General features: G+C 72.3%; 51 protein-coding genes (2 of these 51 only partly in view). 33 read left to right on the plus strand and 18 right to left on the minus strand.

The annotated features are described in order from the left end of the window. The 10 genes in view from ABZ321_RS18580 to ABZ321_RS18625 are tightly spaced (at most 46 nt apart) and all read left to right on the plus strand, a layout consistent with a single transcriptional unit that may run on beyond the window. On the plus strand, positions 1-1,128 hold the 3' portion of the coding sequence (locus ABZ321_RS18580; protein ID WP_354892593.1) for a SidA/IucD/PvdA family monooxygenase. It extends 510 nt beyond the left edge of the window; the window shows 1,128 of its 1,638 coding nt (coding positions 511-1,638); the start codon falls outside the window, past its left edge; it ends in the stop codon at positions 1,126-1,128. Positions 1,129-1,152: 24 nt separating this feature from the next. Beyond that, on the plus strand, positions 1,153-2,481 hold the full coding sequence (locus ABZ321_RS18585) for an FAD-dependent oxidoreductase (RefSeq protein WP_354892860.1): 1,329 nt from the start codon (positions 1,153-1,155) through the stop codon (positions 2,479-2,481). Beyond that, the gene (locus ABZ321_RS18590; RefSeq protein ID WP_354892596.1) at positions 2,471-4,183 is read left to right on the plus strand and encodes a class I tRNA ligase family protein; all 1,713 of its coding nucleotides are present in this window, start codon (positions 2,471-2,473) and stop codon (positions 4,181-4,183) included. Before ABZ321_RS18585 ends, ABZ321_RS18590 begins: the two co-directional genes overlap by 11 nt. Next, entirely contained in the window at positions 4,180-6,234 is a 2,055-nt protein-coding gene (locus tag ABZ321_RS18595) for an ATP-grasp domain-containing protein (protein ID WP_354892599.1), read from the plus strand. Before ABZ321_RS18590 ends, ABZ321_RS18595 begins: the two co-directional genes overlap by 4 nt. After that, a complete protein-coding gene (locus tag ABZ321_RS18600; RefSeq protein ID WP_354892602.1) occupies positions 6,231-6,926 on the plus strand; it encodes an HAD-IA family hydrolase in 696 nt (231 codons plus the stop codon). The genes ABZ321_RS18595 and ABZ321_RS18600 overlap by 4 nt, the downstream gene beginning before the upstream one ends. Then, entirely contained in the window at positions 6,923-8,089 is a 1,167-nt protein-coding gene (locus tag ABZ321_RS18605) for a hypothetical protein (RefSeq protein WP_354892605.1), read from the plus strand. Before ABZ321_RS18600 ends, ABZ321_RS18605 begins: the two co-directional genes overlap by 4 nt. Positions 8,090-8,115: 26 nt before the next feature. Beyond that, the gene (locus ABZ321_RS18610) at positions 8,116-9,333 is read left to right on the plus strand and encodes a hypothetical protein (protein ID WP_354892608.1); all 1,218 of its coding nucleotides are present in this window, start codon (positions 8,116-8,118) and stop codon (positions 9,331-9,333) included. 46 nt (positions 9,334-9,379) lie between these two features. Then, positions 9,380-10,633 (plus strand): MFS transporter, encoded by a 1,254-nt coding sequence (locus ABZ321_RS18615; RefSeq protein WP_344498226.1) that lies wholly within the window; start codon positions 9,380-9,382, stop codon positions 10,631-10,633. Between the two features lie 39 nt (positions 10,634-10,672). Further along, positions 10,673-11,428 (plus strand): class I SAM-dependent methyltransferase, encoded by a 756-nt coding sequence (locus ABZ321_RS18620; RefSeq protein ID WP_354892611.1) that lies wholly within the window; start codon positions 10,673-10,675, stop codon positions 11,426-11,428. 4 nt (positions 11,429-11,432) lie between these two features. After that, positions 11,433-11,987, plus strand: coding sequence for a phosphoribosyltransferase family protein (locus ABZ321_RS18625; RefSeq protein ID WP_344498222.1), 555 nt, complete (start codon positions 11,433-11,435; stop codon positions 11,985-11,987). Here the strand turns inward: ABZ321_RS18625 and ABZ321_RS18630 are convergent. Beyond that, entirely contained in the window at positions 11,975-12,670 is a 696-nt protein-coding gene (locus ABZ321_RS18630) for a nucleotidyltransferase domain-containing protein (RefSeq protein WP_344498220.1), read from the minus strand. The genes ABZ321_RS18625 and ABZ321_RS18630 overlap by 13 nt on opposite strands. A 60-nt stretch (positions 12,671-12,730) precedes the next feature. Beyond that, the gene (locus ABZ321_RS18635) at positions 12,731-13,915 is read right to left on the minus strand and encodes a hypothetical protein (RefSeq protein WP_354892616.1); all 1,185 of its coding nucleotides are present in this window, start codon (positions 13,913-13,915) and stop codon (positions 12,731-12,733) included. A gap of 420 nt (positions 13,916-14,335) precedes the next feature. Here ABZ321_RS18635 and ABZ321_RS18640 point away from each other — a divergent pair, with 420 nt between their 5' ends. Next, positions 14,336-14,533 carry a hypothetical protein gene (locus ABZ321_RS18640; protein ID WP_344498216.1) on the plus strand — a complete coding sequence of 66 codons (198 nt, stop codon included), beginning with the start codon at positions 14,336-14,338 and terminating at the stop codon, positions 14,531-14,533. Positions 14,534-14,596: 63 nt separating this feature from the next. Here the strand turns inward: ABZ321_RS18640 and ABZ321_RS18645 are convergent, their stop codons facing one another. Together ABZ321_RS18645 and ABZ321_RS18650 are read right to left on the minus strand one after the other, a co-directional pair. Next, positions 14,597-16,813: a germacradienol/geosmin synthase gene (locus ABZ321_RS18645; RefSeq protein WP_354892618.1), complete on the minus strand. Its 2,217-nt coding sequence runs from the start codon at positions 16,811-16,813 to the stop codon at positions 14,597-14,599. Positions 16,814-16,820: 7 nt separating this feature from the next. Then, positions 16,821-17,297: a hypothetical protein gene (locus ABZ321_RS18650; protein WP_354892621.1), complete on the minus strand. Its 477-nt coding sequence runs from the start codon at positions 17,295-17,297 to the stop codon at positions 16,821-16,823. On the opposite strand from ABZ321_RS18650, the gene ABZ321_RS18655 reads away from it, so the two are divergent. Then, a complete protein-coding gene (locus tag ABZ321_RS18655) occupies positions 17,272-18,432 on the plus strand; it encodes a hypothetical protein (protein ID WP_354892624.1) in 1,161 nt (386 codons plus the stop codon). The genes ABZ321_RS18650 and ABZ321_RS18655 overlap by 26 nt on opposite strands. 70 nt (positions 18,433-18,502) lie before the next feature. On the opposite strand, the gene ABZ321_RS18660 is transcribed toward ABZ321_RS18655, so the two are convergent. From ABZ321_RS18660 to ABZ321_RS18685, 6 genes are all read right to left on the minus strand, one after another. Continuing rightward, complete coding sequence (locus tag ABZ321_RS18660) at positions 18,503-19,432, minus strand: 4-hydroxy-3-methylbut-2-enyl diphosphate reductase (protein WP_354892627.1); 930 nt, start codon at positions 19,430-19,432, stop codon at positions 18,503-18,505. A gap of 11 nt (positions 19,433-19,443) precedes the next feature. Beyond that, the gene (locus ABZ321_RS18665) at positions 19,444-20,493 is read right to left on the minus strand and encodes a family 2 encapsulin nanocompartment cargo protein polyprenyl transferase (protein WP_354892630.1); all 1,050 of its coding nucleotides are present in this window, start codon (positions 20,491-20,493) and stop codon (positions 19,444-19,446) included. Positions 20,494-20,497: 4 nt separating this feature from the next. Further along, the gene (locus ABZ321_RS18670; RefSeq protein ID WP_354892633.1) at positions 20,498-21,898 is read right to left on the minus strand and encodes a family 2B encapsulin nanocompartment shell protein; all 1,401 of its coding nucleotides are present in this window, start codon (positions 21,896-21,898) and stop codon (positions 20,498-20,500) included. Further along, positions 21,873-23,300 (minus strand): family 2B encapsulin nanocompartment shell protein, encoded by a 1,428-nt coding sequence (locus ABZ321_RS18675; RefSeq protein ID WP_354892636.1) that lies wholly within the window; start codon positions 23,298-23,300, stop codon positions 21,873-21,875. The genes ABZ321_RS18670 and ABZ321_RS18675 overlap by 26 nt, the downstream gene beginning before the upstream one ends. 272 nt (positions 23,301-23,572) lie before the next feature. Beyond that, complete coding sequence (locus ABZ321_RS18680) at positions 23,573-24,016, minus strand: VOC family protein (protein ID WP_354892863.1); 444 nt, start codon at positions 24,014-24,016, stop codon at positions 23,573-23,575. 824 nt (positions 24,017-24,840) lie between these two features. Next, positions 24,841-25,458, minus strand: a complete 618-nt coding sequence (locus ABZ321_RS18685; RefSeq protein ID WP_354892639.1) for an L-threonylcarbamoyladenylate synthase — start codon at positions 25,456-25,458, stop codon at positions 24,841-24,843. Between the two features lie 1,059 nt (positions 25,459-26,517). Here ABZ321_RS18685 and ABZ321_RS18690 point away from each other — a divergent pair. Then, complete coding sequence (locus tag ABZ321_RS18690) at positions 26,518-26,880, plus strand: nuclear transport factor 2 family protein (protein ID WP_354892642.1); 363 nt, start codon at positions 26,518-26,520, stop codon at positions 26,878-26,880. Here ABZ321_RS18690 and ABZ321_RS18695 read toward each other — a convergent pair. Further along, on the minus strand, positions 26,843-28,771 hold the full coding sequence (locus ABZ321_RS18695) for a hypothetical protein (protein ID WP_354892645.1): 1,929 nt from the start codon (positions 28,769-28,771) through the stop codon (positions 26,843-26,845). The two genes, ABZ321_RS18690 and ABZ321_RS18695, sit on opposite strands and share 38 nt — an antisense overlap. Next, positions 28,768-29,289, minus strand: a complete 522-nt coding sequence (locus ABZ321_RS18700; RefSeq protein ID WP_354892648.1) for a hypothetical protein — start codon at positions 29,287-29,289, stop codon at positions 28,768-28,770. The genes ABZ321_RS18695 and ABZ321_RS18700 overlap by 4 nt, the downstream gene beginning before the upstream one ends. A gap of 412 nt (positions 29,290-29,701) precedes the next feature. Here ABZ321_RS18700 and ABZ321_RS18705 point away from each other — a divergent pair, with 412 nt between their 5' ends. Next, a complete protein-coding gene (locus ABZ321_RS18705; protein ID WP_354892651.1) occupies positions 29,702-31,006 on the plus strand; it encodes a DUF2252 domain-containing protein in 1,305 nt (434 codons plus the stop codon). Positions 31,007-31,016: 10 nt separating this feature from the next. Further along, positions 31,017-31,619 carry an MBL fold metallo-hydrolase gene (locus ABZ321_RS18710; RefSeq protein ID WP_344498190.1) on the plus strand — a complete coding sequence of 201 codons (603 nt, stop codon included), beginning with the start codon at positions 31,017-31,019 and terminating at the stop codon, positions 31,617-31,619. Between the two features lie 29 nt (positions 31,620-31,648). Here the strand turns inward: ABZ321_RS18710 and pyrE are convergent, their stop codons facing one another. Then, positions 31,649-32,152: an orotate phosphoribosyltransferase gene (pyrE, locus tag ABZ321_RS18715; protein ID WP_354892654.1), complete on the minus strand. Its 504-nt coding sequence runs from the start codon at positions 32,150-32,152 to the stop codon at positions 31,649-31,651. A 63-nt stretch (positions 32,153-32,215) separates the two neighbouring features. Here pyrE and ABZ321_RS18720 point away from each other — a divergent pair, with 63 nt between their 5' ends. Continuing rightward, entirely contained in the window at positions 32,216-32,608 is a 393-nt protein-coding gene (locus ABZ321_RS18720) for a PLD nuclease N-terminal domain-containing protein (protein WP_344498186.1), read from the plus strand. A gap of 21 nt (positions 32,609-32,629) precedes the next feature. Here ABZ321_RS18720 and ABZ321_RS18725 read toward each other — a convergent pair whose 3' ends face one another. Then, positions 32,630-33,550, minus strand: a complete 921-nt coding sequence (locus tag ABZ321_RS18725) for an aminoglycoside phosphotransferase family protein (protein WP_354892657.1) — start codon at positions 33,548-33,550, stop codon at positions 32,630-32,632. 119 nt (positions 33,551-33,669) lie between these two features. On the opposite strand from ABZ321_RS18725, the gene ABZ321_RS18730 reads away from it, so the two are divergent. From ABZ321_RS18730 to ABZ321_RS18785, 12 genes are all read left to right on the plus strand, one after another. Then, positions 33,670-34,236 (plus strand): CDP-alcohol phosphatidyltransferase family protein, encoded by a 567-nt coding sequence (locus ABZ321_RS18730; protein WP_344500652.1) that lies wholly within the window; start codon positions 33,670-33,672, stop codon positions 34,234-34,236. Beyond that, the gene (locus tag ABZ321_RS18735; RefSeq protein WP_344498182.1) at positions 34,233-35,081 is read left to right on the plus strand and encodes a DUF881 domain-containing protein; all 849 of its coding nucleotides are present in this window, start codon (positions 34,233-34,235) and stop codon (positions 35,079-35,081) included. Before ABZ321_RS18730 ends, ABZ321_RS18735 begins: the two co-directional genes overlap by 4 nt. Beyond that, the gene (locus ABZ321_RS18740; RefSeq protein ID WP_344498180.1) at positions 35,078-35,410 is read left to right on the plus strand and encodes a small basic family protein; all 333 of its coding nucleotides are present in this window, start codon (positions 35,078-35,080) and stop codon (positions 35,408-35,410) included. The genes ABZ321_RS18735 and ABZ321_RS18740 overlap by 4 nt, the downstream gene beginning before the upstream one ends. 287 nt (positions 35,411-35,697) lie before the next feature. Beyond that, a complete protein-coding gene (locus ABZ321_RS18745) occupies positions 35,698-36,558 on the plus strand; it encodes a DUF881 domain-containing protein (RefSeq protein ID WP_344498178.1) in 861 nt (286 codons plus the stop codon). 45 nt (positions 36,559-36,603) lie between these two features. Beyond that, on the plus strand, positions 36,604-36,987 hold the full coding sequence (gene gcvH / locus ABZ321_RS18750) for a glycine cleavage system protein GcvH (RefSeq protein WP_344498176.1): 384 nt from the start codon (positions 36,604-36,606) through the stop codon (positions 36,985-36,987). A 188-nt stretch (positions 36,988-37,175) separates the two neighbouring features. Continuing rightward, entirely contained in the window at positions 37,176-37,616 is a 441-nt protein-coding gene (locus ABZ321_RS18755) for an FHA domain-containing protein (protein ID WP_344498174.1), read from the plus strand. A gap of 97 nt (positions 37,617-37,713) precedes the next feature. After that, positions 37,714-38,364, plus strand: a complete 651-nt coding sequence (locus ABZ321_RS18760) for a MerR family transcriptional regulator (protein ID WP_354892662.1) — start codon at positions 37,714-37,716, stop codon at positions 38,362-38,364. Between the two features lie 130 nt (positions 38,365-38,494). Next, entirely contained in the window at positions 38,495-38,959 is a 465-nt protein-coding gene (locus ABZ321_RS18765) for a bifunctional nuclease family protein (protein ID WP_033358824.1), read from the plus strand. A 174-nt stretch (positions 38,960-39,133) separates the two neighbouring features. Continuing rightward, on the plus strand, positions 39,134-39,724 hold the full coding sequence (locus tag ABZ321_RS18770) for a MerR family transcriptional regulator (protein ID WP_354892664.1): 591 nt from the start codon (positions 39,134-39,136) through the stop codon (positions 39,722-39,724). A 150-nt stretch (positions 39,725-39,874) separates the two neighbouring features. Continuing rightward, positions 39,875-40,822 (plus strand): GlxA family transcriptional regulator, encoded by a 948-nt coding sequence (locus ABZ321_RS18775; RefSeq protein WP_344498167.1) that lies wholly within the window; start codon positions 39,875-39,877, stop codon positions 40,820-40,822. Further along, positions 40,813-41,451, plus strand: a complete 639-nt coding sequence (locus ABZ321_RS18780; RefSeq protein WP_344498165.1) for a DJ-1/PfpI family protein — start codon at positions 40,813-40,815, stop codon at positions 41,449-41,451. The genes ABZ321_RS18775 and ABZ321_RS18780 overlap by 10 nt, the downstream gene beginning before the upstream one ends. Positions 41,452-41,461: 10 nt before the next feature. Then, positions 41,462-42,079, plus strand: coding sequence for a DUF2461 domain-containing protein (locus tag ABZ321_RS18785; RefSeq protein ID WP_354892668.1), 618 nt, complete (start codon positions 41,462-41,464; stop codon positions 42,077-42,079). A gap of 294 nt (positions 42,080-42,373) precedes the next feature. Here the strand turns inward: ABZ321_RS18785 and ABZ321_RS18790 are convergent, their stop codons facing one another. Further along, the gene (locus tag ABZ321_RS18790; protein ID WP_354892670.1) at positions 42,374-43,786 is read right to left on the minus strand and encodes a glycosyltransferase family 4 protein; all 1,413 of its coding nucleotides are present in this window, start codon (positions 43,784-43,786) and stop codon (positions 42,374-42,376) included. Positions 43,787-43,886: 100 nt separating this feature from the next. Beyond that, positions 43,887-45,923 (minus strand): amylo-alpha-1,6-glucosidase, encoded by a 2,037-nt coding sequence (locus ABZ321_RS18795; RefSeq protein ID WP_354892673.1) that lies wholly within the window; start codon positions 45,921-45,923, stop codon positions 43,887-43,889. A 241-nt stretch (positions 45,924-46,164) separates the two neighbouring features. On the opposite strand from ABZ321_RS18795, the gene glgX reads away from it, so the two are divergent. The 3 genes from glgX to treZ are packed head-to-tail and all read left to right on the plus strand — an operon-like array spanning position 46,165 to position 52,235. After that, complete coding sequence (glgX, locus tag ABZ321_RS18800; RefSeq protein ID WP_344498156.1) at positions 46,165-48,270, plus strand: glycogen debranching protein GlgX; 2,106 nt, start codon at positions 46,165-46,167, stop codon at positions 48,268-48,270. 5 nt (positions 48,271-48,275) lie between these two features. Next, positions 48,276-50,519 carry a malto-oligosyltrehalose synthase gene (gene treY / locus ABZ321_RS18805; RefSeq protein ID WP_354892677.1) on the plus strand — a complete coding sequence of 748 codons (2,244 nt, stop codon included), beginning with the start codon at positions 48,276-48,278 and terminating at the stop codon, positions 50,517-50,519. A 3-nt stretch (positions 50,520-50,522) separates the two neighbouring features. Then, entirely contained in the window at positions 50,523-52,235 is a 1,713-nt protein-coding gene (treZ, locus tag ABZ321_RS18810) for a malto-oligosyltrehalose trehalohydrolase (protein ID WP_354892680.1), read from the plus strand. Between the two features lie 1,098 nt (positions 52,236-53,333). Here the strand turns inward: treZ and ABZ321_RS18815 are convergent. Both ABZ321_RS18815 and ABZ321_RS18820 read right to left on the minus strand, forming a co-directional pair. After that, a complete protein-coding gene (locus tag ABZ321_RS18815) occupies positions 53,334-54,200 on the minus strand; it encodes an SRPBCC domain-containing protein (RefSeq protein WP_354892683.1) in 867 nt (288 codons plus the stop codon). Beyond that, the gene (locus ABZ321_RS18820) at positions 54,193-54,534 is read right to left on the minus strand and encodes a metalloregulator ArsR/SmtB family transcription factor (protein ID WP_344498144.1); all 342 of its coding nucleotides are present in this window, start codon (positions 54,532-54,534) and stop codon (positions 54,193-54,195) included. Before ABZ321_RS18820 ends, ABZ321_RS18815 begins: the two co-directional genes overlap by 8 nt. Positions 54,535-54,694: 160 nt before the next feature. Here ABZ321_RS18820 and ABZ321_RS18825 point away from each other — a divergent pair, with 160 nt between their 5' ends. Further along, positions 54,695-56,410 carry a family 43 glycosylhydrolase gene (locus ABZ321_RS18825; protein ID WP_344498142.1) on the plus strand — a complete coding sequence of 572 codons (1,716 nt, stop codon included), beginning with the start codon at positions 54,695-54,697 and terminating at the stop codon, positions 56,408-56,410. A 33-nt stretch (positions 56,411-56,443) separates the two neighbouring features. After that, positions 56,444-57,013, plus strand: the 5' portion of a protein-coding gene (locus ABZ321_RS18830; protein WP_344498139.1) for a GNAT family N-acetyltransferase. Its footprint extends 24 nt past the window's final position; the window shows 570 of its 594 coding nt (coding positions 1-570); the start codon lies at positions 56,444-56,446; the stop codon falls past the right edge of the window.

The following is a 57,013-nucleotide window of genomic DNA, read 5'->3' on the forward strand; positions in this document are numbered from 1 at the left end:
CACGCCAGCGAGTTCGGCACGGCCGACCCGCCGTCGGCGGGCCGGCGCGTCGTCGTGGTGGGCGGCGGCCAGAGCGGCGCCGAGATCGTCGACCACCTGCTGGGCCGCGGCGACGAACTGCCCGCACACATCACGTGGGTCGCCCGCCAGCACGGGTTCCTGCCGCTGGACGACTCCGCCTTCGCCAACGAGTGGTTCAACCCCCAGTTCGTCCACCAGTACTTCCAGCTGCCCGACCAGGTGCGCCGGCGGCTGCTGGAGCGGCAGCGCACCGCCAGCAACGGCATCTCCGAAGGGCTGCTGGAGCGCATCTACCGCCGCCTCTACGAGGTCGACTACCTCAGCGCGGCACGGGTCGCGTATCGCCTGCGCACCTCGACCGAGCTCGTCGGGCTGACCAGGACGGGCCAGGGCCTGCGGGTCACGCTCGACGACCTGATCTCCCGGCAGCGCGAGACGCTCGACGCCGACCTGGTGGTCCTGGCGACGGGCTACCGGCACGTGGTGCCCGACTTCCTGCGGCCGCTGCTCGGCGCCGACGACCTCGCCGACGTCAAGACCAACCTGGACTACAGCGTGCGTTGGAAGGGCGCCGCGCTCGGCGCGATCTACCTGCAGAACGGGGCCGAGCACACGCACGGCATCGCCGATCCCAACCTCAGCCTGGGGCCGTGGCGCAGCGCCACCATCGTCAACAGCCTGCTGGGCCGCGAGGTCTACCGCACCGGCGCCGCGGAGTCCGCCCTCTGGCCGGCCGCCGGTGCCGCGGGCTCATCCGCAGACGGAAAGGACGCACCGTTGATCGTGTCACTGGCCAAGGAGCTGACGGAGCGCACCGACGAGGGCGACGAGCTGCACCTCATCGACCTGACGTCCGCCACCGACCTGCCCACCGCGCCGTTCCAGGCGTCCTGGTGGACGGTCAGCCCGGGCAGCGCGACCCAGGTGGACCGGCACGACGCCCACGAGATCTGGCTCGTCAGCGCCGGCGTGGGCCGCTTCACCTGCGGCGGCGAGACCGCCGAGGTCCGCGGCGGAGACGTGCTGAGGATCCCGCCGGACACCGCACACCGCATCGAGAACCATGGCACCGAGGTGCTCAGCGTGTACTCCGTCTGGTGGGGCTGAGCGGTGCGCGGCCACCGGGACCTGGTGATCGTCGGTGCGGGCATGACGGGAGCGCTGGTGCTCGAGCGGTACCGGCGGATCCACCCTGACGCGTCCGTGCTGGTCCTCGACCGTTCGACGGCCGCGGCCGGGGCGACCGGCCGGTCGGCCGGCGTGTGCGTGCCGCTCGGCGGGGTGCCGGGCAGGACGCCGCTGGTCGGCCCGGGCCAGGCCTACTTCGCCGGCGCGGCCCGGTGGCGGGAGGCCGGGCTCGTGCGTCCGCTCGAGGTCTGGTTCGTGCTGCGCCGCCACAACGTGCCGGGCTTCCTCGACGCGTGGCAGGGCGGGCCGCTGCGACCGGTCGCCGCGCAGCGGGTCGCCACAGTCCGCGAGCGCGCCGGCGACCTGCGCGTCGACCCCGACGAGGCGGTGCTCGCCTCCTCCGGCGACTGCTACGCCGTGGACGCCGCCCGGCTCACACGTGCGCTGCTCGACCTCCATCTGAGCGGGCCGGGTTCGGCGCTGTGGGAAGGGAGCGAGGTGGTCGCCATCTCGCCTGAGCCGGGCGCGGTGCGGGTGGTCCTGGCGTCGGGGCACGCCGTGCACGCCCGGGCCGTGGCCGTGGCAGCGGGTGGCTGGTGCCCGGAGTGGCCCGACGCGGCACCGGCTCAGCCCGTGAAGCGCATCGCCGCCCTCACCGTGGACCACCCTGGCGACGGCCTGCCGATGCTCGACTTCATCGACGACGAGCTGTTCATCCTGCCCGGCGACGCGGGCCTGACGGTGAGCTTCCGGCGGGAGTCGTTCGCGGTCCCCGGCGCCCCGCTCGACCCGACGGTCACCGCCGCCGACCTCGACGAGGGCCGGCGCGCCCTCACCAGGCGCAGCCCGGCACTGGCCGCGGCGGTCGTGGGCGCCCACGTCGGCCACGACGCCTATCCGCACGGCGGCGCACCGGTGGTGACGGTCACCGCGGCGGGCCGGGTGGTCGACGCCCGCGGCATGGGCGGCTCGGGCATCCGCCTCGGCCCAGCGGTCGCCGACCGGGTCGTCGCCGCCCTGACCGCCGCCTTCCCGCAGCCTGCCGCTGCACCGCCGCCCGCCACTACACCGCCGCCGGCCACTACACCGCCGCCGGCCGCTGCACCGCCGCCCGCCGTGCCAGCTGCGTCCGCGCCTGTCCCAGCGGCCATCCTGCCGACCGCCATCACGCCGGGAACGAGCAAGTCGGCCATGCCCACCACGCCGGCCATCACCGCGCAGTCATCCGTCCCCTCGACCGGCGCCGCGGCGGGGTCCGTTCTGCCGGCTCCGGTCGCGCCGGTCGCCACAGTCGTTCCGGGCGGCGTTGTGGGGGTTCGGAATGTTCGGTGAGCTGCGCCGCCAGTATGCGAGCCGGTCGCGGCACCTGGTGCTGGCCGGGTATCCGACGCCGAACGGGCCGCTGCACCTCGGGCACATCGCGGGGCCGTTCCTGCGTGGTGACGTGCTGCGGCGGTACCTGCGCTCGCGCGGGCACGACGCGCTCGCGGTCGGCACGTCCGACTCGTGGGAGTCGAACATCCTCTTCACCGCGGCGAAGGAACGCCGCGACCCGATGGCCGTGGCCGGCGACTACCAGGGTCGTATCACCGCGGCACTGGCCGACTTCGGTGTCGTGCAGGACGACTACCTCGACGTGCACGCGGCGCCGCACCGTGCCGAGCACCGGCGCTACAGCGACGCGCTGGTCCATGCCCTGCACGCCGAGGGACGGCTGCGGTTGCGGGCGGAGCGGCTGTGGTTCGACGCCGCCGCCGGGCGCCCGCTCGTCGGCGGCTGGCTGAGCGGGAAGTGCCCGAAGTGCGCGGCGCCGGCCACCGGCAACTCGTGCGAGGAGTGCGGGACCTGGTTCGGCCCGACGGACCTGCGCGAGCCGGCGCCGCGAGCGGTGCCGGGCCTGAGGCCGGGCCAGGGGGCCGGTGCGCCGCCGGGCGGGACGCTCTCGGCCGTCACCGTCACCAGCGCGTTCGCCGCCCCGGCGGCCGGGATGCGGGCCGAGCGGTGCGCCGAGCGGATCGGCCAGGTCGACACGTACCTGCCGATCGTCGAGGAGTACCAGCGGTGGAACCCGGCCGGCATCCGGTTGACGTACCCGATCGGCTGGGGCGTGCCGTGGCCCCTCGCCGGCCCGGATCACGGGTCCGTGCACTACAGCTACGGCACCGGCCTCGTCGCGGCGAGCAAGGTGATCGGTGACTTCGCGGCCGACCGGCACGGGGTGCCGAATCCGATGTCGGTGAGCTCCGACGTGATCACGGTGGCCGCCGGCGGGCTGGACGCCGTCATGCCGTGGCTGGTGCTGCTCGGCCTGACGACCCGCGGGCTGGACTTCCGGCCGTTCGACTTCTTCCTGTTCAACCAGTTCCTGGACCTGCACGGGGCGAAGTTCTCCACGTCCCGGCGGCACACGATCTGGGTCGGCGACTACGTCGCGGCCGGGCTCGACGTCGACTGTGCCCGGCTGTACCTGGCGAGCCTCAGCCCGCTGACGAAGAGCCAGGACTTCCGCTGCGACACGTTCGCCCGGTTCGCCGCCGGGTGGGCGGAGCGGCTCGACCGGGTCGTGGCGGACCGCTCGGCCGCGCTGGTCGACGGCCCTCCGGCGACCCCCGCGGAGGCGCCGGGTGCCGTCGAGGCGCTCGCCGCCCAGGACCGTTGCCTGCGCCTGCCGGTCACCGACCCGGCCGCGGCGGTGGGCGTGCTCGGCGACTGGGTCGACCGGCTGGCGGCGTCCGGCGGCGACGCCGGTGGGCGACCGCACGACCCGGGCACCGCCTGGTCGCAGTTGTGGACGCTCGCGGTCCTCGCCGCGCCGCTGGCACCGGGCTGGGCGGGACGGCTCTGGGCCGCGCTCGGGCTCGCCGGCGACCCGGACGTCCACACCACGTCCGGCGAGGCGTGCTGGCGGCCGGGGCGGTACACCGGCCTGCGCCCGCCGGCCGAGGCCGCGGTGCGGTTCCTGATGGACAACCCCTCCCTGGGCGGCTACCCGGACGCCCCGACGCCATCCGATGCAAAGGCGGTCCCGCAGTGACATCCAGCGTGATGTTCGTCAATCTCAGGCCGTACCAGCTCGAAGCGAACGCGGTGCTGCTCGCGGCCCGGCGGGCCGGGCTGCGGGTGGCGCTGCTCGCCGACCGGATCCCGCGGGGCACGGTGATGTCGCTGGTCGACGACGTCGAGCTGGTGGACACGTTCGACGTGCCGGCGGCCCGGCGGGCGGCCGCGGCGCTCGTCCAGCGGGCGGCCGTGCGCGGCGTCGTGACCTGGTCGGACCGGGACGTGCGGCTGGTCGCGCGGATCGCGGAGGACCACGGCCTGCCCGGGTTGCGGGACAGCGCGGCCCGCCTGGTGCGGGACAAGCACGCCGGGCGGCAGGCCCTCGCGGGCCGGCCCGATCTCATTCCCGCGTTCCAGCTGGTCGACGGTGAGGCGAGCCTCGCCGGGGCCATCGCGCGCATCGGCTTCCCGGCGGTGCTCAAGCCGCTGACCGGATCCGGCAGCAAGGGCATCTTCGAGGTCGCCGACGAGGCCGGCGCCCGCCGGGCGTGGGACGTCCTGCGGCGGTACACCACCGGGTCGGGAGACCCGATGTTCGCCGGGACCGAGCACCGCTGGCTGTACGAGGAGTGCCTCGACGGCACCGAGCACAGCGTCGAGGGCCTCGTCCAGCACGGGGAGGTCCGCCTCGTCGCGGTCACCGACAAGGTCACGACCGCGCCGCACCACATCGAGGTCGAGCACGTGCAGCCCAGCGCGCTGGGCCCGGCCGCGCTGGCCTCGGTCGGCGAGCTGACCCGGGCGGTCGTGGCCGCGTTCGGGATGGACGACTGCGCGTTCCACCTGGAGTGCAAGGTCGACGGCCGGGGCCGCGCCCGCCTCGTGGAGATCGCCGGGCGGGCGGGCGGCGGCATGATCGCCTCGCACCTGGTGCCGCTCGCCACCGGCGTGGACTACTGCGCCGACATCGTCCGCGTCGCGACGGGAAGCCCGATGGCACCCGCCGGCGCCCCTTCCGGCATTGTCGCCGGGGTCCGGTCCGCCTTCGCCCGGACCGCCGGTGAGATCGACGAGGTCACCGGATACGGCGCCGCGCTCGCCGTGCCCGGCGTCGTCCAGGTCGCGGTGCTGCTCGGCGCCGGCGACCGGGTGAAGCTCCCGCCCGAGGACTTCATGAGCCAGCGGGTCGCGACCGTCATCGCCCAGGCCGGCGACCGCGACGAGCTGCGGGCCAACCTGCTCGCCGCCTGCGACCACCTGCGGGTGCGGCTGCGCGACCCGGGACGGGACGAGACCCTCGAGGAGGTGGCCGCGGGCTGGGACCGGCTGCAACGCGTGCGGGCCATGGACGAGGCGCGGGCGGCCGTGCTCGGGCCGGGCTTCGTCGGGCAGCACAGCAACGTCACCCCGCACTACGTGCGGGCCCTGGCGGAGCGCCTCGGGCTCGGGCCGGGCTCCCGCGTGCTCGACGCGGGCTGCGGCACCGGCGGGCTCAGCCTCGCCCTGGCCGCGGCCACCGGCTGCGAGGTGATCGGCGTCGACCTGAGCCCGGCGGCGGTCGAGGTGGCCACCGAGCGGGCCGTTGGGCACCCAGGCGGCCCACGGACCACGTTCGTCGTCGGGGACCTGGGCGAGCTGAGCGGGTTCGGCGACGAGTTCGACGCGGTGCTGGCGTTCGGCTCCGGGTACTGGTCGGCGCCCGAGGCCGCGGTGCCGCGGTGGCGGCGGGTCCTCCGCGACTCCGGCAGTGCCGTGCTGCTGCTCACCCGGATCCTCGCCGACCGGTCCGACCGGGACCGCGAGGTGGACCTGCAGCCGGGCCTGTTCCTGCCGCACGCCGACTGGGAGGGCGTCCTGGAGAAGGCCGGTTTCACCGTCGCGACCGCCGACCGCACCGACATCGACGGCCTGTACTTCCGGGCGTACCTCGACCGGCTCCGCGAACGGGAGGCGGCGTTGCGCGCGGAGATGGGCGACGAGGACGGCGCCAACTACATCGGGATGTTCGAGCAGTTCCTCGCGTACCACGACGCGGACCTGCTGCGCCGGTGGGAGATCGTCGCGACCCTGCGGGACGCGGCATGACCGCCGCCGAGCTGCTCGTCCTCGACCTCGACGGGGTCCTCGTGGAGAGCCAGGACGCGGAGTCGCGGGCGCTGTGGGAGCTGGCGGGCCGGGCCGGGGCGGCGCTGACGCTCCAGGAGGCGGAGGTCGAGTTCCGGGGCAAGAAGATGGCCGACTGCGTCACCTTCGTCGAAGGCCTGATCGGCGCCCCCGTCGAGGACGGGTTCGTGGCCGCGGTACGGGCGCGCTGCGAGGAGCTGACCCGGGAGAGCATGCGCCCCGTCGACGGGGTCGCCGACGCGCTCGAACGCATCGACCTGCCGATGTGCGTCGCGTCGAGCAGCCCGGCGGCGATCATCGAGCAGCGGCTGCGCGCCACCGGGCTGTGGGCGCGGTTCGCCGGGCGGGCCTTCTCCGCGTACGAGGTGGGCAGCTGGAAACCGGACCCGGGCCTGTTCCTGCACACGGCCGCGGCGTTCGGGGTGGCGCCCGCGGCGTGCGTCGTGGTCGAGGACAGCCTCGTCGGTGTGCGGGCCGGGCTCGCCGCCGGCATGCGCACGCTCGGGTACGCGGACGGGCCGTACGCGGACCTGCTCGCCGCCGAAGGCGTGCCGACGTTCGACGACATGCGGCAGCTACCGCGCCTGGTGTCCACGCCCGCCGGAACAGGACCCACCGGGACAGGGCACGGCGGGACGGGAGGTGCCCGGTGACGGAGCCGACGCCCCGCCTGCTGATCGTCGGCGCCGGCGACCTCGCCGGTCAGGTCCTGTACCAGTTGGCCCGCGACCTCCGGCCGGTTGCCGTCACGCTCGGCGGCCGCCGTGACGCCGAGGTCCGCGGCAAGGTCAACCTCGCCCGGCTGGCCGCGCTGCAGGTCGGCCGGCAGCCCGTCGTCGACGGCCGCCGGGTGGACCTCGACGACGTCGACGCCACCGCCGAGACCATCGCCGCGCTGCGCCCCGACGTCGTCTTCAACGCGGCGAGCCTGCAGTCGTGGTGGGTCATCGGCACCCTGCCGCCCGCGGCGTTCCAGCGCCTGTACCGGGCGAACTTCGGCCCCTGGCTGCCGATGCACCTGACGCCGGCGCTGCGGCTGATGACGGCCGTGCGCCGGTCCGGGGTCAGGCCCGTCGTGGTCAACGCCGCGTACCCCGACGCCGTCCACCCGGTCCTGCACACGGCCGGGCTGGCGCCCGACGCCGGCATCGGGAACGTGGCCAACAACGTGCCGGCGCTGCGGCTGATCGCCGCCGAGCGGCTCGGCGTGCCCGTGCGCGACGTCGGCGTGCGGTTCGTGGCGCACCACTACGTGAGCCATCACGTCTCCCGTACCGGCGACGCCGAACCAGACACGTTCCGGCTGCAGGTCACCGTCAAGGGTGCGGACCGCACCGCCGACGTCGACGTCGGCACGCTGTTCCTGCCGCTGACCAGCAGCCACCGCCGGCTCGGCGGGATGGCCGGGCAGCTGATGACGGCCGCGTCGGCGCTCAGCGTGCTGCGGCCGCTGCTGCACGGCGACGCCGCGCAGGCCCACGCGCCGGGGGTCGGCGGGCTGCCGGGCGGATATCCGGTGCGCATCGGCCACGGCGCGGTCGCCCTCGACCTGCCCGCGTCGGTCGGCCTCGGCGACGCCGTCGCGGTGAACGAGGCCGGGCAGCGCCGCGACGGCATCGACCGGATCCGCCCCGACGGCACGGTGGAGTTCACCGAGGAGTCGGCCGGGATCATGCGGGAGTCGCTCGGGTACGACTGCCGCACCATGCGGCTGGCGGACTGCGCCGACCACGCGCTGGAGCTGGGCGCCCGGTACCAGGAGTACGCGGCCCGCAGCGGCCAGGACCGGACGGCCGCCCCGACCGCGGTCGGCTGAAACCCTTCCCAGGCAAGGAGAAGACCATGTCCGCAGACGACCGCCGGCGGGTGCTGCTGATCGACCGGATCGGCTACAGCCACTACCGCCGCCACGACGGCTCGCCGTTCATGCCCGCCGACCGGTTCGCGGTGACGGTCCTGACCGACCGCGCCAAGGTCGGCGAGGTGTCCGGCGCCGAGATCGACGCGGTGATCGGCATCGACCTCGACGACGTGCCGCTCATGCTCAAGGCCGGGGAGATGGTGCACCGGCACCGCCCCCTGGACCTCGTCGTCGCCATCTCCGAGCGGCTGCTGCTGCCCGCCGCGCGGCTCCGCGACCGGCTCGGGATCCCCGGGCAGAGCGAGGAGCGCACCCTGCTGGTGCGCAACAAGCTGCGGATGAAGGAGCACCTGGGTGGGCTCGGCGTCAGGGTGCCGTGGCACGAGCCCTTCAGCCCCGAGGCGGTCGCCACGCTGCTCGAACGGCACGGCCGGGTGGTGCTGAAGCCGACGGAGGGGATGGCGTCGACCGGGGTGTTCTTCCTCGACCGGATCGAGCAGCTGCGGCCGGTGCTGGACGCCAACCCGGGCCTCGATCGGGCGAACTACGAGGTCGAGGAGTTCATCGATGGTAATCTCCACCACGTGGACAGCGTCGTGCGGGACGGCGAGCCCGTCGTCGCCACGGTGTCCAGGACGGTCGACCCGACCACCAGCTATCACGACGCGGCGCCCTGCCGGGACCACAACATCGGGCCCGGGCCGGACCGGGAGGCGCTGCTGGCGTTCAACGCCGCGGTGCTGAAGTGTTTCCCGTGGTTCAGCGGGGTCACCCACCACGAGATGTTCCTCGACCGCGCCGGCGAGGTGGTGTTCTGCGAGATCGCTGGCCGCCCGGGCGGCGGCGGCATCATCCCCGGCTTCCGGCACCAGACGGGCGTCGACCTCGACGAGGCCGCCGTCATGGCGCAGCTGGGCGACGCCCTGCCGGTCCCGGCGAAAGACCCTGCGACGGACCCGGTGCCGCTGATCGGTTACGTGATGGTCTACCAGCCCGGCGGCGTGCTGGAGGCGACCCCCGCGGCGCCGGACGTGCCGTGGCTGGTCGACCTGGCGTACCTGCGGCGCCCGGGCGACGTGCTGCCGGTGCCGACCCGGTGGAGCGACGCCGTCGCCGCCGTCACGGTGGAGGGCGCGACCGAGTCGGAGGTCCTCGACCGTCTCGACCACATGGTGCGGCACGTCCGGGGCACCGGCTGAAAAGCAGCTAAGACGAGCAGCAGAGACGAGCAGCGAAGGAGCTGTCATGGGCAAGGCTCGACCCGGCCGCGCGGACCGGCGGCTCAGCCGCCCCGCGTGGTGGTTCGTCGGCGGGTACGGGCTGTCGGCCGTCGGCACCGGGCTCTGCTACCCCTTCCTGGCGATCTACCTGCACCAGTTCCAGGGGCTGCCGGCGGGCGAGACGGCGGTGCTGCTGCTCGTGCTCGCCGGCGCCGCGGTGCCGATGTCCGTGTACGGCGGTGCGCTCGTCGACCGGCGCTCGCCCAGGGCGGTCGCCGTCGGCGCGCTGCTGGTGCAGACGGCGGGGTGGCTGCTGCTGGCGGCCGGGCGCGGCTACGCCGCCCAGCTGGCGGCGCTGCTCGTGATCGGCGTCGGCACCGGCCTGTTCCTGCCGGCCGTGGTCCCGATCATCGCTAGGCTCAGCGGCAGCGAGGAGGTCAAGGTCCGCACGATGTCGATGCGGTACCTGCTGCTCAACGTCGGCCTGGGCGTCGGCGGCGGGCTCGGCGGCCTGCTGCTGGGCGCCGCGACCGACGCCACCTACCGGTGGCTGTTCGCCGCCGACGGCGTCAGCTGCGCGCTGTACGCCGTGGTGATCGCCGTGTTCGTCCCGCTGCCGGAGGACGCCGACGCGGTCGGGTCCCAGCGCAAGACCCTGGCCCGGTTCCGGCCCGGGCGCAGTTACGTGCTGCTGCTGGTCGCGCAGCTGCTGCTGGTGACGTTCGGGATGGCGCAGCTGGAGAGCGGCGTGCCGCTCGCCGTGCGCACCGAGATGGGTGGCTCCACGACGCTGGTCGGCGCCCTGTACGCCGTCGGCACGTTCGTCGTGCTGGCCGGGCAGCTGCCGGTGTCCCGCTGGGTGGAGCGGGTGCACAAGACCCGTGCGCTGATCGCGATGAGCCTCGCGTGGGCCGGTGCGTGGCTGGTCGGCTACGCCGCGGGCGCCGTGAGCGGCGGGGCGAGGACCGCGCTGCTCGTCGTCATGATGGTCACGTTCGCGCTCGGCGAGTGCGCCTACAGCCCGGCGTTCTACACGCTCGTGGAGCGGCTGGCACCCCCCGGCACCCTGGGCCGGGCCACCGGCGCCGCGTGGGCGACGTTCCAGGTCGGCAACACGATCGGGCCGCCGGTCGCGGTGTACCTGCTCAGCACGCCCGTCCCGTTCTGGCTGGTGCTCGCGGTCGCGGCGACGGCCGCCGCGGGGCTGGTGTTCGCCGTGGACCGGCGGATGCACACGCCGGCGGAGCCGGAGCGGGCGCTGAGCACGGTCGCCGGGTAACGCTGGACATCGATCCGTCCGGTAACTAGCGTGAGGGGTATGACTCCTTACGTCGCCGACCCCGGTGCGTGGCAGGAAAGCTGGGACCTGCAGCAGTCCGCGTTCATGCCGGACCGGGAGCACCGCATCGCCGCGATGATCGACGCCGTGGAAGCGGTCACCGAGGATCCGCCCCGGGTGCTGGACCTGGCCGGCGGCACGGGATCGATCGCGCTCCGGGTGCTGCGCCGCCTGCCCGACGCCGAGGTCACCCTGCTCGACGTCGATCCCGTGCTGCTGTGCATCGCCCGGGCGTCACTGCGCGACCGGGCGCAGATCGTGACCGCCGACCTGCGCGACCCGGCCTGGACCGGCGCGCTGCCGCACGCCGGATACGACGCCGTGCTCGCCGCGACGGCCCTGCACTGGCTGCCGGCCGAGCGGCTGCGCGTGCTGTACGGCGAGATCCGGACCGTCCTGCGCCCGGGCGGCCTGCTCGTCAACGCCGACCACATGCCGGACCCGCAGCTGCCCGGCCTCACCAAGCAGCTGGTCGCCTCCGCCGACGCGCGGCGGGACGCCAGGTACGCCGCCGGCGCCGCGCCGACCTGGTCCGCGTGGTGGGACCTCGCCGCCGCCGACCCGGTGCTCGGCCCGCTGGCGGCGGACCGGGCCGTCGTCCACCCCAAGGGCGCGAGCGCGGAGTTCCTGCCGCCGGTCAGCTGGCACCTCGAGGCCCTGCGCGACGCCGGTTTCACCGAGTCGGGCACGCTGTGGCGCGGCGGACCTGACGCGGCGGTCGCTGCCGTACGGTAGCCGCGTGGTTGATCTCGTGGGCCGGCTGCAGGTCGGCTTCCACTGGCGGCGTGCGCCGTACTCGGATGTGGCCTGGGCGGACGTGACGGAGTGGTGGCGGGACCCGGTGGTGCTGCGGGATCTGCCCGCCGCCGTCGCGGGGCTCGTGCCCGGGTCGCCGACGCTCGTCGCCGGGCCCGTCTCGCGCGGCAGCCTGCTCGGCGCGCTCGTCGCGGCGCACCTCGGCGTCGGGCTCGTCGAGGTGCGCAAGAACGACCGGGCGGCGTCCGGCCCCGATCCGGGCTTCGTGCGCCGAGCGCTGCCCGGTTCGTACCATGGCGGCGGCGGTGTCATGAGCTTCCGCCGCGGCCTGGTCCGGCCGGGCGACCGGGTGCTCTGCGTGGACGACTGGGTGGAGAGCGGCACGCAGGCCGAGGCGACCCGGGACATGGTGCTCGAGGTCGGTGCGGATTTCGTCGGTACCGCGTGCGTCGTCGACGACATCGCCGACACCCCGGAGGGCGACGCGTTACGGACGGCGCTCGGCCTGCGCGCCCTGCTCCGCGCTCACGACCTCTGAGGCAGGAACGCGGCCCGGACGCGCAGCAGCCAGTCCTCGGCGACCCGCTCGTCCGGCGACGCCGGCAGCACGCCGGGCGTCGCGTCGAACTTCGCCTCGTAGTCGGCGAGCATCGTGCGCGCGGCGTCCACGTCACCGCCCGCGACCCGCTCCCCGAAGTCGAGGAACCGCTGCGGCTCCTCCAGCCGGATGTGGATCACGCCGGTCGTGTACGCGGTGTACCCCTGCCAGCACAGCCGCAGCAGGTGCCGGGCGTGCTTCGCGGTCCGGTGCCGCGTCTCGGACGAGAACGACCCGTCGCCGCGCGACTCCAGCTTCCGGAACTGCTGCGTCGCGTAGCCGAGGTACGCGTCCCGGATCCGCTTCGACGACAGGAACGACGACCGGATCGCGATGAGCTCGTCCCCGAGCGGCGTGCGCGTCTCGTACAGCTCCTGCGGCAGCCACATGAGCTCCGACACCGTCGGGTTGCCGCCGAGCGCCAGGCCGCAGTACTTGCGGGCCTCGTGCAGCGTCACGTCAGGGTGCGTCGACACCACCGACTCGACCGGCTGGTGCAGCCCGTGAAACGCCACCGTCGGCGCCGCGAACACCCCGAGCCGGTCCACATCGGACCCCGGCCCCGCCAGCCCGTACGCGGTCGAGCCCACGATCCCCGCCAGCAGCACATTCTCCGGTGTCATGCCCCCCAGTGTCCCGGACGTGTCACCCGGGTTTCACCCCCGCCGCCCCGGTCCGCCCGGTCACCCGGAGCAGCGGGTGGTGGCGGGGTCGGTCAGCTGCATCAGCAGGCACAGCGCCCGGTCCGCGTCGACGTCGTCGGTCGCGTCCTCCGGGATGAGCGGCCCGAGCGCGACGAGGGCCAGCACGGCGACCACCCCGACCATCACGGAGACCCGGAACCAGGCCGGCACCGGCTCGACCCACTGCCGCAGCGCACCCGCCCGGCCGGGCGCCGCCGCACCGGACCGGTTCAGATCGCGCAGCGGGGCGAGGCCGAGCACCCGCCAGAACTCCTCGTCGGCGACCTGCTCCGGCGGGTCGGGCAGCTCGCCCGGACCGGTGTCCAGCAGCCGCAGGTCCCGGTACGCCGGCGACCCGTCCGAGAGATAGTCGTGGACCGTCCAGAACTCCTCGTCGTCGCCGTCCTCGACGAACCCGGTCGCCATCCGCCGCGGCCGCGGCACGGTCGGCGCCTGCGCGGCCCGCTGCCCGGCCGCCTCCCACCCGGCGGGGGCCGGCGCCGACCCCGCCGCGGTCCACTGCCGCCGGGTGCCTTCGGAGCGCCACAGCCTGAGCCGCTCGGTCAGCGCGCCGATCTGCGCGGTGAGCTCCGCGACCTGCGCTCTGAGCAGGACGTTCTCGGCGAGCGCCTGGTCCCGCTCGACGGTGATCTGGGTGAGGGTCGACTGCGCGTGCTCGACCCGCCCGGCGAGCTTCACCACCTCGGAGACCAGCGGGACCTCCGACACCAGCGGCACCGCGTCGGCGACGTCGGCTTCCGCGACCGGTGCGGGCTCCTCGCCGTCCGGGGCGGCCCCGTGCACGGCCGTGTACAACCGGACCAGGTCCTGGTGCACCTGCCCGGGGTCGTCGAGGTCCGCCCGCAGCGCCCGCTCCACCCGCTGGCAGGTCTCCCAGGTCGGGCCGCCCTTCAGCAGTTGCTCCGACACCCGCCGGCTGATCCTGCGCCGCTCCTTGCCGGGGTCCAGCTTCTCCAACCGGCAGACCGTCTGCGCGAACCTGCTGAAGGTGTCCTGCTCGCCGTAACCCTTGATCAGCAGGTCACGGACGTAGCCGGCGAGCTCGACGACCCGGGGGTCCCGGTCCTTCTCGAACTGCTCCTTGGGCGACAGGTAATGCGTGCGCCGCCTGTCGACCGCCGGCAATGGATCACCGTCGACTCCGACGTCTTCCCGGTCGGCCATGCTGGGTCCCTCCGACGCTGTGCCATCGAGCCTGCACGCCGCCACTGGCGCACCGGGAAAGCATCGACAGATTGTTACCACCACGTGCAGCGACACGCGAATCCGTTGTCCTTCTTTTGACCGTCGGGTTGACCGTCCGGCCGTTTGAGCAGCTCAGCCCGTCGCCCGCCAAAGCCGCTGCAACCTGCGGCAAGACCGGACAAGTTGACTGGTGCGACGACCGCACGTTGTCCGGTCGCCTGTTGATCTCGCACCGGACGTAATGATGCGCCGCGACGTTTTCAATCGTCGCTCAGCGTGTTTGCATCGACCGTGTGGCGGTGCGTTCGCGCACCGTTCACTGCGCTCCGCCCATGAATTGGCGCGACGGACCCCCGGCGCGCCACCAATTGCGCAATTGAAAGGAAGTGAACCCACCTCATGCCTGAGCAGATCCCGCTCCGGCGGGTCCGGACACTGCGGGGGATCACCTTGATCGCCCGGCAGGGATCGCTGATTCTCGACGGCGTCGGTCTCACCGCCGCGATGACAGCGCACGAGAGCGCCGCCCTGGTCGGCGGCGCTCTCGCGATCGGGCTCCGGCTCGCTGCTGACGGTTTGGACGGCCTCGGCAGCTGAGATCGAAGCTCTCCTGGTGGCAGGGCCGGATCGGATCCGACCCTGCCGCCGCTCAGCACGAACCTAGGCCGATCCTCCGGTGGTCGCAACGGGGCGCTGGAAGGAGAAGCCCTTCGGGGCGGTGGGGATGCGGATGGTGGTCGCCAGTGCCGGGGCCGGGTCCTCGGTGCGCAGGAGGGCGGACTCGGGATAGCGGTCGGTGGCCTCGTGCCAGGCGATGATGCCGGACATCCAGTTCTGCAGCTGGACGACGTAGGTGTCGATGCCGGCGCGGGCGGCCTCCGGGAGGCGGAGGTGCTCGTAGAGGGCGGGCAGCTCCACCGCGACGATCCGCTCGAACTGCTGCATGCGGGCCGTCATCAGGTCGCGGACGACGAGCGCGGCCTGGTCGCGGGAGATGTCGAGGAAGTTCTCGACGACGAGGACCATGTTGTGCAGCTCGCCCTCGAACTCGATCTCCTTCTGGTAGGAGAACAGGTCGTTGACGAAGCAGGCGTAGTCGCTGGCGGCGGCCTCGAGGTTCTGGATCGGGCGGGTGCCGTAGACGTCCGGCGGGACCTGGCGGCCCTGGCGGAAGCGGGCCAGGCTCATCGTCAGGTCGGAGCCGAACGTGCGCCGGCGCATCTCGATGTAGTCGACGGGGTCGGGGATGCGCCGCTCGTGCTGGTTCTGCAGCTCCCACACCCAGCTGTCCAGCATGACGTCCACGGCCGCGCGGAACTCCTCCCGGTGCGCGGCGCCCATGGGGCCGGCAGTCCGGGGCCACAGGTCGGCGAGGCCCCGTTCGAGCGGGCTCACCGGTACCGACGCGGAAACCAGATCCAGAGGCATGAGGGACTTCAGTCGGGCCACCATCGCGCGGGCCCCGGTCAGGTCGCCGGTGGGGCCGTAGACCTGCGGGAACCAGTCGTCGCCGTAGGTGCCCCAGCTGAGCCACTGGGTGCCCAGCTCCAGCTCCGCCGCGGTGCCGTCGGGGTTGAGCGCGCCGGCGCAGACCGCGAAGTCGTAGCCGGCCAGCTTCCGCTCCGTCCACACCGACGGCGACGGACCCGGCCGCGGCACGGGCTCGAAGAAGCCCATCGCGCGGGACCACTCGATGACGCTGCGGCGCGCCGCCTCCAGGTGCCCGTTCTGCCGCGAGGTGTACGGCATGTACAGCTCGGGCACCGGCAGCGGGCCGGTGGTGCGGGCCGGGCGGACGTCGTGCTGACGGGCCCGCACGGTCAGGCCCAGCCGCGCCGCGGACGTGCCGATCCCCATCGGCCCGCCCAGCGTGAACTGCCCCGTCGGCCGGACGTCGGCGTTCATGTACCGGCTGGAGCGCAGGTGCCACTCGTGCCCGCCCGCCTGCCAGTCCTGCAGCCCCTGGGCGTACTTGAGGACCCGCAGCCGCTCGACCGGGTCCAGGGCATGCTCGGCGAAGAGCGGCTCCAGCTCGGTCACAACCGTGTGCTCGAACTGCTGCAGGCGCGACGTCAGGATGCTGTTCACGGCGTCGGCGGCCTCCTGCGGCGCGTAGCCGAGGAAGCGCTCCAGGACCAGCACGCAGTTGGCCAGCTCACCCTCCTGCTGCGTTTCGCGCTCGTACGAGAAGAGGTCGTTGCGCAGGTGCACCCCGTCGGCGAAGGTGTCCTTGAGGACCCGCAGCGGCCGGCTGTGCGCGACGCGCGCCGGGATCTCCGCGCCCGCGGCGAACTCGACGAGGTTCGCCGACCAGGGCGCGCCACCGACCTTGCGCCGCATCTCGATGTACTCGATGGGGTTGGAGACCCGGCCGGCGTTGATGTTCGCCAGCTCCCACAGCGACTCGTCGAGCAGGTTGCGGGTGCTGTGCACGAAGCGCTCCCGCCAGTCGGCGGACCTCGCCGGCACGGTGCGCTCCCACAGCTCCTTCAGCCCCTTCTCGACCGGGTTCGTGGGCTCGTCGACGACGGCGCCGTGCAGCGGCATGAACAGCCGCAGCCGCTCCAGGTAGGCCTCCGCCCCGCGCATGTCCTGGGTGCGCTTGAAGACGTCGAGGAAGTGGTCGTCGAAGAAGAACACCCACACGTACCAGTCGGTGACCAGGTCGAGCGCGGCCGCGGACGCCTCCGGGTGCGTGTAGGCGCACAGCAGCGCGTAGTCGTGGTCGTCCAGGTCGCGCTCGTCCCAGATGCCGGAGCCCTCCACCATGCCCATCTCGCGCGCCCACGCCTTGGTGTGCGTGCGGGCGCCCTCCAGGTTCGGGTTCAGGCGGGCCGGGTACGGCTGGTAGAAGTCGGGAAGCGTAAACGGGCTCACTGTTGTCCTATCGTGCTGTGCCGTCGTCGACGACATCGGTGAAAACGTCGACGGTGACGCTCGGCAGGCCCGCGTCGGCGGCGGCGAGGCGGGCGTCCCGGTTGAGGGTGAGGGCGCGCAGGTCGGCGCGGGCCTCGGACTGCCGGTTCGCGGCGGCGTCGGCACCGTCGGGCAGCGGCGCGTCGACGCACTTCCAGAGCTTGGAGATCACGGCGCTGCCCGCCCTGCCGACCGGCTGCCCGCCCGCCATCGCCGGCCACTCCTGCTGCTCGACGATGTGGATGTACTCCCCGGTCAGCTCCCGCATCGCGGCGCCTTCGGCGGCGGGCAGCGTGTCGGCGTAGTGGTTGAGGTCGACGACGGCGCGGGCCTCGGCGCGGCTGCTGTCCTGCGCGCCGTCGCCCGCCTCCCAGACGCTCACGATCACGAACGTCATGAGGATGGCGTACAGGACACCGATGATCGCGAATGCGATGCCGGCCACGTCGTTGTTCTCCGGTGCGCCCGCGACTGCGCTGCCCGAGGGGCTCGTGTGGGTGTCGCGGGGGCCCGGCGACGCCGGTTCGGCGCTGCACCGGGTCACCGCCGGCGGCACCGTGGCCCGCACGCCGCTCGGGTACGCGGTCAACGCCATCGGCTGCGCCGGCGACGGCACGCTCTTCGCCCTCGCCACGGCCCGCGCCGGGCGGAAGCTGCGCGCCGGTCCGCACGTGGTGCGCATCGGCGGCGACGGCCGCGTCACCGACCTGGGCGCGGTCCCCGGCACCCGGCGCGCGTCCGGATACCCGCTCGCCGACGCGTACGGCGGCACGGTCGTCGCCGCGGGCGGTGTCGTCCGGCTGCTGGTCGGGACGGCGTCCTCGGTGCGGCCCGTGCAGCTCTCGCCGGGCGCGCCCCGGCTGCTGCCGTCGCGTCCGCTGCCGTCGTTGCCGTACGCCGGTGGCTGGGCGGTCGAGCCGTCCAGCGGTGACCTGCTCACGGTCGCGGCCCGCGGCGGCCGGGCGCAGCTCGTGCGGGTGGGCTCGCGGGTGTCGTTCACGCCGCTGCCGGCGGTGCTGCCGGGCCGGTCCGCGTACGGCGGCGTGGCCGTGCACCCGGACGGCACGCTGACCGCGCTGTTCAACCAGGCGTCCGGCCCGGGCGCGGGTCCGGGGACGGGGCACGCGCCGGGTGGCAGCGCCCTGTTCCGGATCCCGCTGTCGGACCCGTCGCGGGCGGTGAAGCTCGCGGACCTCGGCTCGGTCGCGTCGTCGGACGCCACGGCGTGCCCGGTCCAGCCTCCCCCGGCCGTCGCCGGCGAGCCTGATCCGGTGGTGCCGTCGCCCACGCCGACGCGCCGGCCGGTGCCCTCGCCTTCTCCCGCGGCAGCGGAGGTGCCGGCCCCGATGGTGACGATGGCGCCGCCGCGGCCCCAGGTGCGCAAGGCAACCCCCGCCCCGCCCTCCTCCGTGCCCCCGCCGCCCTCCACGCCGGCCCACCGGTCCAACGTGCGCCCCGCCGAGCCCGTCGCCGTCCCGGCCTCGGCGTCGTCACCGGTCGGCAAGCGGTTCATCCCCGTCGCCGCCGGGTTCATGATCGCCGCCGTGGCGATGACCCGCCTGTTCCGCCGCCGCCGCTGACCCCGCCCCTCGGCCGCCGTCCACCGCCGCGGGTCCTCGCCCGCGGCGGTGCGGGCCGCTGTCCGCCGGTTCATGAGCGGACCGTCGACGGGAGGGAGAACTGCAGCCGCTCCACGGCGACGCGGCGCTCCTCGACGGTCAGCGGGCCGAAGGCGCGCAGGGCGGCGATGACCTCGTCGACCAGGTGCGGCGGGGCCGAGGCGCCCGCGGACAGGCCGATGACACGGGCTCCGGCCAGCCACGCCGGGTCGATCTCCGACGCGTCGTCGATGAGGTGGGCGGGTGTGCCGAGGCGGCGGGCCAGCTCGACCAGTCGCAGCGAGTTGGACGAGTTCGCGGAGCCGACGACCAGGACCAGGTCGGCGTCGCGGGCGACCGCCGCCACCGCCTCCTGCCGGTTGGTCGTGGCGTAGCAGATGTCGTCGGATCCGGGCCCCCGCAAGGCCGGGAACCGTGCCCGCAGCGCGTCGACCACCTCGCCGACCTCGTCCGCGGCGAGCGTGGTCTGCGTCAGGTACGACACCCGCGACGGATCCTCGACCCGCAGCCGCGCGACGTCGCCGGCGGACTCGACGAGGACCGTCCGCTCGGGGGCCTCGCCCAGCGTCCCGTCGACCTCCTCGTGGCCGGCGTGCCCGACGAGCACGACCGTGTCGCCCCGGGCGGCGAACCGGCGGGCCTCGGCGTGGACCTTGGTGACGAGCGGGCAGGTCGCGTCGACCACGCGCAGCGACCTGGCCTCGGCCTCGGCCCTGACCTGCGGGGCGACGCCGTGCGCGGAGAACACGACGGTCGCCCCGTCCGGCACCTCGTCGAGCTCCTCGACGAAGACGGCGCCCCGGGCTTCCAGATCGGCCACGACGTGACGGTTGTGGACGATCTGCTTCCGCACGTACACCGGACGATCGGCAGCGTCGAGGACCCGCTCCACAACCTCGATCGCCCGCTCGACGCCCGCGCAGAAGGACCTCGGGGCGGCCAGCAGGACCGTCCGTCGCATCGTCGCCACCGTCACCGGTCCCGCCGCGTCGCGAACCGGGCGAGCTCGCACAGCTCCGCCTCGACGAGCGGGTCGGCCTCGGCGGCGGCGAGGGCGTCGAGGGCACGGACGAGGAGCTGGTCGGCCTGCGCCTGGCTCCACATCCGCGCCCCGGCCGCCTCCACGAGGGTCGCGGCCCGGCCGACCCGGGGCTCCGGCAGCGCGCCGGCGCCCGTGTAGAACGCCGCGAGCTCCAGGCCGGCCGGGGTGCCGGAGGTCAGGGCAGCGACCACCGGCAGGGACTTCTTACGGCTGCGGAGGTCCGAGTGGACCGGCTTCCCGGTCGTCGCCGGGTCGCCCCAGATGCCGAGCAGGTCGTCGGCGAACTGGAACGCCAGGCCAAGGTCCTCGCCGAACTGCGCCAGCCGCAGCACCTGCGCGGGCCGGCCGCCGCCGAGCAGGGCGCCGATCGCGCACGCCGAGCCCAGCAGCGCCCCGGTCTTCGCCTGCGCCATGGCCAGGCACGCCTCGACGTCGACGTCCGCGCGGCGCTCGAAGTCGAGGTCCGCGCTCTGGCCGTCGATGAGCCGCTGTACCGCGGCGCCGAGCATGCCGGTGGCCCTGGTCGCGGCCGGGTGCCCGCTCGCGAGCAGCGTGTCCATCGCGAGGGTGAGCAGCGCGTCGCCGGCAAGGATCGCGGCGCTGGTGCCGAACACGCTCCACGCCGTCGGCCGGTGCCGGCGGGTGGCGTCGCCGTCCATGACGTCGTCGTGCAGGAGCGAGAAGTTGTGCACCAGCTCGACGGCGACGGCGCCCGTCACGGCCTGCCCGGCGCCGCCGACGGCGGCCGCGCCGAGCAGCACCAGCGCGGGCCGCAGCGCCTTGCCGGGGTCCGCGTCGACGGGCCGGCCGTGCTCGTCCCACCAGCCGAAGTGGTACCCCGCGACGTGCCGCATCGTCGCCGGCAACGTGTCGACGGCGGCGCGCAACGCCGGCATGACGGCGTCCCGGCTCTGCGCGAGGACCACGCCCGCGGATCTGGGCTGGATGGCGCTGGGACCGACGACGTGGGCGGCGACCATCCGGTCAGCCTCCGATCTCGACGTGTTCGAGGATGCCGAGCGCGTCCGGGACGAGCACGGCTGCGGAGTAGTACGTGCTGACGAGGTACGAGCTGACCGCGTGCTCGTCGATGCCCATGAACCGCACGTTGAGCCCCGGCTCGACCTCGTCGGGGATGCCCGTGCGGCGCAGCCCGATCACGCCCTGGTCGTCGGCGCCGGTCCGCAGGACCAGGATCGAGCTGGTCCCCCGGTCGCTGATCGGGATCTTGTCGCACGGCAGCAGCGGTACTCCGCGCCACGACTGGACCTGACGGTTCTCGAGGGCGATCGTCGGCGGGTACAGGCCGCGGCTGTTGCACTGCCGGCCGAACGCGGCGATCGCCTTCGGGTGGGCGAGCAGCAGCCGCGACTTGCGCCGCCTGGAGAGCAGCTCGTCGAGGTCGTCGGGGGTCGGCGGGCCGGTGCGGGTGGCGATGCGCTGCTTCAGGTCGGCGTTGTGGAGCAGCCCGAAGTCGCGGTTGTTGATCAGCTCGTGCTCCTGCCGCTCGCGCAGCGCCTCGATCGTCAGCCGCAGCTGCTGCTCGAACTGGTTCATCGGCTGGTTGTAGAGGTCCGCGACGCGCGTATGGAGGCGCAGGATCGTCTGGGCGACACTGAGCTCGTACTCGCGCGGCGTGGTTTCGTAGTCGACGAAGGTGCCCGGCAGGACCGGCTCGCCCTCGTGCCCGGCCGCCAGGTCGATCGCCGCTTCGCCGTGCTTGTTCTGCTTTTTGCCTGCTTTTTGCTGATATTTCGTGATGTGCGCGCCGATCGTGTCGCTGAACCGGTCGATCTCCTGCCGGCGCAGCGCGAGCAGCGTCGTCGGGGTGCTGGTGCGGATCGTGAAGCCCCAGCTGTGGTGCGTGCCCTCGAAGACGCCGTCGCCGAAGAAGTCGCCGTCGGTGAGCACGCCGAGGAGGGTCTCGTCGCCGTACTCGCCGACGCCGAGCTGCCGGACCTTGCCCCTGACCAGCAGGTACACCCGGTCGGCGGGCTGCCCGGCGGTCACGACCGTCTCGTCGGGGCCGAGCTCCAGCTGCTCGAACCGCTCGGCCATCTGGTGCAGGACCGAGTCGTCCGGGAACTCGCGCAGCGCCGGCAGCTCCCGCAGCTCCTGCGGGATCACCTTCACGTCGGCGCCCTGGTTGGTGAACGTGACCCGGCCGTCGCCGACGGTGTAGGTGAGCCTGCGGTTGACGCGGTACGTGCCGCCCTCGGCCTCGACCCACGGGAGCATCCGCAGCAGCCAGCGGGGCGAGACGCCCTGCATCTGCGGGACGGATTTGGTGGTGGTCGCAATGGTACGTGCGGCGCGGGTACCGAGGCTGCGCCGAACCTCTTCCTCGGTTTGCACGACGTCAGTTCTCCCGCCCGATTTCCACATTCTCGAGAATGCCGAGGGCGTCCGGCACCAACACCGCGGCGGAATAGTAGGCGCTCACCAGATACGAAATGATGGCCTGCTCGCTGATGCCCATGAAACGCACCGAAAGGCCGGGCTCGTACTCGTCGGGAATGCCGGTCTGGTGCAGGCCGATGACACCCTGCTGCTGCTCGCCGACGCGCATCAACATGATGGACGTGGTGCGGGTGTCGCTGACCTCGATCTTATTGCTCGGGAAGATCGGCACGCCGCGCCACGCCGGGACCTGGTGCCCGCCGAAGTCGATGTTGCCGGGGTAGACGCCGCGGCGGCTGCACTCACGGCCGAACGCGGCGATCGCGCGCGGGTGGGCGAGGAAGAACGTCGGCTCCTTCCACACCAGCGACAGCAGCTCGTCCATGTCGTCCGGGGTCGGCGGGCCGGTACGGGTGTAGATGCGCTGGTCGTACGCCGCGTTGTGGAGCAGGCCGAAGTCGCGGTTGTTGACCAGCTCGTGCTCCTGCCGCTCGCGCAGCGCCTCGATCGTCAGCCGCAGCTGCTGCTCGACCTGGTCCATCGGCTTGTTGTAGAGGTCCGCGACACGGGTGTGCACGCGCAGGACGGTCTGCGCGACGCTGAGCTCGTACTCCCGCGGCGACGCCTCGTAGTCGACGTACGTGCCGGGCAGGACCGGCTCGCCGTCATGCCCCGAGGCCATCTCGATGGCGGCCTCGCCGTGCTTGTTCTGCGGCTTCTGCGGCTGGTCCCGCATCCGGCGGATGTGCTCGCGCAGCGCGTCGGCCTGCCCGTTGAGCTGCTGCATCGCCTGCCACGACAGCGCGAGCACGGTGCAGCTGGTCAGCGCCTTGGCGGTGAACTCCCAGTTCGTCGCGCCGCCGGTGAGGACCTCGGCGCCGAAGTAGTCGCCGTCGGCCATGACCCCGAGGACGGTCTCGTCGCCGTACTCCCCCGCGCCGATCTTGTTGATCTTCCCGTGCGCGATGAGGAACACCCGGTCCGCCGGCTGCCCCTTGGTGACGATCACGTCCCCGGGCGCGAACTCCTGCTGCACGAACCGGTCCGCGAGGCTCCGCAGCGCGTTGACGTCCTCGAACCCGCGCAGCGCCGGCAGCTCGCCCAGCTCCTGCGGGATGACCTGCACCTGCGAGCCGGTGGACACGAACGTGACCCGCCCGTCGCCGACCGCGTAGCTGAGCCGGCGGTTGACCCGGTACGCGCCGCCGCCCGCCTGCACCCAGGGCAGCATCTTCAGCAGCCACCGCGAGGTGATCTCCTGCATCTGCGGCACCGACTTGGTGGTCGTCGCGAGGTTCCGCGCCGCACCGGTGCTCAGGCTCAGCCTGCGCTGCTCCTGCTCGTCATTGCCTTGCGCATTCGATCCGATGGATTCCAGCAGGGTCATTTGTTTGCTTCCAATCACGCATTCGGCGCCGATTGACACAGTTGAACCGCCGCCCGACTACATTCGGCGGCGGCGACGTTCAGAAAGGGGATTGATCGCAAGCGGGTCCAGCAACTCCGCCATCCTTGCGAACGGTTCAAGTATGCCGCCGCACCTGGCCGAACGGGCGATAAACCAAAAATGGTCAGCCATTTTCCGACCAATACCGCTAGCGTCGTTCTTCTTTTCGTGCAGCGCTTTCCACCACCCGCAACTGTCGGGTCCCCGACAGTTCACCGACCGCTGACGAGCTCCACCTCAAACCCGTCCGCATCCTCGAGATACGCCGCGTAGTGTCCAGCCCCACCCGCGTACGGATGCCGCTCGGGAAACATCAACACCCACCCGTGCGCCCCCGCTTCGGCGACGATCGCCTCCACCCGCTCCCGCCCGTCCACCCACAACGCCAGATGGTTCACCCCAGGCCGGCACCGCTCATGCTTTTCCCCCGTCAACCCCGGCGACTGCTCGAAGACGATGTACGTCCGCTCGAACCGCCAACTCCGCCCGACCGCCCACTCCTGGTACACCTCCCACCCAAGCTCTTCCAGCAACCACCCCCAACTCCGCACCGCCCGCCCCAGATCCGGCACCCAAACCTCAACGTGATGCAACACCGCACACCCCTCCCATCCTTGGAACACCGCTCCCCGCAACCAGCAGCCCCTCACCCCCACAGCACCCACCAGTCCACAACCTCCCACCGACCACCCCCACCGCCAGCCCCGCAACCTCTCCCACCGACCGACCCCACCGCCAGGCCCACAACCTCTTACCCACAGCACCCACAAGCCAGGTCCGCAGCCCCTCCTCCCACATCGCCCATGCCAGACCCACAACCACCACTCGGGCGCCGTGCCCTACGCGAGGTCGCCGAGCAGCGTGATCGACCCGTCAATCCTGCGGCACTCCACGCCACGCCCCCAGCGTCTCCACCCGCGGCACTCCACGCCACCGCCCCAGCGCCCACCCGCGGCACCCATGCCACACTCGCAGCACCCCACCTGCAGAACACCCACCAGGCCCAAACCCTCCCAGCCGCACCCACGCCACGTCCGAGCACACGCCACGTCCGCAGGACCCCACGCCAGGGCCGCAGGACTTGTGCCAGGGCCGCAATCCCCACTCCGCAGCACTACTCCCAGACCCCACCCCGCGGCACCATGCCGAGCCTGTAACCCTTACCCGCAGGGCCCTCACTCCAGGCCCGCAGCACCCGCCCGCCGGACAATCGCCCGGCGGCCTCCAGTCGGCTGCCCACCGCCGCGACCCACCCGCCCGCGACCCACCCGCGACGGCCTGGATCGCCAGCGCCGATCCGCAGAATCCCCGACTCGACGCCCTCGCCCGCCGCGACCTACTCGAAGCGGCCTGGATCGCCGGCGCCGACCCGCAGAATCCCCGACTCGACGCCCTCGCCCGCCGCAACCTACTCGAAGCGGCCTGGATCGCCGGCGCCGACCCGCAGAATCCCCGACTCGACGCCCTCGCCCGCCGCGACCTACTCGAAGCGGCCTGGATCGCCGGCGCCGACCCGCAGGATCTCGGGCTCGTCGCCGGACAGGTCCACGACGGTCGTCGGCTCGACGCCGCACTCGCCGTCGATGACCGCATCGACTTGGTGGTCGAGCAGCTCCTTGATCTCCCATCCCTGGGTCATCGGCTCGTCCTGGTCCGGCAGCAGCAGCGTGCTGGACAGCAGCGGCTCGCCGAGCTCCGCCAGCAGCGCCTGCGTGACCGTGTGCTCCGGGATGCGCACCCCCACAGTCCGCTTCTTGGGGTGCAGCAACCGCCGCGGCACCTCGGGGCTCGCCGGCAGGATGAACGTGTAACTGCCCGGCGTCACCCCCTTCACCAGCCGGAACACCGAGTTGCTGATCTGCACGAACTGCCCCAGCTGCGCGAAGTCCCGGCACATCAGCGTGAAGTGGTGCCGGTCATCCAGCTTCCGGATGTCCCGGATCCGCTCCAGCCCCGGCCGGCTGCCCAGCTGGCACCCCAGCGCAAAGCAGGAATCCGTCGGGTACGCGATCAACCCGTCATCCCGCAACACCGTGACAACCTGCTGCAGCAGCCGCGGCTGCGGATTGTCGGGATGCACGTCGAGGAATCTGGCCACGACCAGAGCGTACGCGGCCGGACTCCCGCCGCCACCTACAGCGCACCCGCACCGCGGACACCCGCAGACGGCTCACCGCGACATCACCGCACGATCCCGGCACAACGGCCCGGCGGACCTCGCCCGACACAACACCCTGGCGGGACCTCGCCCGACATAGCGCCCCTGGCGGACCTCGCCCGACATAGCGCCCCTGGCGGACCTCGCCCTTCACAGCGCCCCTGCCGACCTTGAATGGCGCCACGACCCACCACCGCCGCGACCCGACTCGCAGACCGCTGCCCCACCCCACACCGAACCCAACCGCAGACCCTCGGTCCCCTACCCTGCCAAGCCGACGCGGCGATCGGCCATTGCCCTTCCCGCTGCCAGCGCCCGGCCCGCCCGACGCAGGCCGCCCTTCGAAACACTCCTTCTCGACCGCACCACCCTGTAGCTCCCTCTCGACCTGGCACCCATCAGGGGCGGACGCGGGTCGCGGCTCCGACACAACCGTCACCTCGGACGCCAGCACAGTGGACTCGTCCACCTCGGGTGCATGGACAGCGGACTTGCCTGCCTCGGGCGTGTGGACAGTGGCCTTGCTTGCCTCGGGCGTGTGGGCGGCGGCCTGGTCCAGCTCGGCGATCAGCCTGGCATTGCGGAGTCGGGTGAGCTTGGTCGCATGCCGGGCAGCCAGGCCGTGACGGCGGGCCTCCGCGAACTCCGCCCGGGCCCGGACCCGCCCGTCTTGCGCCCACTGCGGCCCAGCGGCAGCGAGAGTCGCAGCAGGCCGGGTGTGCCCCTCGGTGGGCTCGACGGCCACCGAGGCCGCCGGTGACCGGTCGGCACTCGAAGTGGTTCGTGGAAAGGCGAAACTGAGCTGTTGATGGCGCACACCCGACCCCCGTCCCGGTGGCTTGCGCCGCCCGAAAGCGGCTTGAACCCATCGTCGTGGGCGCACCGACCGACGTCCAGCCGCGAGCGCCAGCATCTACGAAGAGGTATCAAGTCGCTACTCATCGTCGATTCCCGGTGATGAGCGGAGCACGCCGCGTGGGGAAGGAGTAGGAAGATGGCATGACGGATCTGGAGGCTGTGACCGACTGGGTTTCGGGCTACATCAGGGCCTGGAACAGCAACGATCCCACCGAGATCGGCGGCCTGTTCGCCGAGGATGCCGCGTACTACCCGGCGCCGTTCGAGGAGCCATGGCGGGGGCGGGGGACGATCGTGAAGCAGTGGCTGGCTCGTCGGGACCGGCCGGGCGAGACCACGTTCACGTGGCATCCGGTGACGGTCGGGTCTGAGTTAAGCGTTGTGCAGGGCGTGACCGTGTATCCGAAGCGGGTGTTCAGCAACCTGTGGCTGATCCGGCTCGACACCGTGGGGCAGTGCCGGGAGTTCACCGAGTGGTGGATGCAGCAGCCAGCTCGCGCCTGATCGCGCCGACGAGGAAGACGATGAACGCGACCGGGGCGGCGGGAAGACCGACCAGTGCGGTGAGCACACCGGGACGGGCCGGCCAGGCGGGTGCCGGGCGGCCGGGGCTGGTGTGTCCGGCGAGGAGGGCACGATCGGCGATGTCGATCGACAGGATCTGATCAGGCAGGACCATCAGCTCTTGAGCCTGCGTCGGGACGGCGGCCCGTGCCGAGGACTGCGGCGACGCCGAAGTCGAAGCCTGGACCGAGAACTCTGACGGGGTCGGAGGTGAGACCTGCGACGACGCCGAAGCCGGGACCTGGGCCGCGGGGTGTGAGGGGGCCTGGGACTGCGACGAGGACGGGGGTGCGACTTGCGCCTGGGGCGGCGTTTGCGGCGAGGCCGAAGACTGGGCCGAGAGCTGCGGGGCAGCCGGAGGTAAGACCTGCGACGAGACCGAAGACTGCGCCGAGAGCTGCGGAGCAGCCGGAGGTAAGACCTGCGGCGAGGCCGAAGACTGGGCCGAGAGCTGCGGGGCAGCCGGAGGTGAGACCTGCGACGAGACCGAAGCCTGGGCCGAGAGCTGCGGAGCAGCCGGAGGTAAGACCTGCGACGAGACCGAAGACTGCGCCGAGAGCTGCGGAGCAGCCGGAGGTAAGACCTGCGACGAGACCGAAGCCTGGGCCGAGAGCTGCGGGGCAGCCGGAGGTAAGACCTGCGGCGAGGCCGAAGCCGCGACCTGAGCCGAGAACTGCGATGCGGCCAGAGGTGAGACCTGCGGCGAAGGCGAGGCTTGGGCTGGAGGGGGCGGCGGGGACGTGACCTGGGCGGGTGACGAAGGCTGCGGCGAAGGCTGGGACTGCGGCGAGGGCGGTGGGGGCGTCGTCAGAGAGGGGGCGATGGCGAGGATCGACAGGCGTTGGACCAGGGCGTAGGCGGTCGGGGGGTAGTCGCGTTCGTCATCGAGGGGGCCGAGGTCGGTCACGGGCTCGGGGCGGAAGGCGACGACCAGGGCGCGGTCGGCCCACCAGCCGATGAGGCGGAGGGTGGTTACGCCGTACAGGTGGATGGTGCCTGGAAGGGGGGATCCGTTGGTTTCGGAGATGAAGGTGATGGTGGAGTCGCGGCCTGCGTCGGTGACGACGGCGAGGGAGTTGTCAGCGGGCGTGTAGGCGCCCTTGCCTGCGAGGCGTTGGCCGGCGGGGAGGGAGAAGCAGCCCTGCTTGGCGCACACCGTGGTGTCGAGCTGGACGGCGAGGTCGCCGTTGGAGGAGAAGGCGGCGGCGATCGGCGTCCGGGGCGTGGCGGCGAGGCCGGCGGGGAAGGGGAGGACTGTGCGGTACGTGCCGGTGTCGAGCGTGAGGACGCCGATGGAGGAGCCTTCGATGTACACGGCGAGGCGGTCCTGGTGCGGCGACCAGGCCAGCGGCGTGGCGTGTCCGCCGGCCGGTGCGGGGACTGGGAGCCGGCGGATGTGGCCGTCGCCGAGTGTGCGCACCGCGATCGAGGAGTCCGGGGAGGAGCCCAGGGCGTCGTGCGGGTACGCGACCATGGTGCCGTCGGGGGACAGCAGCAGCGACTCGCCGGGGGTTGCGGCGCCCTCGGAGGCCACGTCGAGGATGTGCTGGCCGCCGCGGGCGTCGACGAACGACACGCTGCCCTCGGTGTCGGTCAGGATGTTGTGCAGGCCGGGTGTGCTGCCGCCGATCGCGACCGGCACCGCGGTGACGGGCGCCGAGTCGAGTGTCGGTGTCCACGGCCACGGTGCGTCGACCCGGGCGGGGAAGCCGTCCAGGGCAACCGCGGGCGGTTGGTGCCAGGTGGAGGCGACGCCCATGCCGTAGGTGAGGCCGAGCAGGCCCAGGTAGGCGGCGACGACGTACAGCAGCCAGCGAGCGACAGGAGTCATGAAGGGCCCGGGAAGAACGGCCGGAGGCGCCGGCGGACGACGGTGGTGTGGGCGAGCAGGAGGGCCGTCGTCAGGAGGTGGAAGACGGCGAAGGCGAGCGCCGCGTGGGCGGCCGGCCAGGTGGGCGACAGGTGGTCGTTCAGGATCGCGAGTGTCAGCGTCGGCACGAGGGCGATGCGCCACACGAGGATCGTCCAGTGGCGGAGGGCGGCGCGCCGGTCCAGGCCGAGACGGGTGGCGGTGGCGCCGGTGAGGAGGAGCCAGAGCAGGAAGCAGGCCAGGTACGACCAGAGGCCGGTCCGCGCGAGCGCCACGGCGTCGGCGGCAGTCCGGAAGGCGTCATCGAGAGGCGGGGTGGTTGCCGGGTCGTGGAGCGCCGCGTCCGCGCGCCGGAGGGCCCAGATGGAGTAGGCCTGCAGGGCGGCGTGCGCGAGACCGGCGGCGATGAATGCACCAGTGACGACCGGCCAGAGTGATCCGCCGCCAGCGACAGGCCACAGCGAAGTGCCGTCGGCCAAACCCAGAGAAGGAGAAGACCTGGAGGAAGACGCCGAAGCGCCGCCAGCCAAACCCGGAGAAGAAGAGCCGGAGGGAGAAGGCGGGGCACCGCCGGCCACGGGGCGGGTGTCGCCGGAGGAGCGTGGAGCGCCGCCGGGGAGAGGTTGGGTGCCGCCGGCGGTGACGAGGGACTCGACCGCTGCCGCGTCTGGGACGGCGCCGTGGGTGGCGCAGAGCAGTTCGGCGCCGGTGGGGTAACCGGGCAGGTCGCAGCGCGCACAGGGCATCGGCACGGCGGTCACAAGATCGGCAGCGTAGACGACGGGTGGGTGGTATGCCGACCGCCGAACGTACCGGATGCGGAGCGCGACAGGCTGTCGTGATTGCGCCAATGCGCGCCCGCCGGAGGTCGGCTGTGCATACGGTTGATCAATGAACGACTCCCAGCAGCGCGCCGATCAGCTGGTCGACGTGCTCGTCACCGAGTTCGGTGAGCTGATGGCCCAGGACCCCGCCGCGTTCCGCCGGAAGTTCCGCAAGATGGCGGCGACGCCGTTCGCGTTCTACCGGGGCAGCGCCTGTGTCTACTACGCCGACCTCAACGGCGTCGCCGACCCGTTCCTCGACGAGCGGACCTCATCGGTGTGGATCCACGGCGACCTGCACGCCGAGAACTTCGGCACGTACCTGAACTCCGAGGGCATCCTCGTGTTCAACGTCAACGACTTCGACGAGGCGTACGTCGGGCCGTTCATCTGGGACCTGAAGCGGTTCGCCGCCAGCATCGCGCTCATCGGCTACGCGAAGGCCCTGTCCGACGCGGTGATCAGCGACCTCGTCAAGCAGTACAGCCGCACGTACGTGTCGGAGCTGCGCGCGATCGCCGCCGGCGGCGAGGAGGCGATCGGCTCGCTGACCCTGGACACGACCGAGGGCGTGCTGCGCGACGTGCTGCAGCGGGCCCGGCTCAACACGCGGGTCGCGCTGCTCGACGAGCAGACGGTGATCGAGGACTACGACCGCCGGTTCGCGATGGGCGACGGGGTGTACGCGGTGGACGCCGACACCCGCACGGAGGTCGAGGCGGCGTTCGCGGCGTACCTGCACACGCTGCCGTCGTGGGACGGGTCGCGGTCGCCCAAGTACACGATCAAGGACGTCGTGATGCGCAAGGGCGTCGGTATCGGCTCGGCCGGCCTGCCGTCCTACAACGTGCTGCTCGAGGGCCACACCCAGGCGCTGGAGAACGACGTCATCATCTACATGAAGCAGGGCCAGACGCCGGCGGTGTCGCGGTGGATCACCGACCCGAAGGTCAAGGCGTACTTCAAGCACCAGGGCCACCGCACGAGCGAGTCGCAGCACGCCCTGCAGGCGCACGCGGACTCGTGGGCGGGCTACACGGAGCTGCGCGGCGTCGGGCAGGTCGTCGCGGAGGTGTCGCCGTACGCCGCGGACCTCGACTGGAGCGACGTCAACGAGCTGGCGGACCTGACGAGCGTGGTCGAGTACCTCGGCCGGGCGACGGCCAGGATGCACTCGGTCGCCGACGACGAGTCCAGCCACGATCTGGTGAACTTCTCCACCGAGGAGGCGATCGTCGCCGCGATCGACCGTGACGAGGAAGGGTTCGTCGCCTCGATCGCCGACTTCGCGCACGAGTACGGCGCCCGCGCCCGCGCCGACCACCAGATCTTCGTCGACCTCTTCCGCAACGGGAAGTTCCCGGGCCTGTAAAGATACGAGTATGGCCGCGCGAATCGAACGAATCGTCACCGAAGGCACGTTCTCGCTGGACGGCGAGACGTTCGACGTCGACAACAACGTGTGGATCGTCGGCGACGACGAGGAGGCGATCGTCATCGACGCCGCCCACGACGCCGCCGCGATCCTGCACGCCGTCGGCTCCCGGCGGTTGCTGGCGATCGTCTGTACGCACGGCCACGACGACCACATCGACGCCGCACCGGAGGTGGCGCTGCGCACCGGCGCGCCGATCCTGCTGCACCCGCAGGATCTGCCGCTGTGGCACATGCGCCACCCCGACCTCGAACCGTCCGCGACCCTGGCCGACGGTCAGGTCATCACGGTCGCCGGCACCGACCTGACGGTCCTGCACACGCCCGGCCACAGCCCCGGTGCCGTCTCCCTGTCGGCGCCGGAGCTCGGCGTCGTCTTCACCGGCGACACCCTCTTCCAGGGCGGCCCCGGCGCCACCGGCCGATCATTTTCGGACAAGCCGACGATCCTGGAGTCGATCCGGACCCGCCTTCTCACCCTCCCGGGCGACACAGTCGTCCACACCGGCCACGGTACGGACACCACCATCGCCGCCGAGTCAGGGATCTAGCAAGCAGATCAAAAGATCTAGCAAGCAGATCAAAAACGGAACAGCGGGTGCAGGGTGATCCCCTCGGCCGCCAGCGCCTCGGTCCCGCCCTCCTGACGGTCGATGACACACACGGCGTCGGAGACGATCGCCCCGGCCGACCGCAGCGCCGCGGCCGACAGGGCGATCTGGCCACCCGAGGTGACGACGTCCTCGACCAGCAGGACCCGGCGTCCGGTGAGGTCGGCGCCCTCGGCGAGGCGGCCGGTGCCGTAGGGCTTCGCGGCCTTGCGGACGAACGCGCACGGCAGCCCCGCGTGCCGGGCGAGCGCGACGACGACCGCGATCCCGCCCATCTCCAGCCCGGCGAGGACCTCCGTGCCGGCGGGGACGAGCCGGGCCAGCCCGGCGCCGACGGCGTCGAGCAGGACCGGGTCCGCCTCGAACTGATACTTGTCGAAGTAGTGCGTCGCGGTGCGCCCCGATCGCAGGACGAACGAGCCGGTCAGGCGGCAGCGCTCGGCGATGATCGCGGCGAGGTCAGCGGTTTCCACAAGGTTGAAGGATCCCATCGGCCGGGACAGACAACGGCGCCGGGGGCTGCCATGATGTCCGGCGTGATTCGCCTCTATGGACTGCTGTTCCTGATCGACCTGGTGATGCTGGTCGTCGCGCTCATCGACTGCCTGTCCTCCGACGAGGACCGGGTGCGCAACCTGCCGAAGGTCGCCTGGGTGTTCATCATCCTGCTGTTCTCCCCGGTCGGGTGGATCGCCTGGTACGCCGCCGGGCGCCCGCAGGCCGTCCGGGCGGGCGGCACCTGGCGGCCGGGCAGCGGCTTCCCGGAGCGCGAGCGGCCGCGGTCCGTCGCGCCCGACGACGACCCCGCGTTCCTGCGCGAGCTCGCCCGCTCGCGCCGCGACGACGAGGAGATGTTCAGCAAGTGGGAGGCCGACCTCCGCCGCCGCGAGGAGGAGCTGCGCCGCCGCGAGGAACGCCCCGAAAGCTAGACCAGAAAGCCAGCCTGGAAATTAGCGCAGCCCGGCGTCGAGCCGGGCCCGCAGCCAGGGCAGCATGACGTCGGCCTGGTCCTGCTGGAAGCGGCGCAGCGTCGGCAGCCCCGGCGGCGCGGGCTGCCGGGCCCCGTCGGTGAAGAACGCCGCCAGGCCCGCCACCACGGCGGTCACGTCACCGGGGTCGGGCGAGAAGCAGTCCAGCACATCGTCGGAGATCCCCCCGCCGTACAGGCGGACGTTGAGCAGCAGCGAGAGGGTGTCGAACCAGGGGACGCCCACCGCGGCGCCCGGCCAGTCGACGACCATCACCGAACCGTCCGGGCGGATCAGCAGGTTGTCGGCGCGGATGTCGACATGCACCAGCCGGTCCCCGGCCAGGGCCGCGGTCCCCCGGTCGGCGAGCTCGACGAGCAGGTCCAGGTTGGCCGCCGCCCACGGATCCAGCGACGGCGGCGGATCGGCCGCCAGCCGCCGCCAGCCGGCGAAGTTGTGCGCGAGCATGAAGGGCAGCGCCGGCAGCCCCGTCGCCGGCACCGCGAGCCGCCGCAGCGCGTCCAGGACGGCCTCGAGGTCCGGTTGCTGCCACGGTACGAGCGGCTGCCGGCCCTCCACGTCGGCGAACACGAGCGCCACCCAGATGCCGTCGTCGTGGAACCCGAGCAGGCGGGGCGCCGGCACGTCCGCCGGCAGCGCCGCGGTGACCCGGGCCTCGGCGCGGTGCAGGGCGACGCTGTGCTCGTTATGCCCGGCGCTGACCGCCTTGACGAACGCCCGTGAGCCGTCGGCCAGGCGCACCCTGTCCGCGGTGCCGGGCGAGAACCCGCCGACCTGCGACACGGCCTCCACGACCGGCCCGCCCAGGATCCGCTCGACCGCCGCGTGCACCGACGGCGGCAGGTCGTCCCAGCCGATGCGTACCCCGGAAGCCTGCGCCATCGCACGATCGTCCCACCTCCCGCCGCGCCTGCGCGAGCACGCGTTCGGGTGCTGCTAGCATTCCGGTCGTCGTACAGCTGATCGGGGAGAGCGGGCGGACGGTGGACCAGCGGCAGAGCTTGGGTCCGGTGCTCACGGTGCCGAACCTGATCAGCTTCGCCCGCCTGCTCGGCGTGCCGCTGTTCCTGTACCTGTTCCTCGCCACCGACGCGACCGGCTGGGCGGTCGGCGTGCTCGTCGTCGGCGGGCTCAGCGACTGGGTCGACGGCTTCGCCGCCCGCCGCCTCAAGCAGGTCAGCCGCCTCGGGGAGCTCCTCGATCCCCTCGCCGACCGCCTGTACATCCTGGCGACGCTGTTCGCGCTGACGTTCAAGGACGTCGTGCCGTGGTGGTTCACGATCGCGCTGCTGGCCCGCGAGGCCGTCATGATCCTGTGCCTCGTCGTCCTGCGCGTCCTCGGCCACGGCCCGCCGCCCGTGCACTATGTCGGCAAGACCGCCACCGCGGTGCTGCTGATGGGCTTCCCGATGATGCTGCTCGCCAAGTTCAGCGAGGCCGCTCGCCCGTGGGCGCTGCCGAGCGGCTGGGCGCTCCTGTGGTGGGGGATCGTCCTGTACTGGGTGGCCGCCGTCTTCTACTTCATCCAGGCCGCGATCCACGTGCGGGCCGGCCGGCTCGCGTCGTGACGTTCGCTCGCCGCGACGACCTGCTCGGCGACCTGTTCCGCACGCCGCTCGACCCGGGCTACGCGCAGGCCGCCGCCCGCCGCCGGGAGGGCACGCCGCCGCCCCGGTGGGGGCCGGCCGCCCGGGCCGTGACGCTCGCGGCCGTCGGGTTCCTGCTGGCCGTGGCGTACCACCAGGTGGTGGCCGAGGCGCCGTCGGCGAGCCGGGCGCGCGACGACCTGGTGGCCGACGTCCGTTCGCGGCAGCGCACGGCGGAGGACCTGCAGCGCCAGGTCGACGTGCTCCGCACCCAGGTCGACGAGGCCCGCGACAACGCCCTCGCCGACGCCTCCGGCGCCGCGACGCTGCGCGGCCTCGCCGCCGGCGCCGGCACCGCGAAGGTCACCGGCGACGGGGTCGTCGTCCGCGTCGTCGACGCTCCCCCGCAGGTCGACCCGGTCACCGGCCACACCGCCGAGGAGAACCTCGGCATCGTGCTGGACCGCGACCTGCAGGACGTCGCCAACGGCCTCTGGCAGGCCGGGGCGGAGGCCATCGCCGTCAACGGCCAGCGCCTCACCGCCACCAGCACCATCCGCGCCGCCGGCGGCGTGATCCTCGTCGACTTCAAGCCCGTCACCGGCCCGTACGACGTCGCCGCCATCGGCTCCCCCGACATCGCCGACCGGTTCTCCTCGTCGACGACCGCCCGCCGGTTCCGCCGGTACGTCGACAACTACCGCATGCAGTTCACCGTCAAGACCCGCAAGGGCCTCGTCCTCGCCGCCGCCCCCGAGCCCCCGCTGCGGTACGCCCACCCGCCGGCACCCTCGGTGTCGCCATCACCCACTGGAGGTCACCGGTGATCGCGGTGCTCGCACTCGCCATCGGCGTCGCGGCGGGAATCTTCCTCGAGCCGACCGTGCCGCTGGGTCTGCAGCCGTACCTGCCGATCGCCGTCGTCGCCGCCCTGGACGCGGTGTTCGGGGGCGTGCGGGCGAAGCTCGACGGCATCTTCGACGACAAGCAGTTCACCATCTCGTTCATCTCCAACGTGCTGGTCGCCGCCCTCATCGTCTACCTCGGTGACCAGCTCGGCGTCGGCGGCCAGCTCTCCACCGGCGTCGTCGTCGTCCTGGGCGTGCGCATCTTCAGCAACGCCGCCGCCATCCGCCGTCATCTCTTCCGCGCATGACTCCCACCGACGACACCCCGCCGACCGACGGCAACCACCTCCACCCCACACATCACCTCCACCCCACACATGAGGACGGTGCGCAGCCCTCCTCGCCGGCCGAGGGTGGTGACACCCCCGAGCACGGTGCGGCCGGGAGTGAGGAAGGTGCGCTGCCCTCCTCACCGGCCGAGGGTGACCGACCTTCCCTCACGGGCGAAGGCAATGCCGGGCGCTCCCCTTCCACGCCTTCCCGCCGGCGCCCTCCATCACCCCGCCAGCTCCCCCGTACGGGCGACATTTCGGAAATGTCCGGAAGAGGGGGCTCGGAGCCGGAGGGCAGGAAGATGCCCCCGGCGGAACGGGCCGCAAGCGAAGAACCCGAAACGGAACACGGGACGACCCCCGCGGAAGCAGTCCCGGGTGAGTCCGAGGGCGCTCCCCCGCCGGGTGAGGCGACGGATGCCGGTGGCAGGAGGCGGTGGGGCGGGACCGGACTGGTCATCGCGCTGCTGCTGGGGCTGCTCGGGTTCGGGATCTCGGTGCAGTTCAAGGCGGGCAACTCCGACGCCGAGCTGGCCGCCGCCAGGCCCGAGGACCTGGTGCGGATCCTGTCGGATCTCGACGCGCAGCAGGATCGGCTGCGGCGGGAGATCAGCGACCTGGAGGAGACGCGGCGGCAGCTGGACTCGGGGGCGCAGGGGCGCGACGCGGCGCTCGCCGAGGCCCGGAAACGGGCCGACGAGCTGGGGATCCTTGCGGGGACGCTGCCGGCGGAGGGGCCCGGGCTGTCGATCGAGATCACCCCGGGCACGGAGAAGGTCAAGGCCGAGGTCATCCTCGACGCGATCGAGGAGCTGCGCGGCGCCGGCGCCGAGGCGATGCAGATCAGCGGGCGCGAGGGCGGCACGGTCCGCGTCGTCGCCGCGACCTACTTCGTGGACGGGGACAACGACCGGCTGGTGGTCGCCGGGTCGAGTCTCACGGCGCCGTATACGATCATGGTCATCGGAGGGCCTGACACCATGCGCACTGCGCTGAACATCCCCGGAGGGGTGGTGGACAGCGTGCGGCAGCACGGCGGTACGGTTCTGGTGCGCGAAGCGGACCCGGTGCGCGTGACAGCGTTGCACGCCGCCGGTGAGTTGCGATACGCAAAGCCAGCTTGACCCGGCACCCGACGATGGACCGGCCAGCACGAGCGAAGGACCGACGTGATTCCCGAGGATCTGCGTTACACGGCGGAGCACGAGTGGCTCGCACCGGCCGACGCCGGCGCCTTCAAGGTCGGCATCACCGACTTCGCCCAGGAAGCGTTGGGCGACATCGTGTTCGTGCAGCTGCCGGAGGTCGGCGCGAAGGTGCAGGCCGGCGAGTCGTTCGGCGAGGTCGAGTCGACCAAGAGTGTGTCGGAGATCTACGCTCCGGTGTCGGGTGAGATCGTCGCGGTCAACGCCGCCCTGGACGCCACGCCCGAGGTGCTCAACTCCGACCCGTACGGCGCCGGCTGGCTGGTCGAGCTCAAGGCAGACGACCCGGCGGCCGTCGACGCGCTGCTCGACGCCGCGGCGTACGGGGAACTGACCGAGAACAGCTGAGCAGCACCGCGAACTGAAACAGCGCACCAGCAGACAACGTCCGAAGAGACTGACAGGAAATACGGCAATAGGCTGCCGCGCGTCTGGTTGACCCGTGATTTCGGGCGTGACTAGGCTCGCTCAGTCAACCGTATGCATCGGCCTGTCGCATCGGAGGACACCCGAAGAGACGACCGTGAGGTGGTTCCATGACGCGCCCAGACGACGAGTTCCCCCCGCTCGACGTCACGTCCACGCTCAACCTTGGCGCCATTGAGGATGCCATCGCCGGGCAGGACGACGACGTGGTCCCCACCCGCGTGTCGGGCTCACTGCCACCAGGCACGGCCCTGCTGGCGGTCCGCCGCGGGCCCAACGCCGGTGCCCGCTTCCTGCTCGACCACGACGTGACGACCAGCGGTCGGCACCCCGACAGTGACATCTTCCTCGACGACGTCACGGTGTCGCGTCGCCACGCCGAGTTCCACCGCGAGGGTGGCACGTTCACGGTCCGCGACGTCGGCAGCCTCAACGGCACGTATGTGAACCGCGAGCGGGTCGAGGCCGCGACCCTCAGCAACGGCGACGAGGTCCAGATCGGCAAGTTCCGCCTCGTGTTCGTGGCAGGACCGCGCCCCGACGAGAGCTGAGGCGATGACGGCGTCGGCAGCCGCCTGGGACACACCGCAGGACCGCGACGGGCACGACCGTGGCGGTCCTCAAGGTGCTGCCCGGGGTGAGCGCCTGATGAGCATCGGTGAGGTGCTCGCGCAGCTGCGCGCCGACTTCCCGGACGTGACGATCTCGAAGCTGCGGTTCCTGGAGACCGAGGGTCTCGTGGAGCCGCGGCGGACGCCGGCCGGCTACCGCAAGTACACCTGGACCGACATCTCCCGGCTGCGCTACGTGCTGACCGCCCAGCGTGACCAATATCTCCCGCTTCGGGTGATCCGCGAGCATCTCGCGACGATGGGCGACCCGCTCACCGACGTGTCGCAGTCCGCGCTGCCGGTCGAGGCCGCCCCCGAGGTGCGGCTCAACCGCGAGGAGCTGCTCGACAAGGCCGGCCTGAGCGACGACACGCTGCGCGCCCTGGAGGGGCACGGCCTGGTGAAGCCCCGGCCTGGTGGCGGGTTCGACGCCGACGCGCTCGAGGTGGCGACGGCGGCGGCGCGGCTGGCCGAGTTCGGCATCGAGCCGCGCCACCTGCGGGCCTACCGGGCCGCAGCGGACCGCGAGATCGGCCTGTTCAGCCAGCTGGTGACGCCCATGACCCGGCAGAGCGGGCCGGCCGCCCGGGCGCGGGCCGCGGACACCGTCCACGAGCTGGCCGCACTGACCCAGCGGGTGCATGCCGCCTTGGTGCGAGCGGGCCTGCGCGAGATCCTGGGTAAGTGAGACCCTCCTTCGCACCCTCGACCGGAGCGATCTTCGCCACTGAGCGCACTTGGCCGGTGGCGCGAGTGGCACGACCGCCCCTTGGTCCGTGTACCGTGCAGGGAGTGGCAAGTCGACACGGAGGCGGGCAGTGCGAGAGCTGAATGTGGTCGGTGTTCGCGTGGAGCTGCCTACCAATCAGCCCATCGTGTTGCTCAAGGAGGTCGACGGCGACCGCTACCTGCCGATCTGGATCGGTGCGGTGGAGGCGACCGCGATCGCCTATGAGCAGCAGGGGGTCAAGCCTGCGCGGCCGCTCACCCACGACCTGATGCGCGACATGCTGGCGGCGCTCAAGGCACCGCTGAAGGCGGTCGAGATCGTCGAGATGCGCGACAACATCTTCTATGCCGAGCTGGTCATCGGCGACAACGTGCGGGTCTCCGCCCGGCCGAGTGACTCGATCGCTCTGGCGCTGCGGGTGGGTGCGCCGATCCGCTGCGCGGACCAGGTGCTCACCGAGGCCGCCATCGTCATCCCGGACGAGCAGGAGGACGAGGTGGAGAAGTTCCGCGAGTTCCTGGAGCAGGTCCGCCCGGAGGACTTCGCCGGGTAGTAGGTTCGGTTCCGAAGGGTCTCCTCGTACCGCCGACATATCGGACAAATGGCTACGATGGCGACGCGCGGAAAATTTGACGCACCGGCACGCGGCGTGTCGCGGCGTTACCTCCCCGCTGACCCTCAAGGTGCGCTATAGGGTTGCGGGTGTTGACGCTGGAGGTGGGTCGCAATGCAACAGCCGCCCGATCCCGGGATATCCGGTCATGCTGCTGACACGGTTTCGGTGAGTACGATCGCCAAGTCCGACGACGTCGGCTACCGCGGTCCGACCGCCTGCCACGCCGCCGGGATCAGCTACCGGCAGCTCGACTACTGGGCCCGCACCGGGCTGGTCGTGCCGAGCGTGCGTGACGCGGCGGGCTCCGGCAGCCAGCGGCTCTACTCGTTCCGCGACATCGTGGTGCTCAAGGTCGTCAAGCGCCTCCTGGACGCGGGCGTCTCCCTGCAGAACATCCGCAAGGCGATCGAGACCCTGCGCTCCCGTGGCGTCGCCGACCTGGCCGGCATCACCCTGATCTCCGACGGCACCACCGTCTACGAGTGCCGCTCCCCCGAAGAGGTCGTCGACCTGCTGCAGGGTGGCCAGGGCGTGTTCGGCATCGCGATCTCCGGCGCGTTCAAGGAGATCGAGGGCACCCTGTCGCACCTGCCCGCCGAGGCGGCCACCCCCGCCGAGGAGGTCCCGGTCTCCGCCGACGACTTCGCCCAGGCCGGCGGTGACGAGCTGGCCATGCGCCGCGCCCGTCGCCGCGCGGGCTGAGGCCCGGCACCCTCCAGCACCACCCACGCCGGTCGACCATCCCAGGTCGACCGGCGTTTCCGCATGCCCTCATGATCCGAAAGAGCGTGGCATGAAAGGTGGGGTCGGCGTCGTTGCGGACATCCCCGCGACGCCGCCAGGATCTTAGGCATGGCGGCTCGGCGGGTACTGGTGGTGCTGTTCGACGGGGTGCAGAGCCTCGACGTGACCGGACCGGTCGAGGTGTTCGCCGGCGCCGAGCAGGCCAGCAGCGGGTCGTACAGCGTCCGCACCGGCAGCGTCGGCGGCCTCGGCGTCCGGACGTCCAGCGGGCTCCGGATGCTGCCGGACGAGGACCTGGCCCACGCTGACCCGGCGGACGTGCTGGTCGTGCCCGGCGGCGTCGGCACCCGGACGAGCGACCCGCGGCTCGTCGACTGGCTCCGCGGCGCCGCGCCCCGGGCCGGGCGGGTGGCGTCGGTGTGCACGGGGGCGTTCCTGCTCGCCGAGGCCGGCCTGCTCGACGGGCGCCGCGCCACGACCCACTGGCGCTACGCCCCGGCGCTCGCCCGCCGCTTCCCCGGCGTCACCGTCGACACCGAGCCGATCTTCGTGCACGACCGGGGCGTCTGGACCTCCGCCGGGGTCACCGCCGGCATCGACCTGGCCCTCGCGGTCGTCGAGCAGGACCACGGCCGGGATCTCGCGCTCGAGATCGCCCGGCACCTCGTGATGTTCGTCCGCCGGCCCGGCGGGCAGCGGCAGTTCAGCGCGCAGCTGGAGGCGCAGGTCGCCGACCGCGACCCGCTGCGGGAGGTGCAGCGCCACATCGCCGAGCACCCCGGCGGCGACCTCACCGTCGAGGCCCTCGCGAGGCGGGCCAACCTGTCCCCGCGCCAGTTCAGCCGGGCGTTCACGGCGGAGGTCGGCACGCCGCCCGGCCGCTACGTCGACCGGGTCCGCCTGGAGACCGCCCGCCGGCACCTCGAGGAGGGCGCGTTCGTGGAGGACACGGCGCGTGCCTGTGGCTACGGCACCGGCGAGGCCATGCGCCGCGCGTTCATCCGGACGCTCGGTGTCACACCGACCGACTACAAGGAGCGGTTCTCATGCAGCTGATTTTCGTGGTGTACGACGGAATGACCGCCCTGGACGCGATCGGCCCCTACGAGATCCTGTCGCGGCTGCCCGGCGCGCGGGTCACGTTCGCCGGGGTGCAGGCCGGTCCCGTCCGCACCGACACCGGGGCCCTCTCCCTCGTCGCCGACCGGGCCCTCGCCGACTGCCCCGACCCCGATCTCGTCCTGGTCCCCGGCGGCCCGTCCGTGCGCGACCAGGTGACCGACACCGCCCTGCACGACTGGCTGCGCGCCGTCGACCCCGCCACGACCTGGACGACGTCGGTCTGCACCGGTTCGCTCATCCTCGCGGCCGCGGGCCTGCTGCGGGGCCGGACCGCGACGTCGCACTGGCTCGCGTTGGATCTGCTGCCGATGTACGGCGTGACCCCCGTCGCCGAGCGGGTCGTCCAGGACGGCAAGTACGTGACCGGCGCGGGCGTCTCGGCCGGCATCGACCTCGCGCTCACCCTGGCGGCCACGATCGCCGGGCCGCAGGTGGCCCAGTCGATCCAGCTCGCCTGCGAGTACGACCCCCGGCCGCCGTTCACCGCCGGCTCACCGCTGACGGCTCCCCCGGCCCTCGTGTCGCGGCTGCGCGCGGACGCCCACCTCGTGCTGACGACATAGACTGCTGGTCGTGGCGTTCCGTGGCTGGCCCGCCGAGGCCCTCGACTTCTACGACGGCCTCGAGGCCGACAACTCCAAGACGTACTGGACCGCCCACAAGGCGGTGTACGAGGAGCAGGTCCGCGCCCCGATGCTCGCCCTGCTGGAGGAGCTCGCGCCGGAGTTCGGCCCGGCGAAGATCTTCCGCCCGTACCGGGACGTGCGGTTCAGCGCCGACAAGTCGCCGTACAAGACCTCGTGCGCGGCCTCGTTCGAGCAGGGCGGCTACGTCCAGCTGACGGCGGCCGGCCTGGCGGCGGGAGCCGGCGCGTACATGATGGACTCCCCGCGGCTGGCGAAGTTCCGCCAGGCGGTCGCCGACGACTCCAGCGGCGCCCCGCTCACCGAGATCGTCGCCGCCCTGGAGGCGAAGGGCACCTCGGTCACCTCGCACGAGCAGCTGAAGACCGTCCCACGCGCCTTCCCGAAGGACCACCCGCGCGCGGACCTGCTGCGGCAGAAGGGCCTGATCGCGTGGCACCAGTTCGAGCTGCGGCCCTGGCTGGGCACCGCGAAGGCGAAGACGCACCTGGTGACGTTCTTCCGCTCGTGCGCCCCGCTCCAGGAGTGGCTCGCCACCCACACCTGACCCGCCGCGTACACCATGATCCGGAAGACCTCGCGCAGCCAGAGGCGCACAAGGTCTACCGGATCACGAAACGCCCACCGAAGTCAGCAGCAGCACGGCATACACCATGATCCGGAAGACTTCGTGCAGCCAGAGGTGCACAAGGTCTACCGGATCACGCGGCGCCGACCGGAGTCAGCCGTAGCGCGGCGTACAACATGATCCGGAAGACTTCGTGCAGCCAGAGGTGCACAAGGTCTACCGGATCACGCGGCGCTGGGTCTTGTCGGGGCGGACAAAAGGTGTCGGGCGGGGTCAGCGGCGTTCGACGGCGGCCATGACGACGTCGAACGGGGCTGCGGCGGCCCGGGCGGCCTCGGCGCGGTCAGCGGCCTCCCGCTCGACGGCGTCGTGCCACAGGGCGCCCTCGGTGCGCATCGCCTCGCGGGCGGCCGACGCGCCGGCCTGCCAGGCGGCCTCCTCGGCGGCGGCGCGCAGCAGTGTGGCGGGACGCTCGCCGACCGGGACCTCCGGCGGGTCGGCCAGCAGGTTGCCCGGCGGGACGAAGACGACGGGCAGGCCGGAGCCGACCACCGCCGCGTGCCGGCGGGCCTCGAAGTCCGGGGCGGAGGCCACCGCGTCGGCGTAGACGGCGGCGGTGCGGGCCGCGATCGCCTCCCACGAGTGCCGGTCCCGGACCATCTGCCGGGCCTTCGTCGCCAGGCCCTGCGCGAACATCGGGTCCTGCAGCAACGCGTCGACGGCGTCGGCGAGGCCGTCGGGCTCACCGACGGGGAAGCGGACGCCGGTGATGCCGTGCTCCACGATCGAGGCGAGCCCACCCGTCGACGCGACGACGAGCGCCGCACCCGAGGCCGCGGCTTCGAGGGCGACGGTGCCGGTCGGCTCATACCGGCTGGGCACGACGAACGCGTCGGCGGCGGCGAGGACCGCGGCGAGGGTGCGCTGGTCGAGCTGGCCGGGGAAGCTGACGGCGCGGTGCAGCTTGCGCTTGCGCGCCTCTTCGATGAGGGTCGCCCGGTAGTCACCGTCGCCGACGACGACGGCGCGCGTGCCGGGGTGCCGGTCGCGGATCGCCGGGAGGGCCTCGAGCAGGTCCTGGACGCCCTTCTCGGCGACGAGCCGGCCCGCGGAGACGAGCAGCGGCCCCTCGCCGGCGAAGCGGAGCCGGGCGGCCAGGACCTCGCGGGCGCTCGCCGTCCACCTGTCGGGGTCGATGCCGTTGGGCACGACGTCGACCCGCTCGTCGGGGACGTCGAAGAGGTGCTGGACCTCCCACCGCAAGTACTCGGTGGGCACGATCACCCGGCACGCCTCGGAACCCAGCCACCACTCGACGGAGTGCACGGAGCGGCTGGTGTCGCCGGTGAGGTAGCCCTGCCGCCGGCCCGCCTCGGTCGCCTGCATCGAGGCGACGAACGGCACCCCGAGCGCCTCCTTGAGGGTGACCGCGGCGTGGGTGACGAACCAGTCGTGGGCGTGGATGATGTCATACCCCTCGGCGGGCACGGTGCGGACCGCGGCCTCGGCGAGCAGGTGGTTGACGGCCATCGTGTCGGCGAGCGCGCCGGCCCCGCCCACCCCGTCGGCCGAGGGCAGCGGCGCGGCGCGGACCACCCGCACGCCGTCGACGACGGACTCCGGAACAGGACCATGGCGGGTCACCACGGTCACCGAGTGACCGGCGGCGGCCAGTGCTGCTGACAACGCTGCGATGCGCCCGCGGGGCGCACCATCTGTCGACGGACTCTGAAAATCCCAGGCGATCATCAAGACGCGCATTGCGGATACCTCTCGTCGCCGACTGTCACCGTAGCGCGTTCCGGCGCTTGCGCGGAGCAGCATCGCGGGCCAATTTCAACTTTTCGGTCTTGCCGGAAGATGCCGTTTGCAACTTGCGGTTCGCCCTGATGGCGGCCCTCGCGTGCAGCACCGCGGCGACCGAGCGGGCGGAGAACGGGGCGCCGGTCGCGCGGTGCGGGGCGTCACCCTCCGCGATCTCGCTGACGGAGCCGAGGCCGCACTCGCCGAGGTGCGCCTCGACGGCGGTGAGGACAGTGTCCACCGGCAGCCCGGCCGCGATCCGTGCCTCGACGTACGGCCCCAGCAGCCACAGCCACGCGGTCCCCTGGTGATACGCCGTGTCGCGGGCGACCACGCCGCCGCGGTGGGTGCCGTGGTAGCCGTACTCGGCCGGGGCCAGGCTGCGCAGCCCGAGCGGCGTGACGAGGGTCGCCCCGATCGCCTGCAGCACCTGCGTGCGCAGCCGTGGCTCGTCGGCGGCCGGCGCATACGGCAGGCTGAACGCGAGCAGCTGGTTGGGGCGCAGCACGGCGTCGTCGTGGATGCTGCCGCCGCCCTTCGGGTAGGCGGCCGGCCGGGCGTCGACGAGGTCGAAGAGCCACCCGTCGGGGGCCCGGAACCGCTTGACGACCTGGGCCTTCACCGCCTCCCGGCGGGAGTGCACGACGGAGGCGTCGCGCCCGCAGCGCTCCCGCAGCGCGCCCACGGCGCCGAGGGCGTTGGCCCACAGGGCGTTGAGCTCGACGGGCTTGCCGTCGCGAGGGGTGACGGGGCCGCGGGGCAGCCGCGCGTTCATCCAGGTGAGGCCGGACTCGTCGGCCTCGACGGCGAGCAGCCCGTCGGAGGTGTCGGCGCGCACGCCGTCGCGGGTGCCTTTGGTGTACGCCGCGATCACACCCTCCAGCACCGGCAGCAGCTCCGCGGCGAGGGCGTCGTCGCCGGTACGGGCGACGTGCCGCTCGGCGGCGTGCACGAACCACAGCGGCCCGTCGCAGTCGCCCAAGCGGGAGGCGCGCATCCGCTCGGGGAGGTCGGCGTGGGCCCGCAGCAGCCGGGCGCCCTCGTCGAACCGTCCGGTGGCGAGGAACAGGCCCTCGTAGGCGGTCATCGTGTCGCGCAGGTAGCTGCCGAACCACGGGTACCCGGCGACGACGTCGGGCGTCCCGTCGGGTTTCGTGACGATGCACTGGTCGGCGGCGAGCACGAGCGCCTTGTCGACGGCGTCGCGGGCACCGGCGGTGGCGGCGGTCCGCAGCAGCTTCCGCGCCCGGCGCCGCGTGTCGGCCACCACGGTGGCCGCCGCGGGAGGCACGGCGTCGAGGTCGCCGGACCAGGCGGACACCGACAGCGTCTCGTCGAGGGCCAGGGTGGCCTGGAATGTGCCGGCGGCCCACAGGTCCTCGACCGGGTTCAGGCCCCGGGCCGCCTCCTCGCGGGCGTACGCGTCGAGGTACCACTCGCCGACCGGCCGGAAGTCCGGCCCGTCGACGCGGTAGGCGCCGTCGACGGTGAACCCGCCGCCCCCGGCCAGCTCGACCGCCGGCGGCTCGGTCGTCCGGTCCCGTTCGCCGTCGGCGTCGCGCCACGTGCACAGCGCGGTCAGCGCCAGCTCGACCGTGACACCGGCGGGCGCGTCGACGAGCCGGTGCACGACGGCGACGCTGTTGCGCCCGTACGTCATCGCGACCTCGCGCTCGATCACGACCTCGCCGATCCGCCAGCGCCAGCGCGGCACGCCGTCGGCGAGCTCGAAGTGCTCGAGGTGGTGGTGGCCGGCCGGCTCGATCGCGCCGGACGCCCACTCATGCACGGCGAGGCGCACGGTGGCTCCGCCGGGCAGGGTGACGACGGGGTCGAGGGCGGCGAGCGCGAGGTGCCGGTCCGGGGTCACGAGCAGGCCGTGATACCGCCGGGTGCGGAGCCCCGCGACCGTCCCGGTCGCGTAACCACCGGTCCCGTCGGTGACGAGCCACTCGTGTTCGAACCCGGAAGCCGAGCCGCAGACATGGGGGCCGAAGGTCATGACCGATCCCGGGGGCATGTGCCCAACTATGATCCAATCCCCCTTGTTTGAAACGTGCGCCACACGAATTTCGGGTGTGATTCATCCCGGGCACCTGTCGGAAAGCCGACGCGCCCCGGCGCACGATTCATTATTGATGGCACTGGGCATATGGCAGCCAGCTTCGCGCGTACCCGCGCGTGAACTTTCGACGCACGTAACACTGTGGCAACGCCGCACCCGTTGAGCACTGGTGCCGGCTGATGGATCAGGAGTTGAGATGCAGGTTTGGCCGGGCAACCGGTACCCGTTGGGTGCTACGTACGACGGGCAGGGCACGAACTTCGCGATCTTCTCCGAGGTGGCAACGGCCGTCGAACTGTGCCTGTTCGACGACAACGACGTCGAGGAGCGGGTCAAGCTCGTCGAGGTCGACGCCTTCGTGTGGCACGCCTACCTGCCTGGTGTCGACCCGGGACAGCGCTACGGCTTCCGCGTGCACGGTGACTACGACCCGGCGCGGGGGCTGCGCTGCAACCCGCACAAGCTGCTGCTCGACCCGTACGCCAAGGCGATCGACGGCGACATCACCTGGGACCCGGCCGTCTACGGGTACGACTTCAACGACCCCGAACAGATGTCCACCGCCGACTCCGCGCCGTTCATGCCGAAGGCCGTCGTGGTGAACCCGTGGTTCGACTGGGGCAACGACTCCGCGCCGCGCATCCCGTACCACCACACCGTGGTGTACGAGGCGCACGTGAAGGGCCTGACGATGCGCCACCCGGACGTGCCGGAGGAGCTGCGCGGCACGTACTCCGGCATCGCCCACCCGGCGATCATCGAGCACCTGCGCCGGCTCGGCGTCACCGCCCTGGAGCTGCTGCCAGTGCACCACTTCGTGCACGACCAGCGCCTGGTGGAGCTCGGCCTGTCCAACTACTGGGGCTACAACACGATCGGCTTCTTCGCCCCGTACCACGGCTACGCGCGGCGGCACCGCGGCCAGCAGGTGCAGGAGTTCCGCGGCATGGTCAAGGCCCTGCACGCGGCCGGCATCGAGGTCATCCTCGACGTCGTCTACAACCACACCGCCGAGGGCAACCACCTCGGCCCGACACTCGGCTTCAAGGGCCTGGACAACGGGCACTACTACAAGCTCGAGGACGACGACAACCGCTACTACACCGACTACACGGGCACCGGCAACAGCCTCAACGTGCGCAACCCGCACACCCTGCAGCTCATCATGGACTCGCTGCGCTACTGGGTGACGGAGATGCGCGTCGACGGGTTCCGCTTCGACCTCGCCTCGACCCTGGCCCGCGAGTTCTACGAGGTCGACCGCCTGTCGACGTTCTTCGAGGTCGTGCAGCAGGACCCGGTCGTCAACCAGGTGAAGCTGATCGCGGAGCCGTGGGACGTCGGCCCGGGCGGCTACCAGGTCGGCAACTTCCCGCCGCTGTGGACGGAGTGGAACGGCAAGTTCCGCGACACGGTCCGCGACTTCTGGCGCGGGGAGCCCGCGACGCTCAGCGAGTTCGCGTCGCGGATCTGCGGCTCGGCGGACCTCTACCAGGACGACGGTCGGCTACCGTTCGCCAGCATCAACTTCGTCACCTGCCACGACGGCTTCACGCTCAACGACCTGGTGTCGTACAACGAGAAGCACAACGAGGCCAACACCGAGGACAACCGCGACGGGGAGAGCCACAACCGGTCGTGGAACTGCGGCGTCGAGGGCCCCACCGACAACCAGGACATCAACGCGCTGCGGGCGAAGCAGCGGCGCAACTTCCTGACCACGCTGATGCTGTCGCAGGGCGTGCCGATGATCGCCGCCGGCGACGAGCTCGGCCGCACCCAGGGCGGCAACAACAACGCGTACTGCCAGGACAACGACATCAGCTGGATCGACTGGGACGACGTCGACGAGCAGCTGCTCGCCTTCACCCGGGGGCTCGCGGCGTTCCGGGAACGGCACCGGGTGTTCCGCCGCCGGCGGTTCTTCACCGGGCGGCCCGTGGCCCGGCAGGAGGGCACGCCCATCCCGGACGTGGCGTGGTTCGCCACCGACGGCCGGCAGATGACCGAGGAGGACTGGGACAACCAGTTCGGCAAGGCGCTCATGCTGTTCGTCAACGGCCAGTCGATCACCGAGCGCGGGTCGCACGGCGAGCGGCACGTCGACGACTCGTTCCTGCTGTGCTTCAACGCGCACTACGAGCCGGTCGACTTCGTCATCCCGCAGCCGGACTACGGCAAGGAGTGGGAGCTGGTGATCGCGACCGCGCCCGGGTCGGCCCGCGGCGGCGTGTCGTACACCGCCGGCGGGACCCTCGTGGTGCCGGACCGGTCCCTCGTCGTGCTCGACCGGACCGTGTGATCCGCGTGGCGGCGAACATCCCGTCCGGGACGTACCGCGTCCAGGTGCGCCCGGACTTCGACCTCGACGCGGCCGCCGGGCTCGCCGGCTACCTGCACGACCTCGGCGTGAGCCACCTGTACTCGGCGCCGCTGCTCGCCGCGACGCCCGGCTCCCCGCACGGCTACGACGTGGTCGACCCGACCCGCGTCAACCCGGAGCTGGGCGGCCGGGAGGCGCTGCGGCGGCTGGTCGAGGCCCTGCGGCAGCAGGGGCTGGGCCTGGTCGTCGACATCGTGCCCAACCACATGGGCCTGTTCCAGCCTGCCGCGAACCCGGCCTGGTGGGACGTCCTGACGCACGGCCCGTCCTCCCGCTACGCGTCGTGGTTCGACATCGACTGGTCCGCGGGCCCCATCGTGGTGCCGGTGCTGGGCGCCGCCTCGGACATCGCCGAGCTGTCGGTCTCCGGAGCCGAGCTGCGCTACTACGAGCACCGCTTCCCGATCGCCCCGGGCACCGGTGACGGCACCCCGCAGGAGGTGCACGACCGGCAGCACTACCGGCTCGTCGACTGGCGGCGCGGCAACGAGCTGCTCAACTACCGCCGGTTCTTCGCCGTGACGGAGTTGGCGGGTGTACGGGTGGAGGACCCGGCCGTGTTCGACGCCACCCACCAGGAGGTGCTGCGCTGGGTGGCCGACGGCGACGTCGACGGCATCCGGGTCGACCACCCCGACGGGCTGCGCGACCCCGACGGGTACCTCGCCACGCTGCGCGAACGGGCCCCGGACGCGTGGCTGCTCGTGGAGAAGATCCTGGAGCGCGGCGAGCCGCTCCCGCCGCACTGGCCCGTCGACGGCACCACCGGCTACGACGCCCTCGGCGACGTGTGCGGCCTGTTCATCGACCCGGCCGGCGCCCCGGCGGTCGACGGCGCGGACTGGCCCGAGGAGGCGCACGAGCAGAAGCTGGACGTGACCCGGCGGCTGTTCCCGGCGGAGCTGCGCCGTCTCGCCGCCCTCGCGCCCGGCCCCCTGTCGGTCGACGTCCTGGCGGAGCTCGCCTCGAACTTCCACGTGTACCGCACGTACCTGCCGTACGGCCGGGACGACTTCGACGCCGCCGTCGCGGAGACGAAGCGCCGCCGGCCCGACCTCGCCGAGGCGCTCGACGGCCTCGTCCCCCGCCTCACCGACCCCGCCGACGAGCTGTGCGCCCGCTTCCAGCAGCTCACCGGCGCCGTCATGGCCAAGGGCGTCGAGGACACCGCCATGTACCGGTGGAACCGGTTCGTCGCCCTCAACGAGGTCGGCGGCGACCCGTCCCGCTTCGGCGTGCCGCCGCTGGAGTTCCACGCCGCCGCGGTCCGCCGCCTCGACGAGTGGCCGGCCGGGATGACGACCCTGTCGACCCACGACACGAAGCGCGGCGAAGACGTCCGGGCCCGCCTCGCGGTCCTGTCCGAGGCTGCTTCGGTGGCGCCGGACCTGCTCACGCCGCTGCTCGGCCGGGCCGGCATCCCCGACCCGTCGTTCGAGGCGCTGTTCTGGCAGACCGTGGTCGGCGCGTGGCCGCTGACCGCCGAGCGGCTGCAGGCGTACCTGACGAAGGCGGCCCGGGAGGCGAACCGCTCGACCTCGTGGAGCAACCCCGACCCGGCCTTCGAGGCGACGTTCGCCGCCGCCGTGCGCCTGCTCGACGACGACGCCGCCCTGCGCGCCGAGGTCGACGCGATCGTGGCGCGGATCCGCCCCTTCGGCTGGTCCAACGCCCTCGGGCAGAAGCTGGTGCAGCTGACCATGCCCGGCGTCCCCGACGTCTACCAGGGCACGGAGCTGTGGGAGGACTCGCTCGTCGACCCCGACAACCGCCGCCCCGTCGACTTCGCCGAGCGGCGCGACCTCCTCGCCGCGCTGGATGCCGCCGCTGTACAGCCGCCCGTCGACTCCTCCGGGGTGGCGAAGCTCCTCGTCGTCAGCCGGGCGCTGCGGCTGCGGCGGGACCGGCCGGAGCTGTTCCGCGGCTACCAGCCGGTGCCCACCACCGGTGACAGCGCCGGCCACACGATCGCCTTCGACCGGGGCGGCGCCCTGACCGTCGCCACGCGGCTGCCGCTGCGCCTCGCCACCGCCGGCGGCTGGGACAGCGAAACCCTGGTGCTGCCCGGCGGCGCCTGGACCGACGTCCTGACCGGCCGCGCGATCGCCTCCGCGCGGGTCGGCGACATCCTCTCGACGTACCCCGTCGCGCTCTTGGTGAGGGAGTAGCCCGTGCACGAGTTCCGCGTCTGGGCCCCGTCCGCTTCCACCGTCTCGCTGTCCATCGGCGACTCGTCCTCGCCTTCCTCTCCCATGACGGCTGCCCATGACGGCTGGTGGACGCTGACCGTGCCGGACGCCGGCCACGGCACCGACTACGGATTCGTCCTCGACGGCGGCGAGGTCCTCCCAGACCCACGCTCCAGGCGGCAGCCCTCCGGCGTCCACGGTTTGAGCCAGGTGTACGAGCACGACTCGTACACCTGGAGCGACGGCGACTGGAAGGGCCGGCAGCTACCCGGCAGCGTGATCTACGAACTGCACGTCGGCACGTTCACCCCCGGCGGCACGTTCGACGCCGCCATCGAGAAGCTCCCCTACCTGCGGGACCTCGGCATCGACATGATCGAGCTGCTGCCCGTCAACACCTTCAACGGCACCTGGAACTGGGGCTACGACGGCGTCGGCTGGCACGCCGTCCAGGAGTCCTACGGCGGCCCCGACGGCCTCAAACGCTTCATCGACGCCGCGCACACCCACGGCCTGGGCGTGATCATCGACGCGGTCTACAACCACTTCGGCCCGTCCGGCGCGTACACGCCGGCCTTCGGCCCCTACCTGTCCTCGGGCGCGAACACGTGGGGCCGCTCGCTGAACCTCGACGAGGCCCACGCCGGCGAGGTCCGCCGCTTCATCATCGACAGCGCCCTGCAGTGGCTGCGCGACTACCACGCCGACGGCCTGCGCCTCGACGCCGTCCACGCCCTCGTCGACCGCGGCGCCACCCACCTGCTGGAGGAGCTCGCCGTCGCCGTGGACGCGCTGTCCACCGCCGTCGGCCGCCCCCTGTCGCTCATCGCCGAGTCCGACCTCAACGACGCCAAGCTCGTGACGGCCCGCGAGGCCGGCGGCTACGGCCTGCACGCCCAGTGGGACGACGACGTGCACCACGCCCTGCACGCCCTGCTCACCGGCGAACGGCAGGGCTACTACGGCGACTTCGGCTCCCCCGCCTGCTTCGCCACCGTCTGGACCTCGGCCTTCTTCCACGCCGGCACCTGGTCCTCCTTCCGGGGCAGGGTGCACGGCCGCCCGGTCGACACGCTCCGCATCCCGGGCCACCGTTTCGTGGTCTGCCTGCAGAACCACGACCAGATCGGCAACCGCGCCACCGGCGACCGCCTGACCGCGACCCTGTCCGACGGCCTGCTCAAGGTGGGCGCGACGCTGCTGCTCACGTCCCCGTTCACCCCGATGCTCTTCATGGGCGAGGAGTTCGCCGCCCGCACCCCGTGGCAGTTCTTCACCAGCCACCCGGAGCCCTCACTGGCCACGGCCGTCCGCGAGGGCCGCCGCGAGGAGTTCGCCGCCCACGGCTGGCCTCCCGGCGACGTCCCCGACCCGCAGGACCCGGCCACCTTCGAACACTCCCACCTGGACTGGTCCGCCCAGGACCCGTCGATGCTGGCGGTGTACCGGTCGCTGATCGCCCTCCGCAAACGCCACCCCGCCCTGTCAGACCCGCGTCTCCCCTTGGTCGAGGTCAGTCACGACGACGGCGTCCTGCTGATCCGCCGCGGCCCCCACACCGTGGTGGCAAACCTGACATCAACCCCCCGCACCATCCCCCTCTCCGCGCCCTGCCTCCTCTTCACCACCGACGAATCGACCGTCCTCCAGTCCGACTCCCTCACCCTCCCCCCAGAATCCGCCGCCATTCTGTAATGCTGTAATTCCCCCCACCGCTGCCGCGGCGGGGCCCGGCGGGGATTCTCACCCGCGGCCCCAATGCGCCGCTCCGCGACGCACTGCCCGCGCTGAGGCGCGAGGCAGGCCAAGCGGCGCATGCGCGCCGCATCCGGTGGCTGGCCGCCGCACCAACCGAGACGCGAGGCACGGCTCCTCCCCAACAGACATCATTCAATGCCCGAGTTCGCACCCTTTGCCCATCGACCCAACCATCGCCACCCGCGACCACTCCACACCAACCTCTCGCCTGCCGCTGCCAGACGTTGGTCAATACCCGGATTTGCGGCTTTGGCGCATCGACGTTGCGCGATCCACCTCACTTTCCGCGATCAACATGTAGGTGGATCGCGCAACGTCGATCCCGAAAAGGGGCGTTTCGGGGCATTGACCAACGTCTGCACGGCGAGGGCGAGGCCCCAGATCCGCAGTCCAGCCACGACTCCAACCCGAACGCGGCACAACCCTCGGGCACCGGCACGACCTCAACCGGGACACGGCACAAACCCAGCCCAGACGCGGCACAACCCTCGGACGCGACATGACCCCGGACGCGGCACGATGGCCCCGCTGACATGTCGGACCTGACTGCCGCTACCCGAGACCACCCACCCGCAGCCGCTCCGTGGCAACCCCCTGCCAGACGTTGGTCAATGCCCGGGTTTGCGACTTTCGCGTATCGGTGTCGTGCGATCAGACCGGCTTGCCTGATCGACATGGGGTGGATCGCGCTACGCCGATCTCGAAAGGGATGTTTCGGGGCATTGACCGACGTCTGAGAGGGGTGGAGCGGGGGCGTGGGAAGTCCGGTGCCGTCGAGCCGATGACCAGCGCCACCTCCGTCGAAGCCAGCGGCGGCGCGGATGCCGCCGAGCGACTCCATGGCGACGTGCCGCAGGGCCGGGTCGGTGAGGGCGGCGGCGACCGTGGGCAGGGTCGGCGGCGACGAGCTCGTCGATCTCGTCGACGACCGGGTCGGCGCAGTCCCGCACGTCCCGCATGGCGTACTGCAGGCGCTCGAGCCGACCCCAGCGGAGCCAACCATCAACGAAGCCGGCCATGACGGAAGACGCAGTGTCAGGGGCGTGGCGGGATCTCCTGCAGGAGCCAGGTGTTGCCGTCGGGGTCGGTGAAGGCGGCGTACAGGATGCCGCCCATGTCGTCGACGCCGGCGACCTCGACGCCGCGGGCGAGCAGCAGCTCCCGGGACTTGTGGATGTCGGCGACGACGAGGTGCAGGCCGCGCAGCGTGCCTGCGGGCAGGTCGAGGCCCGGCAGGTTCTTGTACAGCACGATCGAGCACGCCGAGCCGGGTGGGGTGAGCTGCGTGACGCGGACGTCGTCGTTGGGCTTGATGTCGTGGTCGAGGTGGAAGCCCAGCAGGTCGACGTAGAACCCGATGGCGCGGTCGACGTCGGCGACGGGCACCGGCACCAGTTCGAGGCGCATGTCGGGCACCGGCGGGAGGCTGACGCCCTGCGCGTAGGACTCCAGGCTGGTGAAGCCGGCCTCCAGGCCTTCCTTCATCCCTGACTGCAGGGCGGCGTCGCGCGCCGACTGCGACGGGTAGCGCACGAGGGTGGTGACGGTGGTGTGGCTGCCGGCGGCCTCGAACGTCACGGTGTTGAGCGTCTCGGGGAACCCGGGGCCCCACGTCTCGGTCGCCACGAGCCGCAGCGGGCGCCGCACCTCGGTGAACGTGCCGGTGAGCGTCATCTCGGCGGCGCCTTCGCCGCGCAGCACGTACCGGAAGGTGCCGCCGGGGCGCAGGTCGATCTCGCAGACCGGCATGGTCCACCCGGGCGGGCCGGTCATCCAGTTGGGCAGGTGCTCGGGGTTGGTGTAGCAGTCGAAGACCAGGGCCCGCGGCGCCGCGAGGGTCCGCCGGATCTGGATCTCCACGTCGCTGGGCAGGTCGAACGCGGTGGCGTTGGCGTCAATCATCGGTGCCGTCCTTCTGCTGCAGGGTCTGCAGGTAGCTGTCGAGTCGGGCGTAGCTCTCGTCCCAGAACCGCCGGTATTCCTCGGCGAACTCCGTCACCTCGCGCATGGGGGCCGCCTCCAGCCGGCAGGGGCGCCACTGCGCCTCGCGGCCGCGGCTGATCAGGCCGGCGTGCTCCAGGACCCGCAGGTGCTTGGAGATCGCCGGGCCGCTCATGGCGAACGGCGCGGACAGCTCCTTCACGGTCGCCTCGCCGCGGGTCAGCCGGGCCAGGATCGCCCGCCGGGTCGGGTCGGCCAGCGCCGCGAAGGTCATGCTGAGCTGATCGGTGACCATGGGTTACCTCACCACTTGGTTATCTAACCTCTCGGTTATTTAATGCCGCCGGTGTACGGAAGTCAAGCCGAACAACTTCCAACAAGATCTTTCACAAGGCGTCGCGGGTACGCATAATCGGGCATCGACACACCGCCATGTGTCAGGTCAGGAGTTTGCGATGAAACGTGTCCTCGCCCTGGCGGCGCTGCTCGTGGGGCTGCTCGTGGCCCCCGTGCAGCCCGCCGTCGCCGCCACCTCAGGGAACCCGATCCTCCCCGGGGATCACCCGGACCCCTCGATCGAGCTGTTCAACGGCGCTTACTACGTGTACACGACCGCGAGCGGCGGCACGACCGACGCGCCCGGCCGCTACTTCCACGCGTGGCGCTCCACCGACCTCACCAACTGGGTCGACGCCGGCGTCGTGCTGGACCGCGCCACCGTCAGCTGGGCCTCCACCGACACCCGCACGTGGGCGCCGGACATGGTGTACCGCAACGGGAAGTACTACTTCTACACGGCGATCGCCACGTCCGTCGCCGTCGCCGTCTGCGACTCCCCCGTCGGCCCGTGCCGCGACAAGGGCTCACCACTCGTCCAGGGGAAGATCTTCAACGGCATCGAGGCGATCGACCCGATGGTGTTCGTCGACGACGACGGCCAGGCGTACCTGTACTTCGGCGGCTCCGCCGGCGGCGGCAACATGGGCGTCTTCCGGCTCAACGCCGACATGACCTCGGTCAGCGGCACGGTCACCGTCCAGCGGCCGCAGAACTTCACCGAGGCGCCGTTCGTGTTCAAGCGGGCCGGCCGTTACTACCTGCAGTACTCCAACGGCTCGTACGCCGACAACAGCTACAACGTGCAGTACTCCACCGGTCCGGGCCCGCTCGGCCCGTGGACCTACGGCGGGCAGATCCTGTCCGCGGCCGGCGCCTACAACGGTCCCGGCCACAACGGCATGCTGCAGTACCCGGGCACCGACGACTGGTACATGGTCTACCACCGCTACCAGAACGGCGACTACAGCAAGCGGTACGCGGCGCTGGACCGCATGTACTTCAACGGTGACGGCACGATCGCCCGGGTCACGATGACGGCGACGGGTGTCGAGGCCCGCCCCGCCCCGGCCGCCGGCGGGCTCCTCACCGGCCCGGGCGGCAAGTGCGTCGACGTGTCCGGCGACGACTCCGGCGGTAACGGCGCCGCGGTCCAGCTGTGGGACTGCCTGGCGTCGGCCGGCGACCAGCACTGGACGGCGTCCGGCGGCACGCTGCGCACCCTGGGCCGCTGCCTCGACGTCACGGGCGGCTCGACCGCCAACGGCGCCCTCGTCCAGCTGTGGGACTGCAACGGCGGCGGCGCGCAGCAGTGGGCGCCGCAGGCCAATGGCACCCTGCGCAACCCGCAGTCGGGCCGCTGCCTGGACTCCCCGAACGGCGCCACCGCCAACGGCACCCGCCTGCGGATCTGGGACTGCAACGGCTCCGCCGCGCAGGTGTTCCGCCTGGCGACGGGCACGATCGCCGGGCCGGGCGGCAAGTGCGTCGACGTCAACGGCGACGACATCGGCGTCAACGGCGCCCGCGTCCAGCTGTGGGACTGCCTGGCGTCCGCCGCCGACCAGCACTGGACCCCGTCCGGCGGCACCCTGCGCACCCTGGGCCGCTGCCTGGACATCGCCGGCAACGTGACCACCAACGGCGCCGCGGTCCAGTTGTGGGACTGCAACGGCGTCGGCGGCCAGCAGTGGACCCAGCAGGCGGACGGCTCACTGCGCAACCCGCAGTCCGGCCGCTGCCTCGACTCCCCCAACGGCGCCACCGCCAACGGCACCGCCCTGCGCATCTGGGACTGCAACGGCTCGGCCGCACAGCAGTTCCGCCTGAGCTAGAGCAGCCGGCGCCGTCGGGTACCGTCGACAACCATGGTCGACACGGCGGCGCCGGTACTGCGGTGCGGGTTCGGCGGGGCGCACACCGCGACGACGGCGCGGCTGGAGGTGTCGGTGCCGCGCCGGCAGGAGCTGATCGACGTGTGGGCCGACCTGGCCGACGCCGAGGCGAGGTTCCGGCTCGGCTGGGGCGAGGACGGGCCGTGGGTCGACCAGGACGACACGGACCCGATGGTCATCGCCGACGAGGGCGCCGAGTTCATCGGCCGCGACCCGCAGACGGGTGTCGCCGTCGTCAGCGCCGGTTTCGGCCGGGCCGACGACGGCTACATGGAGGTCAGCGGCCTCGTCCACCCGGCGTTCCGCCGGTTCGGCTTCGGCCGGGAGGCCCTGCAGGTCGTGTGCGCCTTCGCCCACCGGCACTTCGGCGTCACGGAGCTGCGGGCCAGGTGCGAGACCGACAACGAGGCGAGCCGCCGCTGGCTCGCCTCGGCCGGGTTCCTGCCGGTTGAAGGGGTGTTCATGCACACGCTGCCGGACGGGCGGAGCATGGCGACGATCCGGTGGCGGCACCTCGACCCGACGGCCCGCCGCCGGTGCAAG

The sequence above is a fragment of the Dactylosporangium sp. NPDC006015 genome (genome assembly GCF_040614215.1).
In the GTDB taxonomy this organism is placed as follows: domain Bacteria; phylum Actinomycetota; class Actinomycetes; order Mycobacteriales; family Micromonosporaceae; genus Dactylosporangium; species Dactylosporangium maewongense.

What these genes read in the sequence shown, in the direction of transcription:
- ABZ321_RS18695 (WP_354892645.1), bottom strand. Translation starts at nt 28,771, where the DNA reads ATGACTCCTGTCGCTCGCTGGCTGCTGTACGTCGTCGCCGCCTACCTG.
- ABZ321_RS18590 (WP_354892596.1), top strand. Translation starts at nt 2,471, where the DNA reads ATGTTCGGTGAGCTGCGCCGCCAGTATGCGAGCCGGTCGCGGCACCTG.
- glgX (WP_344498156.1), top strand. Translation starts at nt 46,165, where the DNA reads ATGCAGGTTTGGCCGGGCAACCGGTACCCGTTGGGTGCTACGTACGAC.
- ABZ321_RS18775 (WP_344498167.1), top strand. Translation starts at nt 39,875, where the DNA reads ATGGCGGCTCGGCGGGTACTGGTGGTGCTGTTCGACGGGGTGCAGAGC.
- ABZ321_RS18630 (WP_344498220.1), bottom strand. Translation starts at nt 12,670, where the DNA reads ATGACACCGGAGAATGTGCTGCTGGCGGGGATCGTGGGCTCGACCGCG.
- ABZ321_RS18620 (WP_354892611.1), top strand. Translation starts at nt 10,673, where the DNA reads ATGACTCCTTACGTCGCCGACCCCGGTGCGTGGCAGGAAAGCTGGGAC.
- ABZ321_RS18655 (WP_354892624.1), top strand. Translation starts at nt 17,272, where the DNA reads ATGATCGCGAATGCGATGCCGGCCACGTCGTTGTTCTCCGGTGCGCCC.
- ABZ321_RS18725 (WP_354892657.1), bottom strand. Translation starts at nt 33,550, where the DNA reads ATGGCGCAGGCTTCCGGGGTACGCATCGGCTGGGACGACCTGCCGCCG.
- ABZ321_RS18640 (WP_344498216.1), top strand. Translation starts at nt 14,336, where the DNA reads ATGCCTGAGCAGATCCCGCTCCGGCGGGTCCGGACACTGCGGGGGATC.
- ABZ321_RS18780 (WP_344498165.1), top strand. Translation starts at nt 40,813, where the DNA reads ATGCAGCTGATTTTCGTGGTGTACGACGGAATGACCGCCCTGGACGCG.
- ABZ321_RS18660 (WP_354892627.1), bottom strand. Translation starts at nt 19,432, where the DNA reads ATGCGACGGACGGTCCTGCTGGCCGCCCCGAGGTCCTTCTGCGCGGGC.
- ABZ321_RS18690 (WP_354892642.1), top strand. Translation starts at nt 26,518, where the DNA reads ATGACGGATCTGGAGGCTGTGACCGACTGGGTTTCGGGCTACATCAGG.
- ABZ321_RS18815 (WP_354892683.1), bottom strand. Translation starts at nt 54,200, where the DNA reads ATGATTGACGCCAACGCCACCGCGTTCGACCTGCCCAGCGACGTGGAG.
- ABZ321_RS18610 (WP_354892608.1), top strand. Translation starts at nt 8,116, where the DNA reads ATGTCCGCAGACGACCGCCGGCGGGTGCTGCTGATCGACCGGATCGGC.
- ABZ321_RS18795 (WP_354892673.1), bottom strand. Translation starts at nt 45,923, where the DNA reads ATGCCCCCGGGATCGGTCATGACCTTCGGCCCCCATGTCTGCGGCTCG.
- ABZ321_RS18710 (WP_344498190.1), top strand. Translation starts at nt 31,017, where the DNA reads ATGGCCGCGCGAATCGAACGAATCGTCACCGAAGGCACGTTCTCGCTG.
- ABZ321_RS18705 (WP_354892651.1), top strand. Translation starts at nt 29,702, where the DNA reads ATGAACGACTCCCAGCAGCGCGCCGATCAGCTGGTCGACGTGCTCGTC.
- ABZ321_RS18670 (WP_354892633.1), bottom strand. Translation starts at nt 21,898, where the DNA reads ATGTGGAAATCGGGCGGGAGAACTGACGTCGTGCAAACCGAGGAAGAG.
- ABZ321_RS18635 (WP_354892616.1), bottom strand. Translation starts at nt 13,915, where the DNA reads ATGGCCGACCGGGAAGACGTCGGAGTCGACGGTGATCCATTGCCGGCG.
- ABZ321_RS18825 (WP_344498142.1), top strand. Translation starts at nt 54,695, where the DNA reads ATGAAACGTGTCCTCGCCCTGGCGGCGCTGCTCGTGGGGCTGCTCGTG.
- ABZ321_RS18675 (WP_354892636.1), bottom strand. Translation starts at nt 23,300, where the DNA reads ATGACCCTGCTGGAATCCATCGGATCGAATGCGCAAGGCAATGACGAG.
- ABZ321_RS18665 (WP_354892630.1), bottom strand. Translation starts at nt 20,493, where the DNA reads ATGGTCGCCGCCCACGTCGTCGGTCCCAGCGCCATCCAGCCCAGATCC.
- ABZ321_RS18760 (WP_354892662.1), top strand. Translation starts at nt 37,714, where the DNA reads ATGAGCATCGGTGAGGTGCTCGCGCAGCTGCGCGCCGACTTCCCGGAC.
- ABZ321_RS18755 (WP_344498174.1), top strand. Translation starts at nt 37,176, where the DNA reads ATGACGCGCCCAGACGACGAGTTCCCCCCGCTCGACGTCACGTCCACG.
- ABZ321_RS18600 (WP_354892602.1), top strand. Translation starts at nt 6,231, where the DNA reads ATGACCGCCGCCGAGCTGCTCGTCCTCGACCTCGACGGGGTCCTCGTG.
- ABZ321_RS18820 (WP_344498144.1), bottom strand. Translation starts at nt 54,534, where the DNA reads ATGGTCACCGATCAGCTCAGCATGACCTTCGCGGCGCTGGCCGACCCG.
- ABZ321_RS18770 (WP_354892664.1), top strand. Translation starts at nt 39,134, where the DNA reads ATGCAACAGCCGCCCGATCCCGGGATATCCGGTCATGCTGCTGACACG.
- ABZ321_RS18745 (WP_344498178.1), top strand. Translation starts at nt 35,698, where the DNA reads ATGTCCGGAAGAGGGGGCTCGGAGCCGGAGGGCAGGAAGATGCCCCCG.
- ABZ321_RS18615 (WP_344498226.1), top strand. Translation starts at nt 9,380, where the DNA reads ATGGGCAAGGCTCGACCCGGCCGCGCGGACCGGCGGCTCAGCCGCCCC.